The following is a 57,671-nucleotide window of genomic DNA, read 5'->3' as shown; positions in this document are numbered from 1 at the left end:
TTCGACGACCTGCACGTCCATCGGCGCTTGGCCTTCAGTGCCCACGCGAGCAAACTGCCGAGCAGCGAATACCTGCGCTCGACCCAGTTGTGGCAAGCGGAAAGCTATCTGGCGTTACTGGAAATGGTCCGCGCCGGACTCGGCTGGGCCACCCTGCCCCGCCAGCTCATTCAACGTGAACTGGCCAAGGGTGAACTGGTGGAACTGCAGCTCTCGGCGTATCCGCATACCGACTGGCAGATTGGTGTCGATTTGCTATGGGCGCGGCAGCGGCCGCTGGGTAAAGCGGAGCGGTGGCTAAAGGAGAAATTGCAGGGCAACAAGGTGTATGAGCTGGATCGCAACGGACAGATCACCACGCTTTGACGTGGGACAAAGAGGCCCGCCGGAGCGGGCCTCGATTTCAGGCCAGTCTGACTCTTTCAGTCTGAGCCTTATGCTCAGGGCGGATCTTGAACCAGATCGAATACATCGCCGGCAGGAACACCAGCGTCATGATGGTGCCGACGAAGGTGCCGCCGATCAGGGTGTAGGCCAGCGTGCCCCAGAACACCGAGTGTGTCAGGGGAATAAACGCCAGGATCGCCGCCAGCGCCGTTAACAGAACCGGTCGCGCACGTTGCACCGTGGCTTCGACCACGGCATGGAACGGGTCCAGCCCTTCCAGCGTGTTGTGATGGATTTGCCCGATCAGAATCAGCGTATTGCGCATCAGGATCCCCGACAGCGCAATCAACCCGACCAGCGCATTGATGCCAAACGGCTGATTGAAGATCAGCAACGTCGGCACCACACCTATCAAACCTAATGGCGAGGTGAGGAAGACCATGATCATCGCCGCGATCGAACGCACCTGCACCATGATGATCAGCAACGTCATGGCGATCATGATCGGCAGCAAAGGCAGGATCGCCTTGCCCGCCTTGCCGGACTCCTCGATGGCGCCCGCCTGCTCGATCCGGTAACCGGACGGCAGTTTTTCGATGATCGGCTGCAGCTGCTTGAGGATCACGCCCGAAACATCCGGTGGCTGCAAGCCTTCGGCAATGTCGCCACGCACGGTGATGGTCGGCGTGCGGTCACGGCGCCGCAGAATCGGATCTTCCATGCGTACATCGACCTCGCCGATCTGCGACAACGGGATGCGTTGTCCCGCCGCACCGACCAGGGTGAAGCCTTTGATCTGCGCCGGGTCGAGCCTGATATTGCCCGCCGCACGCCCCACAACCTGCACAGAACGAATATCCTCGCGAACCGCCGTGATCGGCACTCCGCTCAGCAGGAACTGCAGTTGCTGGGCAACCGCATTGGAGGTCAGCCCCACCGCCTGCAGACGGTCCTGATCGAGACTGAAATGCAATGTCGGGGTCAGCGGCCCCCAGTCAGTGTTCACCGTTCTCATCATCGGGCTGTCTTGCAGCACGCCGCGGACTTGCTCGGCGATTTCGCGTAACTTCGCCGGATCAGGGCCCATCACCCGGTAGGCAACCGGAAACGGCGAATAAGGGCCAAAGACAATTTGCGTGGCCCTGACACGGGCCTCCGGCGCGAGGCCTTCTGCAACCGCTTCGCGCAGCCGGAACTTGAGGGTTTCGCGTGCTTCCTGACTCTCTGTCAGCACGACGATTTTGGCAAACGAGGGGTCGGGTAATTCCGGCGCCATCGCCAGGAAGAAACGCGGCGCACCCTGGCCGATATAGGCCGTGACGATTTTTGCCTCCTCCTGCTTGTGCAACCAGTCCTCGACCTTGGCGGCCGTGGCGCTGGTCTGCTCGATCGAGGTGCCGTAGGGCATCTGCACTTCGATCATCACCTCGGGGCGGTCAGAGGTCGGAAAGAACTGCTTCTTCACCAAGCCCATGCCTGGCACGGCGACGAAAAACAGCGTGACCACCGTACCTGCCACCAGCCACTTGCGAGCAATCACCGCGGTCAGCAGCCGGCGGAAACGGTTGTAATTCGGCGTGTTGTAGATCGCCGCGTGGCCGCCTTCGACCTTCTTGATGTCCGGTAACAACTTCACGCCCAGATACGGGGTGAACGCCACCGCGACGACCCAGGACGCGATCAGTGCGATGCCGACAATCCAGAACATGTTGCTGGTGTACTCGCCGGCAGTGGACTGGGCAAAACCGTTCGGCAAGAAACCGATTGCGGTCACCAGCGTACCGGACAGCATCGGTGCCGCCGTATGGCTCCACGCGTAGGCGGACGCTTTGATGCGATCGTAGCCCTCCTCCATTTTCACCACCATCATTTCAATGGCGATGATCGCATCATCGACCAACAGCCCCAGCGCGAGGATCAATGAGCCGAGGGTGATGCGATCAAAGTTCTTGCCGGTGGCGGCCATCACCACGAACACGATCGCCAGGGTCAACGGCACTGCGGCGGCGACCACCACGCCTACTCGCCAGCCCATACTCAGAAAGCACACGAGCATGACCACCAGCAGCGCGACAAAAAACTTGACCATGAACTCGCCGACCGCCGAGTCGATATTGACCGCCTGGTCGGTGACTTTGGCGAGGGTCATGCCCAATGGCATTTCCGCATTAATCCGCGCGGTCTCCGCATCCAGCGCCTTGCCCAGATCCAGACCGTTCCAGCCCTCGCGCATCACCACGCCCAGCAGCAGCGCCTCTTCGCCGTTATTGCGCACGACAAAGGTGGCCGGGTCCTCATAACCGCGTTCAACCGTTGCCACATCAGAGAGCTTGAGCGTGCGGCCCTGCACGGAGACCGGTGTGTCGCGAATTTTCTGCACCTTGTCGAAAGCACCGTCGAGACGCAGAAACACCTGTGGCCCGTTGGTTTCGATGGAGCCGGCGGGCGTCAGCACGTTCTGACTGTTGAGCGCGGCGAAGATGTCCTGCGGTGACAGGCCGAGGGTCGCCAACCGATCATGGGAAAACGAAACGTAGATGCGCTCGGCTTGCTCACCGATGATGTTGACCTTCTTCACCCCCGGCACGTGCAGCAGACGCTGGCGCATGGCTTCGGCATCACGCACCAGCAAGCGCTGCGGCTCGCCTTTGGCTTTCAAGGCGAACAGCGCGAAGGTCACGTCGGAAAACTCATCGTTGACCATCGGCCCGATCACACCGGCCGGCAGCCTGATGGCTTCATCGTGGAGTTTCTTCCGTGCTTGGTAGAACTCTTCCTGCACTTGCGACGGCGGCGTGCTATCGAGCAACGACACCATCGTGAACGCGAGTCCAGGGCGAGTGTAGGTTTCCGAGCGGTCGTACCACTTGAGTTCTTGCAAGCGCTTTTCAAGCGGTTCGGCGACCTGATCCTGCATCTCTTGCGCCGTCGCACCGGGCCACGCGGTAATCACGGTCAACTGCTTGACCGTAAACGGTGGATCTTCCGCACGTCCCAGTTGAAAGAACGACAACGTCCCTGCAACAGCGATCAGAAAAATCAGGAACACCGTGATCGCGCGCTCGCGCACGGCGATGGCGGACAGGTTGAATCGCCCGTGGCTCATGGACGACTCCCGGCAACGCTGGCTGCGCTCTGCTGCGGCAATCGCACTTCTTCGCCATCGCGCAGCAGATGGGCGCCCAACGCTACAACCTGCTCACCGGCAGCGAGGTCGCCGGCGATGCGCGCCGAATCATCGCTCAACCCCAGCACCTTAACCGCCCGCCAGGTCACTGTTGCCGGTGATCCAGATATGGCCCACACCCCGGGGCCTTTGCCGGGGTCGTAAACGGCTCCGATGGGGACTTGTAACGCCTGTGTCTGGGAGGCGCCCTCGGCAATGCTGAGGGTCACGGTCGCACCGATCGGTGCGTTGGCCAGCGGTCCCTCGAGCACATAGCGCGCTTCGAATGTGCGCGTCGTGCGGTCTGCGGAGTCCGAAAGCAGCCGCAGCTTTGCCGTAACCGCCGCTGAATTGACCCCGTAGAGGCTGGCTTGTGCGGTGGAACCGGCGGCCGGACGCAGGGTTTCGGGCAGATGCACGATGGCTTCGCGCTGACCTGCACGGGCCAGTCGAACCACCGGTTGTCCCGGACTGACGACTTGTCCCGGTTCAGCGAGTGTTTCCACCACCACGCCGTCCGCATCAGCGACCAGCAACGCATAACCCGAGGTATTGCGCGCTACATCGGCTTGCGCTTGCGCGGCGTTGAGCTGCGCTTTTGCAGTCTCTGCGGCGGCTCTGAACTGATCGTAGGCTGATGCCGAAATGGCGCCAACGCCGACCAGTTTGCGATAGCGAGCCTCATCGTCGGCGGTCTGTTTGGCGCTGGCGCGAGCAGCGATGACCGCCGCCTGCTGCGCCCGCGCTTGCAGCCCAAGATCAATCGGGTCGAGACGCATCAGCGGCTGCCCTCGCTTGACGACCTCCCCCGTATCAACCAGACGTTCGAGCACTTTGCCCGATACGCGAAAACCCAAGTCGCCCTGAACGCGCGCCGCCACGACGCCCGTGAAAGAACGAGCGACATCGGGTGACGCTTGAACCACAGCGGATCTGACCAGCGGCGCCTGTGTACGGGGATCTGCAACGCTTGAAGATTCGCCACAGGCGCTCAGGGCGAGAGGCAGCAAGCATGCGGCAATGGGGAAAGGTCGGAGCCGGCGCATAGATTCCCTTACTGAGGAATAGGATGATCATCATATTCTCAGTCCTGTGACCAATATCGTCAATAGTCACTATTTGAGAAATGACTGCATCCTGGCCATCAGCAACATCGGACTACGGATCGACTGACAGGCCCGACTAAAAACGGTAGCTCACAGAAGTCCCAAGCCCGCTCGCACTGTTCTTGTATCTGGCACTGTAGGCACCTCTCGATGCCGAGGTGTCGTTAACCTCGACGCTCTCCTCCCAAAGGTAGGAATAAGCCAGGTCGATCGTGACATTTTCCACCGGCGTCCAGCCGGCACCGAAGCTGAGCACCTTGCGGTCGCCCGTCGGAATGCGCGGCCCCCGATTGGTGTTGTTGGCCGGTGACTGATCAACCGAAAAACCGGCACGAAGCACCCATTGGTTATTCAGTTGATAGGCCGCACCGATCGCGTGAGCCCAGGTGTCGTGCCAGTTCTGCTCTTCGCTGATCGTTCCCAATTGGCCACTCAGCAACGGCGGCAAGCCACTGTTCTCGATCGTCAGCTCCTTGAAACGGCTCCAGCGCGTCCAGGTACTGCCGACATAAAGCGTCCAGTCGTTATTGAATTGATGCGTGACCGAAAAGTCCACCGACTCGGGCGTGTCAACGTCCAGCGAGGCGTCATAGCTGCGGCCGCTGACGCCCAGCACGCTGAAGATGCCATCGGTGACCTTGGTTTTCGCATCCAGGTGGTAACTGACTTTGGAGTGATAGGTCAGCCCCAGGCGGGTCTGGTCTGTCGCCTGCACCAGCACACCGGCGTTGAAGCCCAGCGCGGTATCATCGCCCGTGCTTTTGAGCTTGCCGTCATTACGCCCCGGGCTGAGTGGATTGGGGACCATGCCGGATATCTCGCCGCTGATACGGTTGATGGTCGGACCAAAGCCGATCGAGACTTTTTCGTTAAAGGCGTAGCTGATGGTCGGTTGGAAAGTCAGCGTGGTGACTTCGCTCTTGTTGGCGTAATAGCGCCCGGCAAAACCACTGCCGTAGTCGGTGATCAGCCCGAACGGTACATAAAATCCGACGCCGAATGCCCAGTGGTCATCAATCGGTTTGACGTAATACCCCATCGGTACGGTGGTCGTTGGCACCATGTCGCCATCTTCATTGCCGCCGAACGTACTGCGCGTCCGGCTGATATCCGACTTGGCGAACAGCGTCGCCGCGCCCACGCTGACCTGCTCTCGTTTAAGCCGCGCCATGCCCGCCGGGTTGCCGTAGATCGTACTGGCGTCTTCGGCTGAAGAAGAGCGCCCGGCAAAACCGGAGCCCATCCCGCTGATGCTTTGTTCGTTGAGTGCAAAGCCACCGGCAAACACATTGGAAGACGCAAGCACGAAGGCCAGGCCCACGGGGCTCTTGAGCATTGTTTTTTTCATTATTGGACTCTATGGAGATCACTGGAATAGAACATCGAGCACTACAGCGAAACCATATTATCCACGTGACCGATTCAGTCAATGGTCACATAAGACTAAATTCAATGCCCTCCCGGCACTGATGTGCCGGTGGGCAGGAAACGTAATGAGGGGATGTCGTTTGACTCGAATCGCCTGAAAACCTTGCTCAGCGATGGGTCAAGGCATGAGGCTGCGCAGGATGAGATTGGTGGTCAGCGTGGGCGCTTGTTCGATCAAATCCAGATTGTGTTGCAACAGCAGCGGATTGACGAAAGGCCGCAACGCCAGATTGATCGCCTCGACGGTCTCGTCCAGCGGCGTCTTGCGCTCGAACTCCCCCGCCTCTCGACCTTGACGCACGATATCGAGGATAAAGGCCTTGATCTGCGCCTCATACACCTGGGCGCTGTTCCAGCGCTCCGATGCGGAAAACGCCGCGATGTCGTAGAGCTTGCGATCGTTGAAGAACAGATCCACACCCGTGGCGATCACGGTCTTGACCAACCTGCGCAAACGCTCGGTCGCTGAAAGCGCTTCTGCGTTAACCGCTAGTTCGACTGCAGCAGCGATCTGGCCCAGGCAGTTGGCGCAAATCGCCTCGCCAATTGCCTGCTTGGAATCAAAGAATTTATAGATGTACGCCTTGGAAAAACCGATGGCTTTGGCCAGGTCGGAAACCGTGGTTTTACCGTAGCCGTATTGGCTGAAGTGCTCGTTGGCCGCGGCGACAATCTGGTCACGAATGTCGTGTTCGGCGGGGCCGCGAGTGCTCGGCGAGGAGGCAGTTAGGGATGGCTGATTCATGGGGGCAGCTTACTCACCCTATCAATGGCTGACAACTCGCCGAGCATTGTTGAACGTGTTACACCACTGCGGCTTCAATCGTCCTGGAACGCCACGCAAATCCCAACACCATCAGCAGCCCCAGGCCAGCCATTGCCGCGCCCGCCAGGGAGATCGCCGGATAACCCAGCCCGCTGCTGATCACCGCGCCGCCCAGCGCCGCACCAATCGCGTTGCCGAAGTTGAAGGCGCCGATGTTCACCGCCGAGGCCAGATTGGGCGCGTCCTTCGCCGCTTCCATAACGCGCATCTGTAGTGGCGGCACCAGGGCGAAGCTGGCGATACCCCAGATCAGAATGGCCACGGCCGCCGGCAGCGGCCAGCGCATCAGTACGGTGAACGCCAACAACACGACAATCAGTACGCTCAGCGAGACGATCAGGGTGCGATCTATCGAGCGGTCAGCGGCCTTGCCGCCCCACATGTTGCCCAGCGTCAAACCGACACCGTAAAGCATCAGCATGGCGGTGATGAAGGCGGTGGACGCATGGGTCTCGCTGCTGAGGATCGGCGCGATGTAGGTGAAGACGGTGAACATCGCGCTCGAGCCGACGACGGTCAGGGCCAGCGCGGCCAGCACCGGGCCGCGCCCCAACACTCGAATTTCTGCCATGACACCGACGCTTTGCGGCGCCCGCACGTTGGGCAAGGCGAACCACAACGCGGCCATGGTCACCACGCCGAGGCCGGTAATCCCCCAGAACGCGGTGCGCCAACCAAACAGTTCGCCAAACCAGGCGGCCAGCGGCACACCGCCGATGGTCGCCAGGGTCAGACCCATGAACATCGCCGCAACCGCCCCGGCACGTTTTTCCGGGGCGACCAAGGTGGCGGCGACGACGGAGCCAACGCCAAAGAAGGCACCGTGGTTCAGTGAGGTCACGACCCTGGCGACCATGAGACTGTAGTAATCGGTGGCCAAGGCTGACATCAGATTACCCAAGGTGAAAATCGCCATAAGCCCGATCAGCAGATAGCGCCGGGGAATCCTGCCGGTGGTCAGGGTCATCAGTGGCGCGCCGAGCAATACGCCCAGCGCATAAGCACTGACCAGCAAACCGGCAGCGGGAATGGAAACGCCCAGATCCGCAGCGATTCCCGGCAACATGCCCATGGGGGCGAATTCTGTGACGCCGATGCCGAAGGCACCGATGGCGAGTGCAACAAGTGGTGGATTGATACGCATGGAAAACTCCTTATCTATGCCGCCAATGCTACGATCCCGTCTTTTCAGGCGGTAGATAGCATTTTTGGCAATCACCTTTGCGTAGGAGGCACAAGTGGTGGATTTCAACGGCAGGTCAGGTGAAATGAGTGTGTTCACCACCGTGGCGCAGGAAGGCAGTCTGTCGGCTGCCGCGCGTGCACTGGGCCTGACACCCTCGGCAGTCAGTCGGATCATCGCGCGCACCGAGCAACGGCTTGGCACTCGCCTGCTGTTGCGCACCACCCGCGCGATCACCTTCACGGCCGAGGGCGAAGCGTTCCTGCGCGGCGCCCGGCGTATCCTCGCCGACATGGACGAGGTCGAAGAAGCCATCGCCGACCAGGGCGTGCCCAGAGGAAGATTGCGGGTCAGTGCTGCTCTTGGCCATGGACGCCTGGCCATCGTACCGTTGGTCGCAGCCTTCAGCGCCCGCTACCCGAACATCGTCGTCGACCTCACCCTCGGCGACGAAGTGGTCGACATTCTTGCCGGACAAGCCGACGTCGCAGTGCGCTTTGGCCTTCTGCCCGACAGCCCGCTGACCGCACGCAGGATCGGCACCACCGGCCAGGTCGTGGTGGCATCGCCCGAGTATCTGCAGCGCCACGGCGTTCCGCAGGAACCGGAAGACCTGCTCCAGCACAACTGCCTGCGCTTCAATTTCAAGCGTGCCGAACCCAACTGGCCATTCATCCGCGATGGCAAAGCGTTTTCCCTGAAGGTCAGCGGCAACATCGAATGCAGCAGCGGCGAGGCGCTGGCACAATTCGCGCGAGTAGGTGCCGGCATTGCCCGTATCGGAGAGTTCAGCGTGAGCGAGGATCTGCAGCGCGGCGATCTGATTGCGCTGTTGCAAGCCTGGAATCCGGGGGATCAGGAACCGATTCATGCGGTGTTCGTCGGTGGCGCGGCGATGCCGGCGCGGGTGCGGTTATTCGTGGACTTCTTGCTGGAGAATCATCGGATGTCAGCGCAGGTATAAGCTGATATTTGCGCAGTTGTATTGCGGATAATTCGGCGCGTGCGAATGACATCCCAAACACAAGGTGCGGAACAAGGAAGTCACCCTTTGAGTACATTTCGAAAGTATCTTTGCCTGGACTTGTTACTTTGGATCTACCTAGGTTGCTGGAATACCACGCTACCGCTGATCATCGTGCAGCAAGGAAGCCTGCTGGAGCTGGCCGCCTACGAAACAGCGCTCGCGCTCGCGGCTATCATTTCAATGTTGTGTCTGGCGCCGCGTGTTGAGTCAATGCGCCGCAGCACGGCGCTCAAGGTAGGCTGTTTTGCGATCTTGATGGCCAGCGTATTGCGCTACTTTTTTGCCGCAAACTGGTATTCCCTTCATGCACTGATAGTGATCGATGTGATCGCTGCATCAGCATTTGGAATGATCCAGCCTCTCTTGGGTATCTATCCTGCGGAAACCGTTGATAAACATAGAACGGACGCTGCATTTCGCGTCCGGCGCATCGTTGTTACTGTCGGCCGGGTTGCTGGGCCTTTGTTGGCGGCTATCGTGATTACGGTTTCTTCACTGGAAATCTCGCTGCTATTTGTGTCGATAGTGGGATTGCTCATTGTGGTTTTAGCCATGGTGTTACCGGTGAGTGCAGCCCCTGCCCTGCAACCCGGAAAATCATCAGCCGATCTTGTTAATGACATGCTTTTGGGGCTTAAACTCAAATGCGTTCTACCGCCAGAACAATTTTTGACCTTTTCCGGATTACTGCTTGGTTTGGCCGTAACAGCGACCGTACCGATGCTGGTTCCAGCGCTCATACACGCGCGCGGTCTGGCTGAAGGTAGCGTGGGCTTGTTCAATGCAGTGTTCGCGGGTGGAGCCGTCGCAGGTTTGTTCTTTTTAAGCCCGCTGATTACCAGAAAGCAAAATCAGCGCAACAAGTATCTTGGATGCTGGACACTGTTAACGTTTTCACTCTGTGCAGCGACACAAGCCGACGAAATCTGGCAGTTGAGTACTTGCCTGTTTTTCGCCGGGGCGGCGAGTGCTTGCATAGGTATGGTCGGAATGGACAAGAGGCTCATGTCGATCCCCTCCGGCGTACGCGTGCGACTGATGGCATCCACGTTAGTGATCAGTCAACTAGGAAGCTCGGTCTCATTCATTATGACGGGCGCCATCATGTCCAGATCCGGCGCGACCAGTTTGATGTGGCTTTATCTCGGGGTATTTCTGATTATCGTCATGTATTCCGTGCGATCAAAAAAGATATGGCACTTCCTGGATGATGACGCTGAGTCCGAGCGGTATTACGCAAAAAACCATCCGAAACTGGCGGCGATGATGAGTCCATGAAATGTCTCCTGAGTATGTGCCCGATAGCCCGGACGACGGATGCAGTGCCCCGAGACAGGAACCTGACCCAGTCATTTCACCGGGTCATTGCTGATCAACGTCTTCGGCTCCAGATACGCGCTCATCCCCCACCTGCCCATTTCGCGCCCAAGGCCTGAATGCTTGAATCCACCGAAAGGGGCACGTGGTTCGTGGGCCAGAGTGTTGATGAGCACGCGTCCCGCGTCGATCTGACGGGCGATATTCACACAACGTTCAGCGCTTTTTCCCAGCACCAGGGCGCTCAGCCCATAGTCCGTATCGTTGGCAATGCTGATCGCATCGGCGTCGTCCTCGTAGGGGATGATCGTCAGCACGGGGCCGAAGATTTCCTCGCGCGCGATGCGCATCCGGTTGTTGGCATCAGTGAAGATCGTGGGTTTCACGAACCATCCGGCATGCAAGCCTTCCGGGCGACCTTCGCCACCCGCCAGCAACCTCGCGCCTTCTTCCTCGCCGGTACGGATGTAGCGCTGCACCCGTTCCCATTGTTTCTGGCTCACCATCGGACCGATGTCGGTGTCGGTGTTACGTGGATCGCCCGATCGGATCTGTGAGACGCCCTCCTTCGCAATGCGCTCGAACTCTGCCAGCCGGCGGCGCGGCACGAGGATGCGAGTGCCCGCGATGCAAGCCTGGCCGCTGTTGAGAAATCCGGCTTGCAGCACCAGCGGCATGACGGCTTGGAAATCCGCATCGTCAAGCACCACGGTGGGCGACTTGCCGCCGAGTTCAAGCGTCACGCGCTTCATCGTGTCAGCACCGGTTTTGACTAGATGTTGGCCGATAGCGGACGAACCCGTGAACGAGATCTTGGCAACGTCGGGATGGCGGGCGATCTCCTCGCCAACCACATCGCCTCGCCCGTTGACGATGTTGAATACACCCGGTGGCAGCTCCGCCTCGTGCAACGCTCTGACCACCACCTGCGTCTGCAGCGCGCTCATCTCGCTAGGCTTGATGACGGCGGTGCAGCCGGTCGCCAGCGCGGTGGCCAGCTTGTTGCAAATGAAGCCCGCATTGCTGTTCCAGGGTGTGATCAGACCGGTCACGCCCACGGGCGTCAGAATGACCCTGGCCATGCCGACCTGCTCCTCGAAATCGAATGCCTCCAGTGCTTCGATTGCTTGCGCGATCACCTCGGCCGGATAAGTCGCCATCCAGCGACCGCGAACCGCAGGCGCGCCGTATTCCGTGAGGATGGCTTCCAGCAACTCTTCCTCCTTTGCCGCCACGGCCTGGTGCATGCGTTGCAATGCCGAAATTCGTTCTTCCCTGCTTGTACGAGCCCACGCCGGGAACGCAGCCTTGGCGGCTGCGATCGCACGCTGTGCGTCCAGTGCATCGCCCAATTGAACCTGACCAATGACTTTCTCGGTGCTCGGGTTATGAAGGTCGAACCATTCCTGACCGTGTGGAATGACGAACTCGCCGTTGATGTAGATGTGTTCAATGCGTTGCATGGCGACTCCTCGCTCAAAATGGCTCGCCTGAATCGAGCCTCTGTGATGAAGTCTAAGAAGAGTTCATTATTCCGATAAGCCATCCTCTGGCTGATGAAGCATCCTTATATTCAGGACAATCCATGCGCAGAACAGCAATGACCGAGCTGGAAGTGGTACTGGCCGTGGCGCGCCGCAGCAGTTTCCGCGGCGCAGCACAGGAGTTGGGGATGTCCACTACCGCCGTGAGCAGCGCGGTTGCCGGCCTGGAAGCACGCCTGAAAGTGCGCCTGTTCAATCGCTCCACGCGCAGCGTTGCCCTCACCGACATCGGCCAACGCTATGTGGCCCGTATCGCCCCTGCGTTGGAACAGATCAAAAGTGCCGGCGAAGAAGCCAGCGTCGGCCCCGATGAACCCAGCGGCACATTGCGCATCAATGCACCGCATGGCGCGGCCTGCCTGCTGGTGGATCCGCTATTGAAGCAGTACGCTCAGCGCTATCCCGAAGTCCGCATCGACATCGTCAGCGAATCAAGCATGGTCGACATTATCGCCGGTGGTTTCGACGCCGGGATTCGCCTCGCAGAATCTGTGCCGCAAGACATGATTGCCGTGGCACTCTCAGGTGACATCCGGATGCTTGTGGTGGCCACGCCCGAGTACCTCGAACGCCACGGCGTGCCCGAGCATCCGCGAGATCTGCTCACCCACCGGAGCATCGGCATGCGTATGGCCCATGGTGGCCTCTACCAGTGGGAGTTGGAGTGCGATGGTCAAAAACTGCAGATGGATCTGCCGGTATGCTTCGCGTCCAACGAGTTGCTGGCCATCAAACAGGCCGTGGTGTCGGGCCTCGGCATTGGGTTCATTTCCGAGTGGTTCATCCAGGAAGAACTGGCGAGCGGCGTCCTGGTGCCGGTGTTGATGCCGTGGTGCCCGTCGTTTGGCGGGTTGAGGCTCTACTACTCGGGCCATCGCTTCGTGCCGGCGCGATTGCGCGCACTGATTGAACTGGCGCAGGAGTTGCGGCCCACTGTGGTTTGATCAGGGCTGAGTTGAAAATAGTTGACTTTTACCGGCAGCTACTAATGTTCAGCTTTAACAGTTGCATTTTTAACTTGTTGAGGTGCGACAATCTCACATCCCCGTAGAGAACTCAGGAGGATGTTTTATTGCAGTTCGTATCGTACGCAAGGCGTCACTGTATTGGCAAAGAATATGCAAAGCCCAATCGGCACGGGCGCGGATGCGCATATCATTTTCATTTGAAGGGCACTCACTGTTAAACATTGATTCAACGTTTCTTATAATCAGTTGCTCAGGCAAATACAGGATCCGGCTATTTTTATAGCTTGAAGCACGTAACTCTGCAATTGGGTAGGCTCCCCCAAGTCCAGCCGAAACGCCAACCAGAAGCGCGGGCTTATGTCCTAGTTCGCTGAGCCCTGCGTACAAAAAGAAGTTCTTCAGAGCCGGGCAAGCCATGCCATTCCACTCAGGGCTGATCACGATCAATGCTGTTGCTTTTTTGAGGGTGGATTGCTGGACACTCCAGGCTTTCTGAGTGTCTTCTTCTGGCCACAGCGGTAGCGGGCTCGACGCCAGATCTATTAGTTCGCTTGAGTCACAAAGCTCAAGTGCTTCTAACCGGTCACACAGATAATGGGCAACTTTGATTGATTGACTGTTGGATCTATTCGATCCAGACAGCAGAACGATATGACGACTCATTGTGCGACCTTCTGCTTAGCTTCACTTACCTTGGGTGCCGTGCGATGGGAGCGAACGATTGGCCAGAACAATTCCTCTTTCCAGTTTATCGGTGACAAGTGTTCGATACCGTATGCTGGCGGACGCCTACGGGTAATTTTGGCTGTTCCGAACAACACATCCCATAAAAATAACAGATTACCGAAATTGCCTTTGTAGTGAGTCACGCCATCCTCTGCAGTCAAACCGTGATGCGCAGAATGAGTGGATGGAGTGGAGATGGTTCGCTCAAGAACCCAGATGATCGGCCGTAAGGCGCGAATGCGATAAAGTTTGTCGTCCCATGCAACACTGCTGTGTGCGGCGAAGATCACAGTCATTTTTATAATCAAATAGACGTAATAAACGGGTGCAAGTCCCAGATAAATCAATACGCCAGATAGCCAGATGCCCGGCATCAAGAGATAGTAGAAACTATTGTTGCGATAGACGATGCGAATGCTCATATAGGGCGCGGAATGATGTGCGCGATGCAATGCATAAAGAGCAGGAATACGATGAGTCAGTCGATGCCACCAGTATTGGGTCATGTCATCCAGCAGTAGAAACAACGCAAATCCTGCGATCCATGGAATAGAGGACAGCGCGCCCTTCATTTCCGGGATGGCCTGATTCAATATCATGCCACTTAGCCACATGACTAAAGGGAATGTGACCATCACTAATATTCCGGAGCCGATGACTTCAATGAGTACGTCACGTTTACTACCTGACGGCTGACGAAGCGAGGAGCAGGCAAGTTCCAGTAAAATGAAGGAGAGGAAAATCCCGGCTACTATCAAAGCGGGGTTATTGACGAGCATTGTTGTATTCATGGCACTCTCGATTTAGGCCCTTGCGGGCAATGCCCTTTCATTAGAAACCTGCGAGCAAGTCCTCCCAATGCGCGAAATGGACAAAATTGAGCTAGAACCGGCCAACCGCCCACCCCAACGCTTTCATCGCGGCAGGTTGGGCCAGGTATTGGAGCGCTTCCTTAATAGCCAGGTTGCCCGGAAAAGTACGGATTACAACCTGATCGAACTGGATCAACTGTGGCGCGAGGCGGCACGTATCGATCCAGCGATCGGATTAAAATTGTTCGCGCTATTCACACCCCAGGACTGGCATGTCTTGGCTTATCTTTGCCTTTACAGTCCAGATATTTTGTCAGCCATGCACCTTTGGGCCCGGTACGCACCTCTTGCCTCGGACACAGACAATGTAAGGTTGGTTAATGACGAAAACGGCGCCGGAGTCGAATTGAACGTTGATGCGCCAGGAGAGTTGGCGCGCTATGTCGTCGAACACTACGGGGTGATGTCCATAGCGCAATTACGACGAGGTACAGGACACAATGTGCAGCCGATTTTGGCAAAGTTCACTCATTCGCGTCCGTCGTATTACAAGCAGTACACCCAATGGTTTGGTGATCGAGTCGAGTTTGATTGCTCGATCAACTGCTTCTATTTTCATCCTCGAAGCTTAAGCCTGCCAATGCAAACCCGTCATCACGGGATGTTGGAATTATTAACGCAGGAACTGGATCGACGGATTGCCGCGCATCGGAATTTCAGTGGTTGGTCAGCCAAGGTTGCTGAAGGAGCGCGACGATCTCTAGCGAGACGTGAAATTCCCAATCTGGACAATCTGGCGAAGTCGCTGCACCAGACGCCAAGGACGTTGCGCAGACGGCTGGAAGAGCAAGGCACAACCTTCAGACAATTGCTCGATCAGATTCGCGCAGAATTGGAAATGCATCTTGAATTGCAAGGAGAGTCATTAACGGAGATTGCAGCTCAACTAGGTTACAGCGATTTGACGGCGTATCTCCACGCCCGAAGCCGATGGCGTGACATGAAATAAGGTGGCGGCCCGAATTTTTCGTAACGGCAGTGCCACCTCAAAAATTCGCCTCATCACGCGCGGGGGATTTCGCTCGTGCAGTTTCACCCTGCGCCAAGCGGGCATCAAACTTCGCATTGATCCCCCCTCCACCTCTCAACATCGGCGTGATTCAAGCCAGGGATTCCAACTTGTCGTCACAGACGGCAGAGCGCCTGAGTTCCAGGATCGTGCGTTCATGCACTGCTCCCCACTCTCGCATCGCACTCACCAATGGCGCGAGTGAGTCACCTAACGCTGTAAGCGAATACTCCACTTTGGGTGGCACCTCGCGATAGATTTCGCGATGAATCACCCCGTCCGTTTCCAGCTCTCTCAGCTGGAGTGTCAGCATCCTCTGCGTGATATCTGGAATCAGCCGACGTAGCTCGTTAAAGCGCTTCGTGCCTGACATCAGGTGAAAAAGTATGAGCGATTTCCATTTTCCACCAATGACATCAACAGTGAAGGCGACGGGACACGCGAAAGCCTCAATCTCATCCTGAGGGTTACATTTTTTCACTGTTATCACCTTGGTATAAAAAGTGTGCCTACCGCACAAAATTGTGCGTACTTACGTCGATGTGCTGCAAAAGTTAGCATGATTCCATGTTCACCACGATGGAATCTGCCAGATGAGTTTGTTGTTATCACCCTATGAAATTAAGGGCCTCACCCTGAAAAACCGGGTCGTCATGTCCCCTATGTGCATGCACATGGCGGCGGATGATGGCTTCGTGACTGACTGGCACCGCGTTCATTACGGAGCTCGTGCCCTGGGTCAGGCAGCACTGATTTTTCCCGAAACGCTGGCCATTCAGGCTGACGGTCGTATTGGAGCCGGTGACCTTGGCATCTGGAGCGATGAGCACGTTGTCGGCTTGAAGGCGCTAACAGAATTGCTTCACGGTTTTGGTGCAAAAGCCGGCGCTCAGATCGGCCATGCGGGGCGCAATGCTGACCTGCCCGGTCTGATTCACATCGCGCCATCGGCGATTCCATTTACGCAAACCAGCCCTGTTCCTCGCGAACTCGCGGCTGATGAGATTCCGTCTCTGGTAAAGCTTTACGGCGATGCCGCACGTCGCGCCAGCGAAGCTGGCTTCGATGTGCTTGAGATCCATGCCGCGCACGGCTACTTGTTAAGTGAGTTTCTCTCGCCGTTGGCTAACACCCGCGACGACGAATATGGCGGTGATGCCGAGCGTCGTTATCGCTTCCTGCGCGAGGTGCTGGAAGAGGTCAAAACGCACTGGGGAGATCGCCCTCTGTTCGTGCGCATCTCCAGTTCTGATTACGCCGAAGGCGGAAACACGCCCGAGTCGTTCCTCGAATATGGTCGCTGGATGAAAGCGCAGGGCGTTGACTTGATCGACTGCAGCTCCGGCGGGATCAAGATGGTCAAGGTCGAAACCTACCCGGGTTACCAGGTCCCGGCCGCTGAATTACTGCGAAAGGAGTTGCATATTGCGACAGGCGCTGTGGGTGTGATCCAGACTGGGCGTCAGGCGGAAGAAATCTTGCAGAACGGCCGAGCTGATCTGGTGTTCGTGGGGCGGCAAATGCTCCGAGATCCTTTCTGGGTTCGCACTGCTGCAGATGATCTCAAAGAAATCATTGAGATTCCCAAAGCCTATACGCGTTATGGATCTGTCTGGCTCGATACCAAAGCCTGATGCCTTTGTTGCACTAATCCTATGAAGCAGGAGCAAGCACATGAGCAAACCGACTTACGTGGAAGAATACCAAGCCATTACCGAGGTACTTAACAAGTACATTGAGGGCTGCAAGCAGGCCAAAAGCAGCATCATGAAGCCCGCTTTCAGTGAGCAAGCAACCATGTTCAGTGTCGATGGCGACGGCAAGCTGGCGGGCGGTGCGATTCCAATATTGTTCAGTGGGATAGATAAGGACTTCCGTCCATCCCCTGACGCAAAGACCGCGATCACCCGCATAGAAATCGTCGGTACTGCTGCTAGCGCTCGCATCGACGCCAACGATATGTCCGGCATCGCCTTCACCGACTTTTTTCATCTGCTGAAAGTTGATGGCAAGTGGACTGTGATCAGCAAGATTTTTCAGACTCATGTAACGCCTTGATGACTTGGGTCGTCCGTCGGCATTGTGTTCGACGCTGCAGTGCTTCTGCGCTGAATATCCGATTAAGCGCTCAACGTTAAGCAGTGACGTTGGTACTCAACCGCCGGATGACCCAGATCTGTTATTGAGTTATGAAATCTTGATAACAACCTTACCGAAGGCGCCCTTGGCTAAGTGCTCATACGCTTGGCGTGCCTGATCAAATGGATACACATGGTCGATTACCGGGCGGATTTTGTGTTCATTCAAGAACTCATTCATGCGATCAAATGAGGAGCGAGGAGCAACGGCGATTCCGCGAATAGTGGTTTGCCGGAAGATCAAAGGCATCAAGTTCAACGCAGTGGTCTGGCCGCTCAGGAAGCCTATCTGGGCGATGCGCCCTCCTGCCTTAGTCGCCGCAATCGATTGATTGATGCCATCCCCGCCTGCCACGTCCAGCAGCAGATCGACACCTTTGCCGTCAGTGAGCTTTAGGATTTCCTCTGCCCACTCAGGGCTGTTGCGATAATTTACACCTGCAACAGCACCCAGTTTTTTCAGGGTTTGCAGGTTGTGATCTCGACTGGAGGTGACGATAACTTTAGCGCCAAGTGCCGTTGCGATTTGTGTTGCGAAAACAGAAACACCTCCTGATCCCTGAACCAGAACGGTTTGACCCGCCTCGATCCGGCCAAAGTCAACGAGCGCATACCATGCCGTCAGAGCAGCAATTGGAAGGGTCGCAGCTTCCTCATCCGACATGTTGTCGGGAGCACGTACCGCGCTGTCTTCATGGATGATCATGTACTCCGCCAGTCCGCCAGGCAATGGCGAGCCAAAGCAGTAGCTCGGCTCATCGGGCCCTGGCATGCCATCCAGCCAACGTGAGTAAAGGTGAGAGTTGACTCGATCTCCAATGGAGAAACGGCTGACGCCTTCTCCGACGGCTACGACTGTACCTGCTGCGTCGCTTACAGGTATCAGAGGCTTGGGCACCAGGTGCGGCTCATAGATGCCGTCAACGATTGCTTTGTCGCGAAAGTTGAGCGATACGGCGCCAACCTTAATCAGCAATTCGCCGGCCTTGGGTTGCGGCGTTGCCGTTTCTTCCAGATGCAGGTTCTCGAGGCCGAAATCTTTCAATAACCAGGCTTTCATGTAGATCTCCGAAAACGATTTGATGGCTGCAAACCGCTACGGGTTCGCAGGGCAGCATCTTTCGCTTTTGGCCGCGCGCAATAAATGCGCAAAAAATGACATGATTATTCTATTCTGAGGCAACAATTGAGAATCGCCAGGTGAAGATCTATGGAACTGCTGCAATCGATGCGACTTTTCGCCAGACTCGCCGAGCTGGGCAGCTTCACCAGAGCCGCCGAATCGATGGACATCGGACGGCCTCAGGTCACTCGCTACATTAAAGAACTGGAAAAAACCTTGGGGGTGCGTCTGTTTCAGCGCACTACGAGAAAGGTGGCACTCACCACCGAAGGCAAACTGTTCTATGAGCGAGTGCAGGAAATTCTCGCGGATATTTCTACCGCAACTTCAATGTTTGACCGCAGCGGCGCAACGCTCGAAGGCCGACTTCGCGTCGATATCCCTAGCGCTTTCGCGCAACTGGAGTTCATCAATAGTCTGAAAGGATTCACCGACACCTTCCCCGGTATAAACGTGGTTCTGGGCGTCACCGATCGCGCCGTTGACCTGGTCGGAGAAGGCATCGACTGTGCTTTGCGTATCGGCGATTTACCGGACTCCACATTGATCGCTCGCCCTGTAGGAATGGCAACGATGGTGACGTGTGCTGCGCCGAAGTACCTGCAAGAACACGGCGAACCCCTGACGATTGCTGACCTGAACGCCCATCGGGGAGTCAATTTCCTTTCCGGTCAAAACAACAGAACGTTGCCTTGGCACTTTTCGATAAAGGGTGCCGATCAGGCATTTATCAGTAACGCTGGCATCTCTGTCACCGAGTCCAATGCATACGTTAAGTGCTGCGTAGCTGGCTTTGGAATAATCCAGGCACCCGGTATCACCGTGGCTGAGTATTTGAGCAGTGGCGCTTTAGTGGAAGTACTAAGGCCCTATCGGCCAACCCCTCGGCCTGTGACTGTGCTCTACCCCAGTCGGACGCACTTGGCGCCACAGGTGCAAGTGTTTGTCGAATGGTTACAGGAGCTCCTTCCACAGATTCATTCAGAGTGGTTGGAGCAATAGTGATCGTTAGAAAGCCCTCCTTTATCGACTTCAGTCGGGCAAAAGGATCGCTCATGAACGGTTTACAGGCGCGATAGCTGTTAGTCACGGAGCAGCTGATTTCGGCCCAGAGTGTTCAAAAACGTACTTGAGGTGCATCACATCCTGCTAGCAAGCCGGGCCAACGGCCGGAACGCTCTGACGAACATAATAATTGTCGAATTCACTGCTTTCGACGAATTGGAAGCCATGGCGAATATAAAAGCGATTTGATGCGCTTTCTTTGAGAGCTCCAACTTTAACAGGGAGCGCAGCCGCATCCGCCAATTTGAAAATCTGAGTGAGAACAACAGAGCCTATACCTGATCCTTGCGCGCTCGGTTTCACATACAAGTGATCGAGCAAGAGTTCATTGTGGTGATGTTTGACCACTACAAAACCAACCCTCTCCCCGGATACCTCGATGTAGTGTGTGTTGCGAGCTTCAAAACCGCTAAGAAACCGCTCACGCGCACGCACCGGATCAAATCGCCCAACACGCTCCAGACTGTCGCGCATGGCCTCAATTCGAATGGCTACAAGATTGTCCAGGTCGCTTTGTTGAGCTATGACAAAAGTGATTGGGGAATTTTGATTGGCTGTGACGGGCATATTTTGCGCTCTATTTACCATCCTGGAAGGCCAGTATAGAGATACTGACCGACCTGCTTCCTTATGCGTTAACACGTCGCCATTCACCAGGCGAAATCTTTTCCCACTGCCGGAAGGCCCGAAAGTAAGAATTGGCGTCCTCATACCCGAGTAGATAGGCCACTTCTTTCAGTTCAAGACTTGTATCAGCAAGCAAGTGAAAGCCCACTTGGCGTCGGGCCTCATTGAGCAGCTCGCTGAACGTTGTGCCCTCTGCCGCCAATCGTCGTTGCAGCGTCCGTTCACTTTGCAGCAGCTCTTGAGCCAAGTGATGCAAGGTTGGTCGTCCGTCCGCCAACGCTCGTTTCAGCAATCCGATTGCCTGCTCACGAAATCCAGCTGGCGCGCCGATCTCCTGCAAGGCGGCAGTCATGCCAGGCGTCAAGACGTGGAGCATTTCCGGATTATATTCAAGAAACGGCAGGCTCAAGTCACTGGCGCTGATTGTCAGTTGGTCACGAGCCGCGCCATAGCGAATGGGACAGCCGAAATAATGCGCATGGATTTCCAGATTTTGCTCTGGGCGTCGCAGGCTTACTGTCAGAGGCACCAAGTGCGTCCCCGTGCCGCGCCGACCGAGCTCCAGCAAAAAAGCAAAACACGCCTCCACCGCGAGATGAGGCTGCGGGCCGCTGCCAGCCGGCCAAAGAATAGTGAACGACACCTCGCCGTCACGCTCCTCGACACAAATCTGGTCCGGGCTGCATAGGCGCATGAAGCGGGAGTACCTTGCCACTCCTTCGCGAAAATCGGCGGCATATAACGCGGCGAGGAACGCCAGTTTGTGCTTTCCGCTGGGCGTGTCGCGGACCATTTTTATGGCGAAAGCCGGGTCGGCAGACAACGCCTCAATGGCCCGCCAAACAGCAAATAGCTGATGGATCGTGACAACGGCGTCATTCAGGTGAAGGTCGGTTGGCAATTGCGCGTGTTGTTGAACCGCCACCGGGCTGAGGCCCAGTCGCTCTATCGCCTGCCAGAATACTTTGGGCAGTTTGCACCGCTCGGAGCGGATCTCAGGTTGGGACATTTACAGGCTCCGAGCCGCACGTAAGTGGCAGCGCTTAATGCAACGCCAATCAATGGCGCGTTTCGCAAGTGTTCTGGCGCAAACCGTCCACGAAGGAATGCGTCTTCGCGCCTAGCATGGTCGTTAATGAAACGAGCTGAGGAGCTCACCATGGCAACAACGTTCTATACCAATCCCAATTCCCGCGGCCGCATGGTGCGCTGGATGCTTGAAGAAATCGGCTGCACCTATGACGTGGTCATTCTGGATTACCAGGCGGCCAGTGGAGCTGACCGCTGGGGCGGTGCTGCGCTGCAAGTGCCCGTGCATACCAGCCCTGATGATCCACGCGCGATTTTTTTTCGCGACGTGAATCCGATGGGGAAAATCCCCGCGCTGGTGCACAACGGGCAGACCATAACAGAAACTGCTGCCATCTGTGCCTATCTGGCTGACGCCTTTCCCGAAGCCGGACTAGCGCCTGCGCCAGAGGACCGGGCGGCCTATTACCGTTGGCTGTTTTTTGCAGCCGGCCCCGTGGAGCAAGCCGTAACCAACCACCGCGCGGGCTTCAACCCTGAGCCTGAGCAAGAGTTTTTCTTTGGCTACGGAAGCTATGAACGCACAGTGGACCAACTCGAGCGCGCGGTGCTGGCCAGCCCTTTCATTGCCGGTGAACGCTTCACTGCGGCGGACGTGTATGTCGGCTCACACATCGGCTGGGGATTGGCAATGAACACCTTGCCGCCCAGGGCCGCTTTTCTCGCCTACGCCGAGAAACTCACCGGCCGCGACGCGTATAAACGTGCGGCAGCAAAGGATCAGGCGCTGCTCGCGGCGGGCTGATTAACGGAAACTGCCGGAGCGCTACCCGAAGGCGCCATGCAGGTGCAACCACCTGCAAAAAGCGCCTTCGCCCGCAACGCGATGAATGACGTGGAGTCGCGCCGCCAGACCCTACCGATGGGGCGGCGCACATTTGCAACACACCTGAGGAGCTTTGCCGTGTCGAACACTTCACCGGACTTCACCGAACGCTTGCTGGTCGATGCCGGAATCCGCGAAGGCATGCGCGTACTGGACGTCGGCTGCGGTTCTGGCGATGTCACCTACTTGCTTGCGCGCCTGGTCGGCAGCACCGGGGCGGTGGTGGGGGCGGATCACGACGCCAATGCACTTGCCATGGCACGCCAACGCAACGCTCCGCGGGACCATGCCCAACCTGAATTTATCGATAGCGACCTGCTCGGACTTGCCGAGTCGCTTGGCGTGTTTGACGCAATCGTTGGTCGGCGGGTGTTGATGTATCAGGCTGATACCGTCGCGGCTGTACGCGCGCTTGCGCAACACCTGCGGCCTGGAGGCACTCTCGTATTTCAAGAGCATGACACCACTCTGGTGCCGGCGAGCCTGGACGGATTCCCGCTACACAAACAGGCCCAGGGCTGGATACAACGCATGATCAAGCGTGAAGGGGCTGATCTGCATATCGGCTTCAACCTTCATCGCATCTTTACCCAGGCCGGTCTAGCCGTCGAAGCGGTCCGTGGAGAATGCCTTATCCAAACGCCCGGCAGCCCCTACGCGCTGGGAAATATCGTACGAGCCTGTCTGCCGCGAATCCTTGCGCATGGCGTCGCCACCGCAGAAGAGGTCGAAATGGAAACCCTGCAAGCGCGGTTAGACGATGAGCGCACCCAATCTGAAGGTATCTATATCGGAGACATGATTTTCGGCGCATGGGCGAAAAAATCGCAGTGAGTGGGCAGCCGATTACCACTGGGTAGAGACGATGTTCTGGAGCGACGACAGGTCCGAGCTGCAACTGTAAGCAAACTGTCTGCTCACCATTCGGATACAGCCGTTAATTCACACACCACCCTTATGAAACCCAAAAACACGCCGATACCGTCCAGCAGCACGGAAGCACCGCAGCAGCACTTACGTCATAGAAGGCAGGAACCCGAACAATGTTGGAATACCTCTGGCGCAGCATCCATTCCCCGGACTACTTGCCCAACGTACTGGAGTGGATGCTCCATATTCCCCTCAGCCCGTTCATGGTGATCATGTGCCTGATGGTCGGCGCGCTGGCCGGCAAATGGTGGAGAGCCCTGCCCTACGGCAGTCTGACTTGTTATGTGGTCTTTCTGAGCCGGTCTTCTTTCTATCGGTGGGAAAGCATTTTCCCCATAGCCGGTCTGCCTGCACTGGCAATCGATGGCGCGCTATTGGCGCTCCTCGGCTTTTATATGAAAGGCGTACTCAGAACCCGCGCAGAAGCAAAACCCGAAGGCCATTGGCTACGCAGGCTTTATCAAGGCCTTAAGGTCGTCATTTGCACAGTCATGGTGATGTTCTGGGCAGTCGTCGTGCTTTTTGTCGTGGTCTTCACTGTCTCGGTCGCTACCCAACCGTCCTTGGCGCACTGAGCAGCTTCCTGCTTGATCAGACAAATCGGGACTCAGCTTCGCCGGGAACAGCGTCCGAATGAGCCGCCGACTCAACAAGATGAACTTCAGTGGCATTGCGCCCCGCCAACCAGGCCAGCACAGACGCGACAACCAACACCGCGGCGCTAAGCTCGAACGTAGCTTTATAACCACTCAAATCAAAAGCCAGACCACCAATGATTGCCCCACCGGCGATCGCCAGTTGCACAATGGCGACGAGCAAGCCGCCTCCGGCCTCCGCATCATCCGGCAGCGTCTGCGCCAGCCATGTCCACCAGCCGACCGGCGCGGCCGTGGCAACCAGTCCCCAGAGTCCGAGCAACACGGCGGTGAGCAGCGGTGATTTGCCGAAGCTGACCAACGCCAGCGCGATGGCCGCCATGATCAGCGGGATGACGGTCAACGTGCGGTAGAGGCCGCGGCCCATGAACCGTTCGATCAGAAAGGTGCCGAAAAAACCGGCCAGTCCCAACCCCAGCAGCATCAAGGACAACGTCGAGACACTGACGCCCGTCACGCCTTCAAGGAAGGGCCGCAGATAGGTGAACAGCATGAACTGGCCCATAAAAAAAACGCTGACGGCGACCATGCCCAAGGCTACCGGCGGCTGCTTCATCAGGCGCAGAACGTTGCCGCTACCGGCCTGGCGCTCAGCCTTGAAGGATGGGAGGCTGATCAGCAGCCAGACGGCGGCCAGCACGGCGACCGGAACCACGCAGAAGAATGCCCCGCGCCAGCCGATCAGCGAGCCCAGAAAACTCCCCGCCGGAGCGGCGATGACCGTCGCCAGCGCGTTACCGCCATTGACGATGGCCAGCGCTCGCGAAACCTGTTCAGGCTTCACCAGACGCATTGCAGTCGCCGCCGACAGTGACCAGAAACCACCAATCGCTATCCCGATCAATGCACGTCCAAACATGAATGACGGGTAACCCGGTGCGACCGCGACCACCGTACCGGAGACGATCATCAGTAAGGTCAGGCCCAGCAACAATTTCTTGCGTTCGACGCGAGCAGCGACCGAGGCAATCAGCAGGCTGGTGATCAAGGCAAAGGCACCGGACACGGAGATCCCCTGCCCGGCCTGGCCTTCGGTAATGTGCAGGTCGGCCGCAATCGGCGTCAGCAGGCTGACCGGCATGAACTCTGAAGCGACCAAAGCGAATGCGGCCAGCGACATGGCCAGCACAGCGCTCCAGCCGCCTGTTCTTTTAGAAGGATCTGTAGAAGGAAAGGTCATGGGAACTACCTGTGGTGCGAAGAAACGTATGGGTGTGATGCGGAGGGGGCAAGCAGTTTGTCGCTCTTGCGAGCACTGCCCCTGTAACAGATAGACACATTCTCCCGGTCAATCCGGCCCTTCCCTAGTGCATTCCTCTTGAATGCTTGCCTGATCCTCTGGCGATGCAGGGTGATGGATAGGAAACGTCTCGCGCGCGGATTAGAGTTCGGTCAACAGGAGTGACCCGACATGATCCCTACCCCTCTGCCCCAGTACTCGCCTTTGGCGTTGCACATTGACCCGCGCGTGAGCGCACCGGGTGACTTCGCCACCGCCATACCCGGACTGTCGCTGTTTCGTCGCGACCAACCGGCGCCGCCGGTGGTGTGCATGATCGAACCGAGCCTGATTCTCGTCGGTCGCGGTGAAAAGCGCTTGTGGGTCGGCGGTGAAGGCTACAGCTATGACCCTTCGCGGTTTCTGGTGACCTCACTGGATCTGCCCGCCAACTCCGAAGTGACGCTTGCCAGTCCTGAGCAGCCCTGTGTCGGCCTCGTGCTGAAGCTGGATGTGAGCATGCTCGCCGAGGTCATCACCAAGAGCGGCCTGCCGGCCAAGCGGCAGCCAACAACGGGCACGGGCGCCGCGATTGGCAGCCTGTCGTCTGCTCTGCAGGGCGCGCTCGATCGCCTGCTGGCATTGCTCGATGAGCCCGAGGCGATCCCGGTGCTGGCGCCGCTGATTCTGCGCGAAATCCACTATCGGCTGCTGCACACCGACCAAGGTGCACGGCTGCGGCAGATCACAGCCGTCGATGGTCAGGGTTATCGCATCGCCAAAGCGATTGACTGGCTCAAGCTCAACTACGCAGATGCCCTGCGCATCGACGATCTGGCCGCACGGGTGCAGATGAGCGCGCCGACCTTTCACCATCATTTCCGTCAGCTCACCGGCATGAGTCCGCTGCAGTACCAGAAATGGCTGCGACTCAACGAAGCGCGGCGGCTGATGCTGGTCGAGCGCCTCGACGTTTCGCGGGCGGCGTTTGCGGTCGGCTATGAAAGCCCTTCGCAGTTCAGCCGCGAATATGGCCGGCTGTTCGGCACAGCGCCGAGTCGAGACATTGCCCTTCTGCGCGGGCAGCCATTTGAAGCAGAAGCGCTCGGCGCAGTCGCGAATTGAACGAAAAACGGTAATGCGCCTCGCCGCGTGTCACCGCTCATAACAATGCACGTCAACCGATGATCAGCGGGTGAATCATGGAACTACGAATCAACCAGAAGACCTATCAGGTCGATGCCGACGCCGATACACCCTTGCTGTGGGTGATCCGCGATGATCTGGGCATGACCGGGACCAAGTACGGCTGCGGGCTGGCGCAATGCGGCGCCTGCTCGGTGCTGGTGGATGGCAATGTGGTGCGCTCCTGCGTCACGCCGGTGGCCGGTGTGGTCGGCCGCGAGGTCACCACCATTGAGGCCATCGAAAGCGATGAAGTGGGCAAACGGGTGGTTTCGACCTGGGTCGATCTGCAAGTCGCCCAGTGCGGCTACTGCCAGTCCGGGCAGGTAATGGCCGCCACCGCGCTGCTCAAGCAAAACCCCAAGCCGAGTGATGCGCAGATCGAAGCGGCGATGGTCAATCTGTGCCGTTGCGGGACTTACAACGCCATTCATGCCGCCGTGCATGAGCTGGCCGGCAAGGGAGACGCGTGATGAACGTTCGAATCGACCCTTCACAGCAAGCCTCGGTGCTGGATCTGCACGAACCGATCAATGTATCGCGCAGACGTTTTCTGACCGGCACTGCCGTCGGCGCCCTGGTTCTCGGCTTCGGTCTTCCGCTGGGTACGACACGCGTGCAAGCTGCCGTTGCGGCAGCGACGGCCGAGCGCGGTACGCAAGTCCCGGCGTTTCTCGAAATCCGTCCGGACAACCGCGTGCGTCTGCTCTGCCCGTTCATGGAAGGCGGGCAAGGCACGTTCACGGCGATGGCGCAGATTGTCGGTGAAGAACTCGATGCCGATCCGTCGACCTTTCTGGTCGAGGCCGCCCCGCCCGGCGAGGCCTATGTGGTGTTGGAAAACGGCATGCGCATCACCGGCGGCAGCATGTCGGTGCGCATGAGTTACCCGGTCATGCGCCGCCTCGGCGCCCTCGCCCGCGCCATGCTGCTGCAAGCAGGCGCGCAGCAACTTGGCGTGCCGGTGAGCGAGTTGAGCACCGAGCCTGGCAAAGTCGTGCATGCCAACTCGGGCCGCTCGTTGGCTTACGGTGAACTGGCCGAGCGAGCCATGGATCTGCCGGTTCCCGATCCCGCTTCTGTGAAGCTGCGTGATCCGAGTCAGTTCCGCTGGATCGGCAAACCGGTGAAGCGCCTCGATGCCTATGACAAGTCCACGGGAAAGGCGCTGTACAGCATCGATCTGAAGGTCGACGACATGCTCCATGCTGCCGTGCAGCATGCCCCGCGCCTGGGGATGACCGTGGGCAACCTGCGCAACGAAGAGCAGGTCAAGGCAATGAAAGGCGTGCATTCCGTGCATCGTCTGCCGGGGGCCGTGGCGGTGGTCGCCGAACGTTGGTGGCACGCCAAACGTGCGGTCGAGGCGATCCAGGTCGACTGGCAAGAGCCAACGGCCGAGAGCAAAGTGCGGCCGATGCCCGCCGACTTTTCCAGCGATGCCTGGTTCAAGCGCCTCGCTGAAGACAAAGGCCCGGCCAAAGATGATGAACATGAAGGCGACGTGGCGGCGATTCTCAAAGAAACCAAGACCCGGATCGACGCCACTTACCACAACCAGTATTTGAACCACGGTCAACTGGAGCCGCCGTCAGCACTGGCCCGATTCAATCCGGACGGTTCGCTGGAAGTCTGGCTGCCGAATCAGGCGCCGGACATGTTCCGCGCCGACATCGCCAAACGCACGGGCCTCGATACGTCGCGCATCACCTTGCATTCACCGCTGCTGGGCGGGTTCTTTGGTCGGCATTTCCTCTACGATTCGGCCAGTCCCTACCCTCAGGCGATTGAGCTGGCAAAAGCGGTTGGCCGTCCGGTCAAACTGATCTGGAGTCGCGAAGAAGAGTTCCTGCGTGACGTGCTCCGTCCGGTTGCCGCGGTGAATTTCCGCGCCGCGCTGGACAGCGACGGCTGGCCGCTGGCAATCGAAGCGATCAGTGCCACTGAAGGCCCGACCGAAGCCCTCGCCGGCAAGCAAGGTGAAAAGCTCGACCCAACGGCGCTTGAAGGCTTGTCGGGTAAGTCCTATGCGATCCCCAACAAACGCATTGCGCAGATCTACGTCAAAGGCCCGGCCATGCTCGGTTACTGGCGTTCGGTGGGCAATTCGCTCAACGACTTCTTCTATGAATCGTTCCTCGACGAACTGGCCGACAAGGGTGGCAAAGACCCGTTCGACCTGCGCCTGCATCTGCTGCGAGACAACAAGCGTTTGACCACGCTGCTGCAAGCGGTGGGTGAACTATCAGGTGGCTGGAAGCGCGGGCCGTTTACCGCCGAGGATGGCAGCAAACGTGCGCGCGGCGTGGCCATGGCTTCGCCGTTCGGTACAGAGACGGCGGTGATCGCCGAGGTGTCCATCGAGAACGGTCAGGTCAAGGTGCACGACATCTGGCAGGCGATCGATCCGGGCAGCATCGTCAACCCGGCGATTGTCGAAGCGCAGGTCAATGGCGCCGTGGCGCTGGGGCTGTCGCAAACCCTGGTGGAAGAAGCCGTGTGGATGGATGGCAAACCCCGGGCGCGCAACTACGACTTGTATCCGATCCTGCCGCCTGCGCGGATGGCCCGGGTCCACGTGCGTGTGGTCGAGAGCGGGGAAAAAATGGGTGGCATCGGCGAACCGCCATTGCCTGCGGTCGCGCCCGCCGTCGCTAACGCGGTGGCAGCGCTAACCGGTCAGCGGGTGCGCAGCCTGCCCATGAGCCGACACACCTTCACTTGATCAGCGCCGGAGCGTCCATGAATAACAGCCGATTCGCAAGAACCGCTGGCTGGCTGGCAGTGCCGTGCCTGGTCGCGGCAGGCCTGCTGGCCTGGTATGTCACACGCGAGCCTGTCTCGCGCCTTGAAACCCATCAGATCGCCGTGGCCGACATCGATCCGGCGCTGGTCGCCCGTGGCGAATACGTCGCCCGGCTCAGCGATTGCGTAGCCTGTCACAGCGTGCCGGGCGGTGCGCCGTTCGCTGGTGGCCTGGAAATGGCCACGCCGCTGGGCTCGATCCATGCAACCAATATCACCCCGGACACGGAAACCGGCATTGGCCACTACAGCCTGGCGGACTTCGACCGGGCGGTGCGCCACGGCGTAGCCCCCGACAGTCGCCGTCTGTATCCGGCGATGCCCTACCCGTCCTACGCCAAGCTCAGTGATGATGATGTGCGCGCGCTGTATGCGTTCTTCATGAAAGGCGTGGCGCCGGTCAAACAGGCGAACATCCCCAGCGCGATTCCGTTTCCGCTGAACCTGCGCTGGCCGATTGCACTGTGGAACGGTGTGTTTGTCGACGCCGAACCGTATGCGGCGAAACCGTCGCAGGATGAACAGTGGAACCGTGGCGCCTATCTCGTTCAGGGAGCCGGGCACTGCGGCAGTTGCCACACGCCGCGCGGTTTGGCGTTCAACGAGAAGGCACTGGATGAATCCGGTAAACCGTACCTCGCCGGCGCCTTGCTCGATGGCTGGTACGCGCCGAGCCTGCGTGATGACCACAACACCGGGCTGGGCCGCTGGAGTGAGGCGGAAATCGTGCAGTTCCTCAAGACCGGTCGCAATAAGCACGCCGTCGTCTACGGCTCGATGACCGAGGCGTTCAACAACTCCACGCAGTTCATGAGCGATGACGATCTGAGCGCGATTGCCCACTACCTGAAGTCGCTGCCCGGGGATCGCGAACGGGATGGCGCGCCGTGGCAGTATCAAGCGGTGTCGGCAGCGCAACGTCTGGACTCGCCCGGTGCTCATACCTACGTGACGCGCTGTGCTTCCTGCCATGGTCTGGACGGCAAGGGCCAGTCCGAATGGATGCCGCCGCTTGCAGGCGCCACCTCGGCACTGGCCAAGGAAAGCGCCTCGGCGATCAACATCACCCTGAATGGTTCGCAGCGTGTCGTCGCGGCTGGCGTGCCGGATGCCTATCGCATGCCAGCCTTCCGCGAGCAGCTGTCAGATCAGCAGATCGCCGAAGTGCTGACATTCATGCGCAGCACCTGGGGCAATCAGAGCACAGCGGTAGATGCGCAGACGGTGGGTAAACTGCGTGAACACACCGATCCGGCCAGCAGCAGCCCGATCATCCTGCAGATGCGCTAAGAGGAGGTTTTGATGGAAAGCATCGACTTGCTGGTCCTGCGCACGGCGCGGGACTGGCTTGCCGCTGGCGAGCGTGTCTTGCTCGCCACGGTGGCGCGCACCTGGGGTTCTTCACCGCGTCCGACGGGGTCGATGATGGCTTTGCGTGACGATGGCCGCGTGGTGGGCAGCGTGTCCGGCGGCTGCATTGAGGATGATCTGATCCATCGCTACACCACGGCCCATGGCGGCAGCGCTTTTAGTGGCGGCGCGCCAGAAGTGGTGCGTTATGGCGTCAGCGCCGATGAGGCGCATCGCTTCGGCTTGCCGTGTGGTGGCACGCTTGAACTGATCCTTGAGTTCAACCCGGCGTGGCAGTCGCTCGATGAACTGCTGACGCAACTGGACGCCGGGCAACTGGTTCGCCGTCGTCTGGCGTTGGAGTCTGGTCAGGTGATGCTCGAACCGACCGCAACGCCGGAACAGTTCAGCTTCGATGGCGTGCAGATGCTCAACACCTTGGGACCGGGCTATCGGATGCTGATGATCGGGGCCGGCGCGCTGGCCGAGTATCTGGCGACCATGGCGTTGTTCAACGGTTTCAAGGTGGCAGTATGCGATCCGCGTCCCGAGTACATCGAGACTTGGGCGGTAGACGGTGTGGAGCGGATTGTCGGTATGCCGGATGACGTGGTGCGGGACTTCGCGGTCGATCTGCGCACCTGCATCGTCGCCTTGAGTCATGATCCCAAACTCGACGATCTGGCCTTGCTCGAAGCGCTCCACGGCCCGGCGTTCTATATCGGCGCCATCGGCTCGCGGCGCAACAGCCAGCTGCGTCGCGAACGCCTGATTGAACATTTTGGCGAGACCGAGGCGTCGCTTGAACGCCTGCACGGGCCGATCGGCCTGTACATTGGCAGCAAGACACCTGCGGAAATCGCCGTCAGCGTGATGGCCGAGATTCTTGCGGCGAAGAATGGCGCCCAACTGCCGCAAGCGTTCTCCATCGTCAGGGCCAAAGCGCTCGCTGAATGAGCCGCGCTGCTACTCTGCGACGGCGTTATCGGCAGGCAACGAAGCGAGCATTTCTGCGCGGCATACCTCAAGAATCTCGTCTGCCAGCGCGGAATCATCCGGGCAGGCACGCGACAGGATAATCGCGCCGACGGCCCGCGACAGCAGGTCAATCATCTGCTTGCGCCCCTCACCCGCCTCGGCATCCGGCCCGCTCGGGTATTTCTCGCCCAGGGTTTGCAGGGTGTGCTCAATGCCCTCGGCAAACGTCGCTTTCACCTCATCCGACTGACGCGCCGCGTCGCCGCCCAACGCGGCCATGGTGCAACCGTCGCCGCGTCCGTCGCGATGTTCTCTGTTCACATAGACGTTGATGAAGCCCGGAACATCCAGCGCTTGGGCGGCTGTCAGCGATTTGGCCAGACTGCACGCCGAGGCTTCGGCCATCAGGTCGGCCTTCGACCCGAAATGTTTATAGAAACCACCATGGGTAAAACCGGTGGCCGCCATGAGGTCCGCCACGCCGACGCCGTCAAAGCCGCGCTCACGGAACAGCTCTGAGGCGGTTTCAACGATGTGTTCTCGATTGGCCTGCGCCTGGGCCTTGGTCACTCTCACGTGCAATACCTCGTGTTTCCGGGGAAATACTGCGTCCGATGATACATAGATGTTGGCCATAATCAAAACCGTTGACAGTTTAGATTTAGATCATCATCCTAATTGCTCGCACCATCGATCTTCATCAACGGGCACGGAACAACCTCAATCGTCGCTGGCTGAATCAAGCATCAGCGCAAGCTAAGCGCGTTCTGTTTCTCACACCCTCAAAGAGAGATAAACCATGAGCACTCGCCCTACTGTTCTGATCACTGGCGCCTCCACCGGCATCGGCGCGGTCTACGCCGAACGCTTTGCGCAACGCGGCCACGACCTGGTACTGGTCGCCCGCGATCAGGCGCGCCTGGATGCACTGGCTGCGCGCTTGCGCAGCGAACATGACGTCGCCGTCGATGTGATCCCGGCGGACCTGACCCAACCCGGCGATCTGACCACTGTTGAAAACCGCCTGCGCGACGATGCCCGTATCGGCGTCCTCGTCAATAACGCTGGCGCGGCGCTGTCCGGCCATTTCGTCGAGCAAAGCACCGATAAAGTGGCGCAACTGGTCGCCCTCAACACCACCGCACTGGTGCGGCTTGCCAGCGCCATCGCTCCACGCCTGGCCAAGGCCGGTGACGGTGCGATCATCAACATCGGTTCGGTAGTTGGCCTCGCACCGGAGTTCGGCATGACGGTCTACGGCGCGACCAAGGCGTTTGTATTGTTCCTGTCCCAAGGACTGAGCCTGGAACTGTCGCCTCAGGGTGTCTACGTGCAGGCCGTGTTGCCGGCCGCCACACGCACGGAAATCTGGGATCGCTCCGGCGTCGACATCAACACCTTGAGCGAAATCATGGAGGTGGGTGATCTGGTGGATGCTGCGCTCGTCGGCTTCGATCGTCGCGAACCGGTGACCATTCCGCCGCTGCACGAAGCAGAGCGCTGGGATGCCCTGCAGGGCGCACGGCTGGGCCTGATCGGGCAAATCCGCCAATCTGAGGTTGCCCAGCGCTACCAGACGCCAGAGTGATCTTCAGCTAGCGAGCATGCGTTGCGGATTCGATGCAGTCACAAGGCACTGCATCGAATCCGCAACGCACCGACTACCATCCGTACACCGACAAGAGCCGCACCTCGATGAAAGCTTTTTTGATTGATCGCTATGGCAAACACCCCGGGCGCATCGGCGAAGCGCCGTTCCCGGCAGTGGGTTCTCACGACGTCTTGATCGAGGTCCATGCCAGCAGCGTCAACGTGCTGGACTCGAAGATCAGCACCGGCGAATTCAAGTTGATCCTCCCCTACGCGTTTCCATTGATTCTGGGCAACGATCTGGCAGGCGTGGTGACTGAAGTCGGCACGCAAGTGACACGCTTCAAACCGGGAGACGAGGTGTACGCTCGCCCACCCGAAGCACGAATCGGCACCTTCGCTGAGTTGATCGCCGTGAACGAAAATGCGATTGCCCTCAAACCGGCCAATACCGACATGGCACAGGCTGCTTCCCTGCCCTTGGTGGCACTGACCGCCTGGCAAGTGCTGGTCGAAACCGCCCAGCTGGAAAAAGGCCAGAAAGTACTGATTCACGCCGGCTCCGGCGGCGTCGGCACCGTTGCCATTCAGCTTGCCAAACACCTCGGTGCCTTTGTCGCCACAACCACCAGCACCGCGAATGTCGAATGGGTCAAGGCGCTAGGGGCTGACGTGGTGATCGATTACAAACAGCAGAACTTCGAAAGTGTCTTGCACGGCTACGACGTGGTGTTGAACAGCCTCGGTTCTGATGTCCTGGAGAAGTCAATCAAGGTGCTCAAGCCCGGTGGCCAGCTGATTTCCATCTCTGGGCCACCCACCGCGCAATTCGCACAGGAGCAAGGTTTGTCTTGGCCCTTGCAGCAGGTCATGCGCCTGTTGAGCCTCGGCATTCGGCGCAAGGCACGCAAGCAGGACGTCAATTACGCATTCGTGTTCATGCGCGCCAACGGCGCCCAACTGCAGCAGATCAGCGCACTGGTCGAGGCCGGCATCATCAAACCGGTGATTGATCGAACGTTCCCCTTTGAATCTACAGCAGAGGCGTTGAAATACGTCGAGCAGGGACGCGCCAAGGGCAAGGTCGTTGTTTCGATCAAATGACGATTCCGGCTATTGCTGAGTCATCTATGGAAATCCGCTCACGGCGTTCTTCGACAGGTCATAGAACCCCTCCCGGCAAGAAGGGTCTGCTCTCTTATAACCTCTCAGGAATACCCCCATGTCCGCGCAACGCAACCTCGTCCTCCTCGCTCGGGGAGGCTATGCCGCCCGAGGAATGCTTTATCTGATCATCGGTATCTTTGCGTTGCTGGCAGCCCAGGATTCGACTAAACCGAAGGACAGCCACAAGAGTCTGGAAGCCTTGTTAGGCCAGCCATTCGGCTATTTTCTGGTTGGACTTGTCGTGGCGGGACTGCTCGCATTTGCCGCTTGGCGTGTCCTGCAGGCAACGCGTGATGTCGATCATCACGGCACAAAACTCAAAGGTCTGGTGATCCGCACAGGGTTGTTTGTGGGAGGTCTGGTCAACGGTGCTCTGGCGTTCTTTGCATTGGGCCTGCTCATCAGCGGGATTAAAAGCTCGGGCAATTCCGCAGGACAAACCAAAGACTGGCTGGCGAATCTTCTGTCCTGGGAACATTCGAACTGGCTGGTGTACCTGATCGCCCTCGTGCCGCTCGGTGTAGGCATTGCTCACATCATCAAGGGCTGGAAAGCGTCGTTCGAGAAGTATTTCGAGGCCGACGAAGAGGTCATGCGCTACGTCCGCCCGGTCTCGCGGTTTGGCCTGATCGCGCGCGGCGTCGTGTTTATCGAGATCGCATTGCTCCTGGCAATCAGCGGCTCTACCTATCAGGCCATGGATCCCCCGGGTATGAAGGAAGCGCTCGATGCGCTGCAGAATCTACCCGCTGGCTGGCTGATCTTGATGGTAATAGCCCTGGGGCTGATGGCGTTCTCGGTCTACAGTCTGTCGGAAGCTTGCTGGCGCAAGATCAATATGGATGTGCCAGGCGTATCGAGCACATAGCGTGTAACGTCTTTGCCGATGATCACTCGGTCGCTGCATCGATGAGCGAACCTTTCCCCCGAAAACAGCGTCCGAGCTAAAGCGTTAACGCTTACCGCTCGCCACGAGGTTTCCGTTTGAAAGCTGCCATCGTCAGAAAATACCGATTGATCATCAAAACGCTGGGCTACGTCGGCTGGGCCTTGTTCTGGCTGTTGCTCTGGGACATCGCTGTCACTGTCGACTTCATGTTGTTTCTCAACACCAAGCTGAATTTACCCCTCATGCCCCTGACTTTATTGGGTTCGGCGTTGATTGTGTTGATCAGTTTCCGCAACAGCAGCGCCTACAACCGCTGGTGGGAAGCACGGACGCTGTGGGGTTCGATGATCAACAATTCGCGCAGTTTCGCCCGGCAGGTGCTGACGTTGCTGGATGACGCTGACAACGAGGTCAATCCGGTCAAGTCGACTCTATTACGCCGCCACGTCGCCTATGTGAATTGCCTCGCAGCGCATTTGCAAGGCCAGCCTTGCCCTGAGGAAGTCCGCGCGTTCATTCCCGCCGAGGAGTTCGCCCGCAGCGGCACCACCAATAACTTTGCCAACGACATCCTCACCGGCTCGGCGACTTTGCTCGCGCGGGAATACAAGGCCGGGCGCCTCGACAGCATTCGCTTGGCGCGGCTGGAATCGACGCTGGTGGACCTGTCCAACAGCCAGGGTGGCATGGAGCGAATTGCCAATACGCCGCTGCCCTACCCTTATGTGTATTTCCCACGGCTGTTTATCTCGCTGTTCTGCCTGATCGTCCCGGTCGGTCTGGTGGAATCGCTGGGCTGGTTCACGCCGCTGGCGTCGACCGTGGTGGGCTTTATGCTGCTGGCCATCGAGCGCATCGGCACCGATCTGCAAAGTCCGTTTCGCCACAGCGAGCATCAGATTCAGATGGAAGCACTGTGCGAAACCATCGAAAAGAACCTGCAGTCGATGCAGCGTGACTCCCTGGGTGACGTGCGCAGACTTGCAGAGAACGCTTGAGGTGCAACAATCGGGAACCGTCAGGATGTCTGACGGTTCCCGAATCAATCAGAACGCCGCACAACATCGCTTGGTTGTGCCCCGCGTTCCTGCTTCTGCCGTAGCGCTCACTGGCATCCCCCCCTTCCCGCTCCTCGCGCCACCTCACATTTTGCGATGTGAGGTTTTCGCATCTGCATAAAAAAGATTGCCGATTCATTGTCAGGTGATTTTTTTCAGCCTATCTTCAATAAAACCTATACAAAGCACTTCATCGCGTACAACTCTTTCGCTATGGATTGGCCTCACGCACAGCACTGCCGCGAGCACCTTGAATGAACCCACTATTAGCCAGCCATTACCGTGAAATTCTCGTCGGCGTCGGTGAAAACCCCGAGCGCGAAGGACTGTTGGACACACCCCAGCGCGCCGCCAAAGCGATGCAGTACCTGTGCAATGGCTACACGATGAGCCTGGAAGACGTCACCAACGGTGCCCTGTTCGAGTCGCAGAGCGATGAAATGGTGATCGTCAGCGACATCGAGCTGTATTCCTTGTGCGAGCACCACATGCTGCCCTTTATCGGCAAGGCACATGTCGCGTACATCCCCACCGGCCGGGTCCTGGGGCTGTCGAAGGTCGCGCGGGTGGTAGACATGTTCGCGCGGCGCCTGCAGATCCAGGAAAACCTCACGCGGCAGATTGCCGACGCCATCCAGCAGATCACCGATGCCGCCGGTGTCGCGGTGGTCATTGAAGCCCGGCACATGTGCATGATGATGCGCGGCGTTGAGAAGCAGAATTCGGTCATGACCTCCTCCGTGATGCTGGGCGCTTTCCGGGACAGTTCGACGACACGGCAGGAATTCCTGCAACTGATCGGGCGGCGATAAAGCTATACAGGGGACAGTCACTGTACAAGCCGCCAGTTCGAATCTCACCCTCTTCACTTGTGCGTTTCAGGGAGTTAGGCAATGACCCGATTTCTGCTGTTACTGACACTGGCACTCAGCATCGCAAGCTGCGGCAGCGTGGATGTTGCCCGTTATGCCGAGCAACAACCGGCCTTGGACCTGCAGCGATTTTTCAGCCAGCCCGTCAAAGCCTGGGGAATGTTTCAGAAGCGCAGCGGTGAAGTGGCCAAGCGTTTTGAGGTCAACATCGTCAGCCGGCGTGAGGGTAACAACCTGATTCTCGACGAGCGCTTCCTGTACAGCGACGGCACCCGCCAACGTCGCGTCTGGACTCTCACGCCCGAAGGCCAGGGGCGTTGGAGCGGTCGCGCGGCTGACGTAGTGGGTGTCGCCGAGGGCCAGGTCGCGGGCAATACGCTGCACTGGCGTTATCGCCTGAACCTGCCGGTCGACGACTCGACCTACGAAATGAGCATGGACGACTGGATGTACTTGATGGACGAGGACACGTTGATCAACCGCACCAGCATGTCCAAGTTCGGCGTAGAGGTCGGCCAAGTGACACTGTTCTTCCGTCGCCAAGGCGCGGGAGTCAGCGAGTGAACCGCGCATTGACCCTGGCCTCGTTTGGCGATGGTTACCGCGCGCTGGTGATCGGCGCCAGTGGCGCCCTCGGCACAGCCTTTTGCCAACGGCTGAAACAGGATCCGCGCTGTGCCGACGTTCGCGCGCTGGGGCGCCGTACCCTCCCCGCGCTCGACCTTGAACGACCTGAAACGATTGCCAGCGCCGCCGCCGAACTGGCAAGCGAAGCGCCGTATCAACTGATCATCCACGCGGCCGGTCTGCTCCATCGCGAAGGGATCAAGCCGGAAAAAAGCTTCAGCGCGATCGAGCCGGAGGCGCTGCAAACCGTGTTTCAAGTGAACACGCTGGGTCCGGCATTGGTGTTGCGTCATTTCCTGCCACTGCTCGATCCTCGGGGAGCGATGGCGATGCTTTCGGCCAAGGTCGGGAGCATTGGTGACAACCGATTGGGCGGCTGGTACGCCTACCGCGCTTCCAAGGCTGCGCTGAACATGCTGATCAAGACCGCCGCCATCGAACTGGCACGCACGCGCCCGCAGAGTCGCTTGCTCAGTCTGCACCCAGGCACGGTGGTGTCGGGGTTGTCGCAACCTTTTCGCGGCGCCTCCAGCGCCCGTCCGGCAGACGTTGCCGCTGAACAGTTACTGACCTTGATAGACCAGTTGACGCCGGCCGACAGCGGCCATTTCTTTGCCTACGATGGAGAACGCCTACCCTGGTAGGCAAGGAGTGAAGCATGAACCTGCAAGCCCTCACCGAACGTGCGGCCAACAGTGAAATACGTGAACTGGAGCTGCTGTCGCTCGAAGGTGGTTTTTATCTGGCGCGGATCCGCCTGGATCACGGCCAGTTCACCCTGCTGGATGACGCGGCCAAGCCGATGCACCTGCGTTCGATCACCCACCTGCGGGACTTGCTACAGACCGTGCCGGCCTTTCCCTGCGTACTGGTGCAGCAATGCGTGCACGACGAAATGTGCGGGCGCGATTCGGGGCCTGTCGAAGAGCTGCGCATTCCGTTTTCGCTCACCACGCCCGTATGAGTCGAACCATGCACTTCAACTGGTAACGAGCGGGGCCGCGCCATTTGTCGCGTACCCGCTAAGCTGGTTTTAGGGCCGTGCGTCAGTTGAACGTTGTTGGCTGACTGAAAACAGCAAAATAGAAATGCTGTCATAACCATGATTTTTTCTGACAAAACGGCGTCTTTTGCAGGTTTTCAAAAGCTCTGCTGAAGCCTGTTAGAGCGCTATTTGCGGCCCAAGCGGGTTATCAAAAATCCAACAACACTTTATTACTGAATTAGTGATTTAACTAGGTAGTTACCCAACTATATAATGCGCGCCTCATTTCAACGGGACACTCAACGTGAAGCAGAGTCAACGCCTCTCGGGCATATCAAAATTCATTCTGGTCGGACTGGGCGTCGTCATCGCCCTGCTCGGCTTGGCGCTGGCTGCGGGCGGCGTGAAGTTGGTCAGCCTGGGAGGCTCGTGGTACTTCCTGGTGGGTGGCTTGGTCATGGCCGTTTCCGGTCTGTTGATCGCGCGCTTCAAGCCGAGCGGCGCGTGGTTGTTCGCCGCGTTCCTGGTGGGCACCGCGATCTGGGCGGTGAGCGATGCCGGCCTGGTGTTCTGGCCGGTGTTCTCGCGCCTGTTCATGTTCAGCGTGATCGGCCTGGTCGTGACGCTGGTTTATCCTCTGCTCAAGCGTGCCAACGGCAGTGTTGCAGGTCGCGGCGCTTACGCCGTGGCTGCGGTGCTGGCGGTCGGCGTGGCCGTGGCGGCTGGCAACATGTTCGTCGCGCACCCGACCGTTGCCGCCACCGGCACTGGCCCGGGCCTGACCCCGGTCGAGCCGGACAAGGCGCAAAAGGACTGGGCGCACTACGGTAATACCGAAGGTGGCAGCCGCTTCGCCGCGCTGGATCAGATCAATCGCGCCAACGTCGACAAACTGAAAGTCGCGTGGACCTACCACACCGGTGACGTCGCCGAGAGCGATGGCAATGGTGCTGAAGACCAGCTCACCCCGCTGCAGGTTGGCAACAAGGTGTTCATCTGCACCCCGCACAACAACCTGATCGCCCTTGATGCCGACACCGGTAAAGAGCTGTGGAAGAACGCGATCAACGCCCAGTCGAAAGTCTGGCAGCGTTGCCGTGGCATGGCCTATTTCGACGCCAGCGCTGCCATTGCTCAGCCAGCCAATTCGAAAATCATCGAAGCCAAACCGGCGCCGGCTGCCAACTGCCAGCGCCGTCTGCTGACCAACACCATCGATGCCCGTTTGATCGCGGTTGATGCTGACACTGGCGAGTTCTGCCAGGGTTTCGGCAACAATGGCCAGGTCGATCTGAAGGCCGGTCTGGGTGATGTCCCGGACAGCTACTATCAGTTGTCTTCCGCTCCGCTGATGGCCGGCACCACCGTGGTGGTTGGCGGTCGCGTGGCTGACAACGTGCAGACCGACATGCCCGGCGGCGTGATCCGTGGCTTTGACGTGATGACTGGCGCCATGCGCTGGGCCTTCGACCCGGGCAACCCGCAGGATAAAAAGGCGCCGGCAGACGGCAGCACCTATGTGCGCAGCACGCCGAACAGCTGGGCACCGATGTCCTACGACCCGGCGACCAACACAGTGTTCCTGCCGATGGGCAGTTCGTCCACCGACATCTATGGTGTCGAGCGCAGCAAACTCGATCACACCTACGGCGCTTCGATCCTCGCGCTGGACGCCACCAGTGGTGAAGAACGTTGGGTGTTCCAGACCGTGCACAACGATCTGTGGGACTTCGACCTGCCGATGCAGCCAAGCCTGATCGACTTCACCAAGGACGGCAAAACTGTACCGGCCGTGGTCATCGGCACCAAGGCCGGGCAGATCTACGTGCTCGACCGCGCCACCGGCAAACCGCTGACCGACGTTAAAGAGGTCCCGGTCAAAGCGGCGAACATCCCGAACGAACCGTACTCCCCGACTCAGCCGAAATCGGTGGGCATGCCAGAAATCGGTGCTCAGCACCTGACTGAATCGGACATGTGGGGCGCCACTCCGTACGATCAGTTGCTGTGCCGCATCGACTTCAAAGGCATGCGCTACGACGGCCTGTACACCGCGCCGGGCATGGACAAATCGCTGAGCTTCCCGGGTTCGCTGGGTGGCATGAACTGGGGCAGCCTCTCCACTGACCCGGTGCACGGCTTCATCTTCGTCAACGACATGCGCCTGGGTCTGTGGATTCAGATGATTCCGTCGCAGAACAAAGGTCAGGCCGCTGGCGGTGGCGAAGCGCTGAACACCGGCATGGGCGCCGTACCGCTGAAAGGCACGCCTTACGCCGTGAACAAAAACCGCTTCCTGTCGGTGGCCGGCATTCCGTGCCAGGCGCCGCCGTTCGGCACGCTGACCGCCATCGACATGAAGACCCAGAAAATCGCCTGGCAGGTTCCGGTCGGTACTGTTGAAGACACCGGTCCGCTGGGCATCCGCATGCACCTGCCGATCAAGATCGGTCTGCCAACCCTCGGCGGCACGCTGTCGACCCAAGGTGGTTTGATCTTCATCGCCGGCACCCAGGACTTCTATCTGCGCGCCTTTAACAGCGGCAACGGTGAAGAAGTCTGGAAAGCACGTCTGCCAGTCGGCAGCCAGGGCGGCCCGATGACCTATGTTTCGCCGAAAACCGGCAAGCAGTACATCGTCATCACCGCCGGTGGTGCGCGTCAGTCGACCGATCGCGGCGACTACGTGATGGCTTACGCACTGCCGTAAATCACGGTGTGCATATAAAGCGCGGCACCTTCGGGTGCCGCGCTGCTTTCTCCCTATTGCTCAAGTTTTCTGCAGGAAGATTTACATGCTATCGGCTGTTGGTTTTTCCCGTTCCGACCTGTTCAAAGGCCTGTTGCTGGGCATTGCGTGCACCACCACCCTCCCCGCGCTGGCCGACAACGATTCCGATCTGTTGACCCGTAGCACCCTCACCGGTGACTGGGGTGGCTTGCGTCACCAGATGGATGAACAAGGCGTCAAATTCACCGGCGATTACAGCGGTGAAATGGCTTACAACGCTGATGGCGGCTTGCATCGCTCGGCGCGCTACTCGCAGAACATCAAGCTCGGCGTGCAGTTCGACCTGAGTAAACTGTACGGCGTCGACAATGCCGGCAAGGTCCAGCTGACCATCAACGACCGTCGCGGCAACAGTGCCTCCGAAGACCTCGTCGGCAACCGCCTGCCGATTCAGGAAAACTACGGTGGCCTGTACACGCGCCTGACCGAACTGAGTTACGAGCGCAGCCTGTTTACCCCGGCGCTCAATGTGAAACTCGGCTACATGGCCATGGGCAACGACCTCGGCGGCCTCGACAGCGGCATTCTGTGCAACTTCATGAACGCCGGTTTCTGCGGCCACCCGCTGAACATGTCCGGCGGCAGCGGCTGGACCAACTACCCCAATGCGCATTTGGGTGTGCGGGTGAAATACGATCTGTCGCCGTCCTGGCAACTGCGCGTGGCCGCGTTCAACGTCGATCCGGAAAGCAACGGCAACTCCAGCCGTGCCTGGCACCTTGGGCCGAAACACACCACTGGCACCGTGGTGCCGATCGAGTTGGTGTACAAACACGCAGGCACCCTGCCCGGCGAATACAAGCTCGGCTACTACTACGACAGCTCCGACGTAAAACGCATTGGCAGCGATAAAGAAGTGTCCGGTCGCGGCGGTCATTACCTGCTGATCGATCAGGCGGTCTGGAACTCGCCAACTTCCGAAGGCCGTAGCCTGCATGCCTTCGGCCAATACTCGGCGGCCAGCGAAGCAGCCTCGCCGTTCAGCAAGTGGTACGGCACCGGCGTGGTTTTGTACAAGCCGTTCGAAGGTCGCCCGCGTGACACCGTCGCTTTGGGTTATGGCCGCGCCGTACCGAACTCGCGTAGCCGTGACGTTTTGCAGGACGCCGCATTGAACAACGGCACGGCGTTCCCGAACCTGGACAGCGCCGAGCAATTGATCGAACTCGGTTACGGTTATCAGGCCACGCCTTGGCTGACCCTGCGCCCGAATGTGCAGTACATCATCGAGCCGGGCGCGTTTTCCGGGCAGGATATCGACAATGCGCTGGTGATCGGATTGCAGGTAAAAGCAGCACTCTGATATCGACGGTTTGAGCACCCGGCAGCATTGGTCTCAACTGCCGGGTGCTGGCTGATGGATGCGACCGTGGCTGAGGCAAGTCAATGCCAATTGGCAGCGATCACGGGAACCAATGCTGTCTGGTAGGCTGCGGGCAGTGTTGTTTGTCCGCTTGCCGGAGGTGCAAAGGCTGCCATGGCAGTGACCAGATTATTGACTTGAGTGTCCAGCAGCACCTTTCCTCCCGATGCCGTAAATTGTTCAACATGGTGTTCGTTGCCCAGATACCAGTCCTGTATGAGCAACTGATCGGACTTGCCGATGACGCTGACTTCCAGATCATTGTCGACCCGGCGAAACCAGAGATTATCGGCAGCGGCCGAAATCAATGCGACATCGACATCGCCGGTGAAAGACTCTGTTTCTATGATCCGGTCGCGCCCACTGCCGGCGGTCAATAAATATTTGTCGCTGCCTGTGCCCCCCGCCAGGACATCATTTCCAGCCATGCCATTGAGGGTATCGTCACCCGCCTGGCCCATCAGGATGTTGGCGGCGCCATTGCCCAGCATAATGTTCGCAAGGGTGTTACCGGTTCCATTGATTGCCGCGCTGCCGGTCAACGTCAACCTTTCAACATTCTCGGATAATACGAAAGAAACGCCCGCACGAACGTGATCATTTCCTTCGTTCGCTTTCTCGATAATGACATCCGTCGCAGTACTGACTTCGTAAGTATCGTCGCCATACCCGCCAATCAGCGTATTGCGCCCTGCTCCCCCCGAAAGCGTGTCATTACCGTAGCTGCCTTCGAGCCTGTCATCACCCGCACTTCCTGTCAGCACCAGCGGCTCATATACCTCGCCTTTCCAGGCCGCGACCAATAAAGGTTGCAAAGCACTTTTCACTTCTGGCGAAAGGTTTGTCTGGCCGAGCGGCGGCAGTGCAAGTCCGGCCATCGCCTGAACCAGTGTCTCGACTTGCGCCGCCAACAGCGTGCCGCCATTGGAAGATACAAACGCTTCGACCCGATAACGCTCACCGAGATACCAGTTGGTGACGACCACGCCATCGATAGTCCCGATGATGCTGACCTCCAGATCATCGCCTGTACGTCTGAACCAGAGCTGATTGGCCAACACTGAATTGGTGAACGCGACCGTGTCGAGGTTCTCGTTCGGATCGTTTTCCACAATACGATCCTTGCCGTTTCCGCGTGCAATGACGTAACGATCATTGCCTGCGCCGCCAACCAGCAGATCGTCGCCCTCAAAACCATTCAATATATCGAGGCCACCTTCGCCTCGCAGTGTATTGCTGGCAGCGTTACCGAAGAGAACGTTGTTGCTGTCGTTGCCAGTTCCGTTGATCGCATCGGTACCTGTCAGGGTCAGTAACTCGACATATTCAGGGAGGACAAAACTCACTGAGGACTTGATCGCGTCGGAGCCGCCATCCACCGTTTCAATCACCGAATCTTCAGCGCTGGAGACGATGTAGATGTCGTTGCCAGCGCCGCCGATCAGGATGTTTGCGCCTGAGCCGCCATTCAGCGTGTCGTTGCCGGCGCCACCGTCGAGCGTGTCGTCACCCGCGTAACCGTTCAATAAATCATCGCCGGCCTTGCCCAACAACACATCGTCTCCCGCACTTCCCTCAAGGGTATCGTTTGCGGAGGTCCCTTCTTTGGTAATTCCCGGCACTTTCGGCGCCGTCCAGTTTTCTTGGAAGGCTGCAGCCAATGCGGTCGCGAGCGTGGCGGGAAGGCTGAGTTGCCCGACAGCCGGCGACGGCAATGCTGCCATCGCCTCGACCATTTTCTGCACCCCTGCCGCCGTCAGCGTTTTGCCGTCGGCAGTCTTGAACTCTTCAACTCGATACTGCGTGCCCAAAAACCAGTTTTCCACGACAACGTAATCATCGGTCCCGATGATGCTCATCCGCAGATCATTGCTGACTCGTTGCAACCAGAGTTGTTCGGCAATGATATTGGCCGCGAACTGGACGACATCGCGATTGCCAGCCGTCGCGTCACTTTCCACGATGCGGTCATGGCCATCGCCACGCCCGAACCGGTAGAGGTCGTTGCCGCTTCCTCCCACCAGGACATCATTGCCTTCGTTACCCGCCAGGGTGTCATTGCCTGCCCCTCCTTCCAGGCGGTCATCTCCCTGCGCGCCAGTCAGTTCGTTCGCACCGGCGTCACCGGTGAGCGTGTCGGAGTAGGAGGAGCCAATGACATTTTCAAAACCACTCAGGGTGTCCGTTGCGCCTTCACCGTTACGTGCGGTCCCCGAAGCCAGATTGACGGCGACGGCCGATGACACGGTTCGATAGTCCAGCGTATCAACGCCCGCACCGCCGCTAAGGATATTGTTGCCAGCACCTCCGCTGATGCGGTCGTTGCCGTCGCCGCCACTGATCTGGTTGTCCTGGCTGTCACCCGTCAACTGGTCGGCAAATGCGCTGCCGAACATATTTTGCACATGCGTGAATCCATCAAAGTCTCTTGGCGTGAGCGAGTCGAGCTTCACCCCAACGCCATGCATCAATCCTGAAAAATCCACCGTATTGACACCCAGAAGGTTGTCATAAAGAGAAAGACTGTTGACGGCTACACCACTCAGCGTCAGCAGTGTCACCCCTGGCCTGAACGACAACCGTGTCTGCGCGGACGTATCTTCATCCACATAAAGGGTTTGAGAACCGGGTGTCAGCAAGAGTCGATCACCCGACAGTCCAACCTGGAAATTGTTCACTCGATGGCCCGTTGCACCTGGCAGGTCGGTGAACACAAAGGTGTCACGCCCTGCTCCGCCCGCCAGCACGTGCCCCGCGCCTGCTGCGGACACCAGCAGGCCACCGGAGCCACTGGCCACCGCTGCGGCATTCACCGCGGACACGAATTGTGCAGTGGCATACCCAAGCATTGCCCCCACAGCCGCCGGCAAGGCCTGCAGACTGGCCGCCGCTGCGACGTACGCATTTTGCGCGTTAGCCTGTGCAATCAGGATCGATGCCGCTTTATTTCTGTCAACCTCGGAAGCCCAGTCATAACGTACGGTTTGCACCACATCGACCCATACGCCTTCGCTTGGTTTGAAGACGTTGGTTGGAACAAATCGTTGAGTCGTCACCGAGCGGTTGGCGGGCAAAACACTGCCCAACCGATCGCGATTGCGGGTCACCGCTTCTGCTGCAACAGACAATTGCGAGAGTGCGTTCTGATAAAGCGAAATCGCGTTGGCAAAGCCTTGTTCAAAGGCTGCGGCCGCGGATCGGGCAGACTGAATGCTTTTTTGATCGCGTGCGTTATTGGCCCCAATGGCCTGGCCCAAGGCGAATTGTCGAGCGGTGGCGGACGAGGCCGCAGCCTGCCCGGCGGTTGTAGTCGCTGAAAGGGAACTGGTGATCAAACCCAGATCCGCTATAGAGGCACTGACCACACCAACACCTCGTTCGAGGCGACTGGCAGGGACAGTAACCGACTGCGGAGAGGACACTTCAATGGTTTGCTGGATATAAAAAGCATCGGGATTGAGCGCGGTTATCCGTTCATAGCTCGTCACATAATCGGGACGTCCCTGCAACGGATTGGTTGAGTCAAAATTATTGGCCGTTGAGATGACATAAGTCTCGGCGTCGCTGTTCGTTCGATAGCGATAACTGTTGAGGCCCGGATTCAGATAAAACGAGGACACCTGAGCGGACAATGCGCGGACAGACGCGTTGGCGTTGTTCAAAACGGTCACCGCCGAGGCCGACTGATTGACTGCGGCGTTGGCCAGGGTCGCGCCTTGAAGAACGCTGCCTGACTCGTAAAGACGTCGTGTCTCCAGCGCCACGCCAGTCACTGAGGGCACCAAGGGCACATCGACCACGGTGCTGAAATAAGCCGCCAATGAGGGCGCCTGCGCAATGGTCGCCGGATCCATTGGATCAAACCCGGGGTTGGTCTGTTGCCACGCCGCTGTCGTTGCGACAGCAAGTTCCGCCGCCTCCCGGCTCAATTTCAGGCCATTGCTCAGTTCGATCGACGCCAGTTTTCGATAGTCGGCAACGAACCAGTCCTGAATGGAAACCTGATCATGAGTACCCAGTACCGAGAGAACCAGATTGTTTCCTTCCCGCGCTAGCCACAGATCGCTCGCCTTGATACCGGCCTGCAACGCTAAAGTGGAGCTGGGCCCCGCATTGGCTGATACCCCGTTAAGCAGTGAGTCCTGACCGTCGCCTCGATCAAAGAGGTACCTGTCATTCCCGCCTGCACCGACCAGGCGATCGTTGCCCCGGCCCCCGATCAGGACATTATTGACCGTGCTGCCGGTCAATGTGTCGCGCCAGGCCGACCCGGTAATGTTCTCAATGCTGTAAAGCGTGCTGCCAAGACTATCGCTGCCGGTCGACAGGTTTACGCTTATCGCACCGTTCGCTTCGGCATAGCTGACGGAGTCCGTGCCCGTATTACCATCCAGCCAGTAACCTGCGCCGGTGATCACAAAGGTGTCGTTACCGCTTCCACCTCGCAGAACCGAAGCCCAATCACCACCAATCAACGTATCACCGTAGTTTGACGCGGTAATTTCGTTCACATGGACCTGGCCGTCGAACAAGCCGTTGGCTCTCAGGCTTCGAACCCCGGCCTGATTGAATTCGGCAAACGACATGGCACGAACACCACTGAAATTGGCATACAGATTCAATTCGGCAGCGTTCACGCCGAGCAGGTCGGCATAGCGCTGGCCGTCCGCTGTACTGACGCGTACCCCCGTCGAAAGGCTGGTGATTTTTGCGCCGTCGCCCAAACCGAGAAGTTGAATCTGGTCACCGGCACTGCCCGCTTGAAAGCCTTGCAGAGTCACTTGGCCGGAGGCCAGGCTGAGCAAAACATTGTCGACGCCACTGTTGAGTTGAAACTGCTGAGCGCCTTGGCCTGCCAGGATCAGGTTGTACGTGTTGCCCACCGCGACCGTACTGCCGCTGACGCCTGCATAGGCTTTGGCATAACCCGCCGACTGTGCAAAAGCCCCCAAGGACGCATCGATTCCGACTTTCAAGTCGCGGAACAATTGCAGAACCCCGGTATAAGCGGCAAAGGTGTCCGCAGCGAAACCGGCATCCTGGGGGGAGAAAAAGGTATAGCCGCCCGCCAGATGCCCCGTGTAAGACGTGTTGATCGGCACCAGCACATTCAATTCCGCACGCAAGTATTCCAGTTGCGCGGCATACGTAGCCCAAGCCGCAGCGGTACCCAGATAAGACGTCGCGGCGGCACCCCAGGACGCCGCAGCCGATGCCGCACTTGCCAGCGCCGCTGCACGATATGCAGGCGTGGAAAGCGCATTGGCGACCAGAGCCGCGCTCTGGGCATTGGCGAGTGCCGTCGCCCCGGCATCGACAGACTGCAAAGTGGTAACGACCGCATTGTAGTAAGACGAACCCGATTGCATCAGCGCCATCACATCTTTCCCGGCACTGCTGCCACGCTGCACTGCCGGGTTCTCCCCGGCATGCGAAGTAATCAGCGTGGGGTCTTTCACGGTCAGCAAGGGGTTGGGATAGCCCTGATACGTGTGCGAGCGCGCCGTGTTCATCCAGTTTTGCAATGTTGCAATCTGTGCCGAAAAATTCGGAACCCTGGCTGCCAGCGCGGCATTTACGCCGCGTGCTTGGCCCGCCGCCATTGCGGCATAGCCTTTTGCCGCGTAATCAGCAAATACCAGGGTGCCAGGACTGACAGGTCCGGTGCTAGTGGCACTGTTGGCAAGCTGTTCGCTCAAGCCGACATCCGCCACTTCGCGGCGAGTTCCGTCGGCGAGTGTGAACCGGGCTGTCGAATCGATCAGTCCGCCAGCCACTTGCCGACCATCATGGATCGAATGCAGATCAATGGAGGCAATTCCCAACGCCGCCAAAGTCTTCAGTTCGCCGCGCGACGCAATGCCGTTCTGGTCGGCGTCTACCCAGACCTGGACACTATCGAAGTAACTGGCACCGGTCCGGGGATCGATCAGCGCGGTCTCGCGTGAAAATACAGCGCTTCCCGCCTGAGTCAGTGTCGCCAGAGCAGAGAAGCCGTTCTGACCGGCCTGGGCGGTTTGGCCTGGCGCAGCAAAGGACTCACCGAACCATTCGGCAGAACTGTCGACAGTGCCGTTGCCGTTGCTATCGAACACCAGGATGCCGTTCTCGGCCCCTACCCAACCCACCGCACTTTTGCTGCCATCGGCGTTATGGTCAAACACCGCGTTGCTTTGCGAAGGCGCAATCAACTGGATGCCATTGCCGGTCAGATCCAATACCAGCGGTAAACTGTGCACCAGAGGCTCGTTGCCATAACTCAAGACTTGTACGTTGAACAACGAGGGTGGCCGGGTGTTCCAGCGTTGCTGAGCGGTTATCGCTTGCTGAACGGCCGCCGCCAGACTGGATGCCAATATCAGTGACGAGGGAATCGTGCCACTCAGGGCGATGGGGGCCCAACGGTCCGAGACAGCTGCCAACGCCAGGCGCTGCTGAAGATATTTCAACGACGACGCGTTATCGGCCGCCATCGCGACACCCTCGGCAGGTGTGTTGAAAACAAGGCTGGTTTGCGCTTGTTGGGACTGCATGGCCGTTGCCGTTGCCAGTCCGATAGTTTGTTGAGAGGTCTGGGAAAGATAAGTGGCCAGACCCGCGTCAGTCCCCGTGAAGGTTTTGCCGTTTTGAGTCCAGGTCGTGCTGGCCGGTCGTCCGTCAAAACCGTAGGTCTGCTCGACAGACAGACCGTTCGCATTTTTCCAGGCGACAGCCATGCCTTGCGCGGTCAAACGGTAAGTAGCCGACAGGTCACCATAGCTGTGCTGGACAGACACATTTTGTTTGCCGACCGTCACGCTTGCCTCTTTCGGCACATCGATCAGTGTGACCCCGGCTATTTGTATTTCGATCCCGCTGCCTTTGTATAAAACAGCGCTGCTGCCACTACCTGCCTGCGACAGCGGAATCGACAACTTGATATTTCCATCAGCATCAATTTCGACACCATTGATGTCGTCGATTGAAATCCTGGTAATGTCTTTGAGTAAAACCTTGAGGGCGTTTTGATCGATGGCGCCAGACACAGCCGATGACGTTACGCCGAAATAGTCGATGGTGGTTTGCAGGTTTAGCGGATTGATCAGGTTTTTGTTTGCAGCATCCATGGCTACTTTCAAGAACCCGGAAAGCGTTGCTTCATCGACACGCTCCTGCCAGCGGCCGAAGTCTTCATTAGTGGTGGTGAATTGGGCGGTATTGGAAAGATACAAAGACTCGTAGTTTGTTCTACTGACCTCCGAGGCCGTCAGCAGGTACTCGGCGGTGGCGTTCAAACCACCCGTGCGGTTCCCCCACATGGCCAACTCGGCAACAAATTGCAGGTCAAGGGCGTTTCGGTTCAAACCGCCAGGCCCGTTAGGGTTGTTGGCGGCGGCATCCAGCGCCACGTTTACATACTTTTCGATAAGCACCAGTTGTTTGGCGTCGGCTTCATCGACAAGATCGCGATGGGCCGACAAAGCCTGGTCAACCAGTGCCGTCTCGTTGACGTTGAGCATGATTTTCTGGCTGGCCTTTGAATAAAGGCTGTCAGCCTGAGCCTGAGTCAGCGCGCCGAGCGCAACTTCGGCGTTGAGGATTCCACGAAAGGCCGTTTTAGCGATGCTGCTATTGCCCACATCATTCTGAAGCGAGCCAAATGACAGCCCGCTCTGGCCGGTGGATACCGAGGAAACGTAAGGGTTCGAGCCGCCGATTTCGGAACTTGAAACGGACTTTTTAAGAAAGTCGCGCAACTGCTGACTGTCGAGCACAGGCACCTCCTGGTGAACAGTAAAAAATAATTATGGTTACCTGCGCGCCGTTTCAGCCGCCGTAACAATTTTCATAAATAGTTTTCAACTTCCATTGATCTGAATCTTCAAACGCATCCAGCAGTAAAAAATGGCCGACCATTACATCATTGCAGACAAATACTTGTTTATTCGCGCCGCTGGCTTCATAGCTGCAGACAGCGCCATAACTATGATTACCGTTGGCGATGCCTGCGGGCAGATCGTAAATATCCGAACAAACCGTTATTTGCCCCGGATAACCTTTTTTGTGCAGGCTTTTATTGAATTCAACTAACCGCTGAGCGATCTCCTGCGAACTTTCCAGAGTTCTTGCAATGGACTCATTACCGCTCCACTCCACCTCGCGGGATGACGCATGGGTGCAAAACATATGCGTCGTTAAAAAGACGACTGCCGTAATCCTGTACTTATTCATATCCCGCCCCTGGTGCAGGTCATCGTCTGCTCATCAGCATGGCAGCACTCGTGATCGAGACGCCCATACAGATGAGACTGATCGGGCCGCTCACGACCGAACCGTGATCGGAGAAAAACTCCGCCTCTCTCGCACAAACCCTGCGCCCCCGTCCGCCAACTGTTCTTCTTCAACGCTCGCGAATGCTTTCGTTGCCGTACTGGACCAGAGGATCCAGGAAGTACTCGATCACTCGACGTCTTCCCGTCTTGATCTCGGCAGTCACCGCCATGCCTGGCGCCAGACGAATGTTCGTGCCGTTCACGGCGATGGTCGAGCGCGCCATGGCAATGCGCATGGAATAGATCAGCCCGCGTTTTTCGTCGTTGATTGCATCGCTCGACACTGAGATCACGGTGCCTGGAACAACGCCGTACTTGGTATACGGGAACGTCTCGACCTTGACCTCGGCGTCCTGACCGGGCTGAACAAAACCGACGTCCTTGTTCGGCAGAAAAGCCTCGATCTCGATAACTGTTTCTTCCGGCACGATCAGCATCAGAGGCTGAGCCGGGGTGACAACACCGCCCAACGTACGCACCGCAAGTTGCTGGACAGAGCCGGATACCGGTGCAGTCAACCGGGTCAGGTGGGCGGACTGCCGCGCCTTGATCAGGTCTTGCTGTAGCAAGGCGATATGCTGATTGCCTTCATTCAAACGTTCCAGGTTTGTCTGTCGGGCATCTGCCCGCAGGGTCTCGCCCTGTTGCCTGACTTGCGAGATAGAAGCCTCGATTTCCTTCAGGCGGCTGCGTTGCACCGCCAGTTCTGCCTCTTGTTCAATGCGCTCGCGCTCGCGTTCCAGGTAGGTATTGCGCGCCACATATTGCTCAGCGACCAAGACTTTCAGAGACTCGGCACGCTGTCGGGCGATGGGTGACGTTTTCTCTAACTTGCTGACCAGCATGCGCGTGGACTGAAGTTCGGCCTGACGGCCAGAGAGTTGCGCCCCGATACCGCTCAGTTTGGCTTGCAAAGACGAAAACTCTGCTTCGGCCAGTCGCTGTCCGTCGGCGAACGCAAGCGGATCGACTTCAGCGGGCGCCAGCAGCGGCATGCGTTCGCCGTTGATGGCGGCGAGCATGGCCTCTGCACGGCCTACCTGCAAAGCCCAGGTCTGTAATTCGTTGATGATGCGCTGCGCTTCCGCCCCGGCCACTGTGCCGTCGAGTTCGATCAGTAAATCCCCCGCATGCACAAGTTGTCCTTCGCGCACGTGAATGGCCTGGACAGTCGCCGTCCCGAACGGCTGCACCACCTGCGTGCCTTCACTCGGAATGATCTTGCCCTCTGCCGTCGCAACAATGTCGACTTGCCCTAATGTCGACCAAAGCACCGCCAAAAGCGCGAAGCTGATGAGTAACCACATCGCGACCCTCGGAGCGGGTGACAGCGCCTTTTCCTGCAAGGACAGCGCGGCGGGCAGAAATTCTGCCTCCTCGGCATCATGCCGTTTGCGCTCCCAGGATTTGCGCTGTCGCCAGGACGTTGTCCATACAACGTTATAGCGCCTGAGCAAATCTCCCCAGGCGCGCAAGGTATGCCCCAAGTCCATGTGTTATCCCTGCTGCATACGATAAAGCGCCGCGTAGTGCCCATGTTCCAGCTGGATCAATTGAGCATGGGTGCCCTGCTCGACAATGTCACCGCTGTCCATGACCACGATACGGTCGGCATCTTTCACCGCCGAAAGGCGATGGGCGATGACCAGTACGCTTCTGCCGTGACTGATCTGGCGCATGTTGTTCTGAATGATGCGTTCGGACTCATAATCCAGCGCACTGGTCGCCTCATCAAAAATCAGGATACGAGGGTTGGTCAGTAATGCCCGCGCAATGGCGATACGCTGCCGTTGTCCTCCCGACAGCGTGGATCCCTGTTCGCCCACCATCGTGTCGTAGCCTTCGGGCAACTGAGCAATGAACTCATGGGCTCCGGCCAGCCGCGCAGCCGCCATGACCTGTTGCAGAGGGGTACCGGGGTCGTTCAGCGCAATGTTGTCGCGAATGCTTCGGTTGAACAGAATGTTCTCCTGAAGGACCACACCGATCTGGCGGCGCAGTGAACTCGCATCGATGGTTGAAATATCCACACCGTCGACCAGGATCCGACCCTGCTCTGGCTGGTACAAGCGCTGCACCAGTTTGGTCAGGGTACTTTTCCCTGAACCCGAGCGCCCGACGATGCCGACGGTTTCACCGGCTGATATGGCCAGACTCACCCCGCGCAATGCCGGTTGCGCGCCGGGCCGATAGCGAAACTCGACCTTGTCGAACAATATGGTGCCGTTCACCGGCGGTAATGCGGGCCGGGGGGTGTGCACCTCCGTGCGGGTGTTGAGGATATCGCCCAGGCGTTGCATTGAAATGCCCACCTGCTGAAACTCAGTCCACAGTTGGGCCAATCGCATGACAGGGCCAGCGACATTCCCGGAAAGCATGTTGAAAGCGATGAGCTGCCCGACCGTCAGTTGGCCATCGATGACAAGTTTTGCCCCCAGCCACATGGTGGCTACGGTGACCAGCTTACTGATCAGGGTGACCCCGCCATTGGCCACTGTGCCAATCGCGGTAGTCCGGAACCCGGCCTTGACGTAAGCGGCCAACTGGTTGTCCCACTTGCGTATCCATTGAGGTTCGACGGCGCTTGCCTTAAGCGTCTCAACACCGCTGATGGTCTCGACAAGGAATGACTGATTCTGCGCGCCACGGTTGAATTTTTCATTCAGCCGGGCGCGTAGAGCCGGAGTGAATCCCAGAGATAGCAAGAAATAACAAGGCAGTGATACCACCACGATCAACGTCAGCCAGACGCTGTAGTAAGCCATGACGGCAAGAAACAAGATGGAGAAAAACAGATCCAGTACCACCGTGATGGAGTTGCCGGTGAGAAAGGAGCGAATATTTTCCAGTTCTCGAACCCGCGCAACAGAGTCACCTACCTGACGCGCGCGAAAATAAGCCAGCGGCAGGTTCAACAAGTGGCGAAACAAGCGTGCGCCCAGCTCGACATCAATGCGACTGGAAGTATGGGCAAACACATAACTGCGCAGGCCGTTGAGCAGCACCTCGAAGATCACTACCACCAGCAACCCGGCAGCGATCACGTCCAGTGTGGTGAAACTGCGATGCACCAGCACCTTGTCCATCACGACCTGAAAGAACAGCGGAGTGACCAGCGCAAAGAGCTGGAGCACAAACGACACGACAAATACCTCAAGCAACAACTTGCGATACTTGACCACTGCCGGTATGAACCAGCTGAAGTCGAACTTTGCCAGGTCGCCACTGATCGAGGCGCGTGAAGCAATCAGGATCAACTCGCCAGACCAGCGCTCACGCAACGCTTGCACTGTCAGCTCGACGGGGCTGGTCTGGCGTGGATCCTGAATCAATACCTTGTCAGCATCATGGCGCGCGATGATGAAAAAGTTTCCCTGATGGTCGCGCGCCATGGCCGGTAACGGAGTCGTCGCCAGACGTTCAACGCGCGTGTTCGACTTACGGGCACGCAGGTCGAGTTTCTTTGCCGCCAACAACACCTCGGTCGTGCCGAAAGCGCGACCATCCAGGCGAAACTCATGCGCCAGTTGGTCAACGTCGACTGCCACAAGGTGGTATCGGGCGAGCATGGCCAGGCACAGCAAGCCTGTGTCGATCAGCGCGGCTTGTGCCCCACCTTCCTGTCCAGGTTCTGCGCCTTCTTTTTCTGGTCGGTTGTCTGCGTATCGAGTGGGGCGAGGAGATTCGGTTTCCAGCCTCATCGATCATTCGCCGTTGCGGCAGGCCGGGGGTTTATGGTGTCGGCTGATATATCCGCGTTGGCGTGTTTGCGGAGCCTGGCGCCGTACGGAGTGCGGACGCACCTCCCCGGCAGATTTATAGCGACAGTGAAGTCATCGCTGTGCTTCATCGTGATATCCCTATCCAGAAAGTAACCCGCATGAAATCCATCCTAGGCTTCACAGGTTGCATTCAACCTTATCTTTCATGGATTTTTTATGACTGCACACTCGCATGGGCTGTGGGAGAACAGGATAGGCAAAGCCAAAGAGGAATGACCGCTCCATCGCTTAAGCCGCACGGGATCCTGTCATTGAATGGTCGCCGGGGAGGAAACCAGGGCGTAAAGCCCTGGCCGATAGCGGACGTCACTTTTTCTTTTTAGCCGGCTTTTCCGCCTTCTTTGAATCCTTGGCCTTCTCAGGCTTGCTGTCCGCTTTTTTCGCAGACTTCTTGGGCTCGGTATCTTTTTTCTTGTCTTTCTTGTCCTTGTCGGAGGACTTCGAAAGCGCCGAAGCCGCCGCTGATTTCTTTTCAGGTGATGACTTTTTGTCTTTCAAATCCTTGCTGGCTTTCGAAGCGTCACCTTTTTTGTCTTTGCTTTTCTTTTCGTCTTTAGCCACGTTGACCACCTCTCGGAGTGTGCCGTTATTGACACAGCGCCTGTGCGATTGACCACAAGCTAATCATTAGGCGAGCAGGTTCCGAGGCCGTTCAGATTATTTTCAGGTGTCGAGACAGGCCAAATGAAGGCAGCGCCGATTGTCCCCAGCGCCACCTTCAGCAACAGCCGCTTAATCAGGCCTTGTTGCCCGACGCTTGCAGCGCCTTTTCAGCGTTGAAGCCATCGAAGTTTTCGAACACGCCCATAAAGCCCGGCACGCTCACGTCTCGCGCCCAGTCGCGCTGAAGTTCGCAGTACATCTGCACGCGGCTGATGAGCTTCGCCCCCGCCTGTTCCATTCGGCGCAACGCCGCCTCGTGCGCGGCCAGTGAAGTGCCGCCCACCGCATCGACCGGCACATAAACCTCATAGCCTTCCTGAATCGCGTCGAGCACCGGGAAGGTCAGGCAGGCTTCGGTCCACAGCGCGGTCATGATCAGTTTCTTGCGCCCGAGCGCTTTGACCGCCTGCTTGAACTCGGTGTCCTCCCAACTGTTGATCGACGTACGGTCATAGGTGGGCAGATGGCCGAGTACCGCTTGCAACTCTTGAATCGGCGGTTTGTTGCGGCCTGTCGCGACATTGACGGTCGAGTGGATGATCGGCAGGTTGTAATTGACCGCTGCCTTCGCGACGCTGGTGATGTTGAAGACCAGTTCATCCCGTGGCATCGAGCGGATCGAAGACACCTGAACCGGTTGATAGTCAATGATGATCAACGCTGAATTCTCGGGCGTCAGCAGTTGATCGGTGTGGGGGTTGCGGATTGCTTCGCTTGCCATTTGCAGGTCCTTTTGTAGGGGTAACGCACGTGGGTGAACGGCGGAAGCCCGTGCGGCTAATGGTTCCAGAACGCACGTAAGTGAAGCCGTGGCTGGAAACCCATTGTGCTGTTCCCCTATTCGCGGCAGTAGTAGCATCCCGAGGCGAACTGTGTCGCGCCAAGGGGAACGCGGAAATGGATATCGAAGAACTGCAAACCTTCGTGGACGTAGCGGATGCCGGGGGTATTTCACAAGCGGCGCTACGGCTCGGGGTCTCGAAATCAATCGTCAGCCGTCGGCTGGCCCGGCTTGAAGCAGAACTGGGCGTGCAACTGCTGGCTCGCTCCACTCGTGGGGCATCGCTCACCGAGGCCGGCGCGACGTTCCGCGATTACGCCGCCCGAGTCTGCAGCGAAATCGATATCGCCAGAGAAACCATCCTGCCCGCCGGCGCGCTGCGCGGTCGCTTGCGCGTGGCAGTGCCGTTGTCGTTCGGGCCGACGCACTTCGCCCCGGTGCTGGCGGAAATGGCACGCCGTCACCCGCAATTGCACATGCAAACCTGCTACAGCGATCGCTTCGTTGACCTCATTACCGAGGGCTACGATTGCGCCATTCGCGTGGGATATCTGCAGGACTCCAACTTGATCGCAAGGCGTATCGGCCCGGTCTACACCAAGCTCGTCGCAAGCCCGGACTACATCAAAGCACACGGTGCCCCCGAAACCCCGGACGAACTGCACGCCCATCAAGCGCTCATGCAAGGCACCGAAGCCTGGCAATTCATGGCGGCTGACAAGGTCATCACGGTTCGCCCGCAAGGACGCTTCAAGGCTGACAACGGCACCGCGCTCGCTGCGGCCGCAGTTGCCGGCCTCGGCGTCGCCTATTTGCCCGATTGCCTCACCCACGAACACATCGCCTCGGGTGCACTCGTGCCGATCATGACCAACCATCCACCGCCCCCGGCCGGTGCCTATCTGCTCCGCGCGCCAGGCCCGCATCCCGCGCGCAAGATCCGCGTGCTCACTGATCTGCTGATCGAGTACTTCGGCGAATCGCCGCACCTCGCGGTGCAGCCGCTGTCACAGCACGATGAAGCGCCGGCGTTTAGCTGAGGAAAGCTGAAGCCATGAAAGGAGAATCGAGGTGCCGCAACGCCTGCAAAGCCTAACGCGTCGGACTGCATTTATCGCAGACACCACGGCGCTGATCCTGTTTTTCACCACCACAGGCATCATCAATGAACGTTTCATTGCCGGCATGACCTGGGATCAGGTTCTGCAGGCGCGCCTGCTGGGCGCGGCGCTGATGATTCC

The 57,671-nt window shown here is 58.4% G+C and carries 48 protein-coding genes (2 of these 48 cut by a window edge); 28 read left to right on the top strand and 20 right to left on the bottom strand.

Going from position 1 to position 57,671, the window contains the following annotated elements:
• A protein-coding gene (locus tag F8N44_RS03490) for a LysR family transcriptional regulator (protein WP_150649324.1) crosses the window boundary here: on the top strand, nt 1-366 show its end. It extends 549 nt beyond the left edge of the window; only the last 366 of its 915 coding nucleotides appear in the window; the start codon falls outside the window, past its left edge; its stop codon occupies nt 364-366.
• 37 nt (nt 367-403) lie between these two features.
• Here F8N44_RS03490 and F8N44_RS03485 read toward each other — a convergent pair whose 3' ends face one another.
• The 5 genes from F8N44_RS03485 to F8N44_RS03465 form a co-directional block, all read right to left on the bottom strand.
• The gene (locus F8N44_RS03485; protein ID WP_150649323.1) at nt 404-3,493 is read right to left on the bottom strand and encodes an efflux RND transporter permease subunit; all 3,090 of its coding nucleotides are present in this window, start codon (nt 3,491-3,493) and stop codon (nt 404-406) included.
• Complete coding sequence (locus F8N44_RS03480; protein ID WP_150649322.1) at nt 3,490-4,599, bottom strand: efflux RND transporter periplasmic adaptor subunit; 1,110 nt, start codon at nt 4,597-4,599, stop codon at nt 3,490-3,492. The genes F8N44_RS03485 and F8N44_RS03480 overlap by 4 nt, the downstream gene beginning before the upstream one ends.
• A gap of 136 nt (nt 4,600-4,735) precedes the next feature.
• The gene (locus F8N44_RS03475; protein WP_150649321.1) at nt 4,736-6,007 is read right to left on the bottom strand and encodes an OmpP1/FadL family transporter; all 1,272 of its coding nucleotides are present in this window, start codon (nt 6,005-6,007) and stop codon (nt 4,736-4,738) included.
• 198 nt (nt 6,008-6,205) lie between these two features.
• Nucleotides 6,206-6,832, bottom strand: coding sequence for a TetR/AcrR family transcriptional regulator (locus tag F8N44_RS03470; RefSeq protein WP_077572915.1), 627 nt, complete (start codon nt 6,830-6,832; stop codon nt 6,206-6,208).
• A gap of 58 nt (nt 6,833-6,890) precedes the next feature.
• Nucleotides 6,891-8,057 carry an MFS transporter gene (locus tag F8N44_RS03465; RefSeq protein ID WP_150649320.1) on the bottom strand — a complete coding sequence of 389 codons (1,167 nt, stop codon included), beginning with the start codon at nt 8,055-8,057 and terminating at the stop codon, nt 6,891-6,893.
• 97 nt (nt 8,058-8,154) lie between these two features.
• Here F8N44_RS03465 and F8N44_RS03460 point away from each other — a divergent pair, with 97 nt between their 5' ends.
• Nucleotides 8,155-9,060, top strand: coding sequence for a LysR family transcriptional regulator (locus tag F8N44_RS03460; protein ID WP_150649319.1), 906 nt, complete (start codon nt 8,155-8,157; stop codon nt 9,058-9,060).
• 87 nt (nt 9,061-9,147) lie between these two features.
• Nucleotides 9,148-10,401: an MFS transporter gene (locus F8N44_RS03455; protein ID WP_150649318.1), complete on the top strand. Its 1,254-nt coding sequence runs from the start codon at nt 9,148-9,150 to the stop codon at nt 10,399-10,401.
• Nucleotides 10,402-10,472: 71 nt separating this feature from the next.
• Here the strand turns inward: F8N44_RS03455 and F8N44_RS03450 are convergent, their stop codons facing one another.
• A complete protein-coding gene (locus tag F8N44_RS03450; protein WP_150649317.1) occupies nt 10,473-11,903 on the bottom strand; it encodes an aldehyde dehydrogenase family protein in 1,431 nt (476 codons plus the stop codon).
• Between the two features lie 122 nt (nt 11,904-12,025).
• Here F8N44_RS03450 and F8N44_RS03445 point away from each other — a divergent pair, with 122 nt between their 5' ends.
• Nucleotides 12,026-12,928: a LysR family transcriptional regulator gene (locus F8N44_RS03445; RefSeq protein ID WP_191630850.1), complete on the top strand. Its 903-nt coding sequence runs from the start codon at nt 12,026-12,028 to the stop codon at nt 12,926-12,928.
• A 93-nt stretch (nt 12,929-13,021) separates the two neighbouring features.
• Here F8N44_RS03445 and F8N44_RS03440 read toward each other — a convergent pair whose 3' ends face one another.
• Together F8N44_RS03440 and F8N44_RS03435 are read right to left on the bottom strand one after the other, a co-directional pair.
• Entirely contained in the window at nt 13,022-13,615 is a 594-nt protein-coding gene (locus F8N44_RS03440) for an NADPH-dependent FMN reductase (RefSeq protein ID WP_150649316.1), read from the bottom strand.
• Entirely contained in the window at nt 13,612-14,469 is an 858-nt protein-coding gene (locus F8N44_RS03435) for a sterol desaturase family protein (RefSeq protein ID WP_150649315.1), read from the bottom strand. Before F8N44_RS03435 ends, F8N44_RS03440 begins: the two co-directional genes overlap by 4 nt.
• Nucleotides 14,470-14,536: 67 nt before the next feature.
• On the opposite strand from F8N44_RS03435, the gene F8N44_RS03430 reads away from it, so the two are divergent.
• A complete protein-coding gene (locus F8N44_RS03430; RefSeq protein ID WP_150649314.1) occupies nt 14,537-15,499 on the top strand; it encodes an AraC family transcriptional regulator in 963 nt (320 codons plus the stop codon).
• 151 nt (nt 15,500-15,650) lie between these two features.
• Here the strand turns inward: F8N44_RS03430 and F8N44_RS03425 are convergent, their stop codons facing one another.
• Nucleotides 15,651-16,040, bottom strand: a complete 390-nt coding sequence (locus tag F8N44_RS03425; protein ID WP_093431515.1) for a winged helix-turn-helix transcriptional regulator — start codon at nt 16,038-16,040, stop codon at nt 15,651-15,653.
• 112 nt (nt 16,041-16,152) lie between these two features.
• Between F8N44_RS03425 and namA the strand changes: the two genes are divergently transcribed.
• On the top strand, nt 16,153-17,193 hold the full coding sequence (namA, locus tag F8N44_RS03420; RefSeq protein WP_150649313.1) for an NADPH dehydrogenase NamA: 1,041 nt from the start codon (nt 16,153-16,155) through the stop codon (nt 17,191-17,193).
• Between the two features lie 40 nt (nt 17,194-17,233).
• Complete coding sequence (locus F8N44_RS03415) at nt 17,234-17,617, top strand: nuclear transport factor 2 family protein (protein WP_150649312.1); 384 nt, start codon at nt 17,234-17,236, stop codon at nt 17,615-17,617.
• 129 nt (nt 17,618-17,746) lie between these two features.
• On the opposite strand, the gene F8N44_RS03410 is transcribed toward F8N44_RS03415, so the two are convergent.
• Entirely contained in the window at nt 17,747-18,757 is a 1,011-nt protein-coding gene (locus F8N44_RS03410; RefSeq protein WP_150649311.1) for a zinc-dependent alcohol dehydrogenase family protein, read from the bottom strand.
• Between the two features lie 150 nt (nt 18,758-18,907).
• Between F8N44_RS03410 and F8N44_RS03405 the strand changes: the two genes are divergently transcribed.
• On the top strand, nt 18,908-19,822 hold the full coding sequence (locus F8N44_RS03405) for a LysR family transcriptional regulator (RefSeq protein WP_150649310.1): 915 nt from the start codon (nt 18,908-18,910) through the stop codon (nt 19,820-19,822).
• 147 nt (nt 19,823-19,969) lie between these two features.
• Here F8N44_RS03405 and F8N44_RS03400 read toward each other — a convergent pair whose 3' ends face one another.
• Nucleotides 19,970-20,452 (bottom strand): GNAT family N-acetyltransferase, encoded by a 483-nt coding sequence (locus F8N44_RS03400; RefSeq protein WP_150649309.1) that lies wholly within the window; start codon nt 20,450-20,452, stop codon nt 19,970-19,972.
• Nucleotides 20,453-20,513: 61 nt separating this feature from the next.
• Nucleotides 20,514-21,521 (bottom strand): AraC family transcriptional regulator, encoded by a 1,008-nt coding sequence (locus F8N44_RS03395; RefSeq protein ID WP_150649308.1) that lies wholly within the window; start codon nt 21,519-21,521, stop codon nt 20,514-20,516.
• Nucleotides 21,522-21,671: 150 nt separating this feature from the next.
• Between F8N44_RS03395 and F8N44_RS03390 the strand changes: the two genes are divergently transcribed.
• From F8N44_RS03390 to F8N44_RS03380, 3 genes are all read left to right on the top strand, one after another.
• Nucleotides 21,672-22,346, top strand: coding sequence for a glutathione S-transferase family protein (locus F8N44_RS03390; RefSeq protein WP_224794728.1), 675 nt, complete (start codon nt 21,672-21,674; stop codon nt 22,344-22,346).
• Nucleotides 22,347-22,382: 36 nt separating this feature from the next.
• Nucleotides 22,383-23,261 (top strand): methyltransferase domain-containing protein, encoded by an 879-nt coding sequence (locus F8N44_RS03385; protein WP_224794727.1) that lies wholly within the window; start codon nt 22,383-22,385, stop codon nt 23,259-23,261.
• A gap of 209 nt (nt 23,262-23,470) precedes the next feature.
• Nucleotides 23,471-23,932: a hypothetical protein gene (locus tag F8N44_RS03380; RefSeq protein WP_150649307.1), complete on the top strand. Its 462-nt coding sequence runs from the start codon at nt 23,471-23,473 to the stop codon at nt 23,930-23,932.
• A 16-nt stretch (nt 23,933-23,948) separates the two neighbouring features.
• Here the strand turns inward: F8N44_RS03380 and F8N44_RS03375 are convergent, their stop codons facing one another.
• Nucleotides 23,949-25,193, bottom strand: a complete 1,245-nt coding sequence (locus F8N44_RS03375) for an MFS transporter (RefSeq protein ID WP_150649306.1) — start codon at nt 25,191-25,193, stop codon at nt 23,949-23,951.
• A 231-nt stretch (nt 25,194-25,424) separates the two neighbouring features.
• On the opposite strand from F8N44_RS03375, the gene F8N44_RS03370 reads away from it, so the two are divergent.
• From F8N44_RS03370 to F8N44_RS03350, 5 genes are all read left to right on the top strand, one after another.
• Entirely contained in the window at nt 25,425-26,357 is a 933-nt protein-coding gene (locus F8N44_RS03370; RefSeq protein WP_150649305.1) for an AraC family transcriptional regulator, read from the top strand.
• 77 nt (nt 26,358-26,434) lie between these two features.
• On the top strand, nt 26,435-26,890 hold the full coding sequence (locus tag F8N44_RS03365; RefSeq protein ID WP_064118102.1) for a (2Fe-2S)-binding protein: 456 nt from the start codon (nt 26,435-26,437) through the stop codon (nt 26,888-26,890).
• The gene (locus tag F8N44_RS03360) at nt 26,890-29,142 is read left to right on the top strand and encodes a xanthine dehydrogenase family protein molybdopterin-binding subunit (RefSeq protein ID WP_150649304.1); all 2,253 of its coding nucleotides are present in this window, start codon (nt 26,890-26,892) and stop codon (nt 29,140-29,142) included. Before F8N44_RS03365 ends, F8N44_RS03360 begins: the two co-directional genes overlap by 1 nt.
• 17 nt (nt 29,143-29,159) lie before the next feature.
• A complete protein-coding gene (locus tag F8N44_RS03355; RefSeq protein WP_150649303.1) occupies nt 29,160-30,512 on the top strand; it encodes a c-type cytochrome in 1,353 nt (450 codons plus the stop codon).
• Nucleotides 30,513-30,524: 12 nt separating this feature from the next.
• Nucleotides 30,525-31,529, top strand: coding sequence for an XdhC family protein (locus tag F8N44_RS03350; protein ID WP_150649302.1), 1,005 nt, complete (start codon nt 30,525-30,527; stop codon nt 31,527-31,529).
• A gap of 9 nt (nt 31,530-31,538) precedes the next feature.
• Here the strand turns inward: F8N44_RS03350 and F8N44_RS03345 are convergent, their stop codons facing one another.
• Complete coding sequence (locus tag F8N44_RS03345; protein WP_191630849.1) at nt 31,539-32,126, bottom strand: TetR/AcrR family transcriptional regulator; 588 nt, start codon at nt 32,124-32,126, stop codon at nt 31,539-31,541.
• Nucleotides 32,127-32,349: 223 nt separating this feature from the next.
• Between F8N44_RS03345 and F8N44_RS03340 the strand changes: the two genes are divergently transcribed.
• The 10 genes from F8N44_RS03340 (at nt 32,350) to F8N44_RS03295 (ending at nt 42,832) form a co-directional block, all read left to right on the top strand.
• Nucleotides 32,350-33,138, top strand: coding sequence for an SDR family NAD(P)-dependent oxidoreductase (locus F8N44_RS03340; protein WP_034154110.1), 789 nt, complete (start codon nt 32,350-32,352; stop codon nt 33,136-33,138).
• A gap of 107 nt (nt 33,139-33,245) precedes the next feature.
• Nucleotides 33,246-34,244 carry an NADP-dependent oxidoreductase gene (locus F8N44_RS03335; protein WP_108224572.1) on the top strand — a complete coding sequence of 333 codons (999 nt, stop codon included), beginning with the start codon at nt 33,246-33,248 and terminating at the stop codon, nt 34,242-34,244.
• Between the two features lie 118 nt (nt 34,245-34,362).
• The gene (locus F8N44_RS03330) at nt 34,363-35,175 is read left to right on the top strand and encodes a DUF1206 domain-containing protein (protein WP_034154112.1); all 813 of its coding nucleotides are present in this window, start codon (nt 34,363-34,365) and stop codon (nt 35,173-35,175) included.
• Nucleotides 35,176-35,291: 116 nt separating this feature from the next.
• Nucleotides 35,292-36,194 (top strand): bestrophin family protein, encoded by a 903-nt coding sequence (locus F8N44_RS03325; protein WP_034154113.1) that lies wholly within the window; start codon nt 35,292-35,294, stop codon nt 36,192-36,194.
• A 314-nt stretch (nt 36,195-36,508) separates the two neighbouring features.
• Complete coding sequence (gene folE / locus F8N44_RS03320) at nt 36,509-37,066, top strand: GTP cyclohydrolase I FolE (protein ID WP_034154114.1); 558 nt, start codon at nt 36,509-36,511, stop codon at nt 37,064-37,066.
• 81 nt (nt 37,067-37,147) lie between these two features.
• On the top strand, nt 37,148-37,690 hold the full coding sequence (locus F8N44_RS03315) for a DUF3833 domain-containing protein (protein ID WP_034154115.1): 543 nt from the start codon (nt 37,148-37,150) through the stop codon (nt 37,688-37,690).
• Complete coding sequence (locus F8N44_RS03310; protein ID WP_150649301.1) at nt 37,687-38,397, top strand: SDR family NAD(P)-dependent oxidoreductase; 711 nt, start codon at nt 37,687-37,689, stop codon at nt 38,395-38,397. The genes F8N44_RS03315 and F8N44_RS03310 overlap by 4 nt, the downstream gene beginning before the upstream one ends.
• A 14-nt stretch (nt 38,398-38,411) precedes the next feature.
• A complete protein-coding gene (locus tag F8N44_RS03305; RefSeq protein WP_034154117.1) occupies nt 38,412-38,717 on the top strand; it encodes a DUF6482 family protein in 306 nt (101 codons plus the stop codon).
• A gap of 325 nt (nt 38,718-39,042) precedes the next feature.
• A complete protein-coding gene (locus tag F8N44_RS03300) occupies nt 39,043-41,448 on the top strand; it encodes a glucose/quinate/shikimate family membrane-bound PQQ-dependent dehydrogenase (RefSeq protein ID WP_150649300.1) in 2,406 nt (801 codons plus the stop codon).
• An 85-nt stretch (nt 41,449-41,533) separates the two neighbouring features.
• Nucleotides 41,534-42,832 (top strand): carbohydrate porin, encoded by a 1,299-nt coding sequence (locus F8N44_RS03295; protein WP_150649299.1) that lies wholly within the window; start codon nt 41,534-41,536, stop codon nt 42,830-42,832.
• 80 nt (nt 42,833-42,912) lie between these two features.
• On the opposite strand, the gene F8N44_RS03290 is transcribed toward F8N44_RS03295, so the two are convergent.
• The 6 genes from F8N44_RS03290 to F8N44_RS03265 form a co-directional block, all read right to left on the bottom strand.
• Nucleotides 42,913-50,646: a calcium-binding protein gene (locus F8N44_RS03290; protein ID WP_150649298.1), complete on the bottom strand. Its 7,734-nt coding sequence runs from the start codon at nt 50,644-50,646 to the stop codon at nt 42,913-42,915.
• A gap of 52 nt (nt 50,647-50,698) precedes the next feature.
• On the bottom strand, nt 50,699-51,103 hold the full coding sequence (locus F8N44_RS03285; RefSeq protein WP_150649297.1) for a hypothetical protein: 405 nt from the start codon (nt 51,101-51,103) through the stop codon (nt 50,699-50,701).
• Between the two features lie 169 nt (nt 51,104-51,272).
• Nucleotides 51,273-52,697, bottom strand: a complete 1,425-nt coding sequence (locus tag F8N44_RS03280; RefSeq protein ID WP_150649296.1) for an HlyD family type I secretion periplasmic adaptor subunit — start codon at nt 52,695-52,697, stop codon at nt 51,273-51,275.
• Between the two features lie 3 nt (nt 52,698-52,700).
• On the bottom strand, nt 52,701-54,905 hold the full coding sequence (locus F8N44_RS03275) for a type I secretion system permease/ATPase (protein ID WP_224794726.1): 2,205 nt from the start codon (nt 54,903-54,905) through the stop codon (nt 52,701-52,703).
• Between the two features lie 387 nt (nt 54,906-55,292).
• Complete coding sequence (locus F8N44_RS03270; RefSeq protein ID WP_191630848.1) at nt 55,293-55,556, bottom strand: hypothetical protein; 264 nt, start codon at nt 55,554-55,556, stop codon at nt 55,293-55,295.
• Between the two features lie 166 nt (nt 55,557-55,722).
• Nucleotides 55,723-56,370: a hydrolase gene (locus F8N44_RS03265; protein ID WP_150649294.1), complete on the bottom strand. Its 648-nt coding sequence runs from the start codon at nt 56,368-56,370 to the stop codon at nt 55,723-55,725.
• 176 nt (nt 56,371-56,546) lie between these two features.
• Between F8N44_RS03265 and F8N44_RS03260 the strand changes: the two genes are divergently transcribed.
• Nucleotides 56,547-57,470 (top strand): LysR family transcriptional regulator, encoded by a 924-nt coding sequence (locus tag F8N44_RS03260; RefSeq protein WP_150649293.1) that lies wholly within the window; start codon nt 56,547-56,549, stop codon nt 57,468-57,470.
• A 31-nt stretch (nt 57,471-57,501) separates the two neighbouring features.
• Nucleotides 57,502-57,671, top strand: partial view of an L-alanine exporter AlaE gene (gene alaE / locus F8N44_RS03255; RefSeq protein ID WP_150649292.1) — the 5' portion only. Its footprint extends 292 nt past the window's final position; the window shows 170 of its 462 coding nt (coding positions 1-170); it begins with the start codon at nt 57,502-57,504; its stop codon lies beyond the right edge, outside the window.

This window comes from Pseudomonas fluorescens, from assembly GCF_902497745.1.
Lineage (GTDB): Bacteria > Pseudomonadota > Gammaproteobacteria > Pseudomonadales > Pseudomonadaceae > Aquipseudomonas > Aquipseudomonas fluorescens_BM.
The sequence above is the reverse complement of the archived record's forward strand: the minus strand, read 5'-3'. Positions and strand labels throughout refer to the sequence as shown.

Excerpts from the sequence above, each read along its gene's own strand:
- F8N44_RS03485 (WP_150649323.1), bottom strand. The coding sequence starts at position 3,493 with ATGAGCCACGGGCGATTCAACCTGTCCGCCATCGCCGTGCGCGAGCGC.
- F8N44_RS03480 (WP_150649322.1), bottom strand. The coding sequence starts at position 4,599 with ATGCGCCGGCTCCGACCTTTCCCCATTGCCGCATGCTTGCTGCCTCTC.
- F8N44_RS03475 (WP_150649321.1), bottom strand. The coding sequence starts at position 6,007 with ATGAAAAAAACAATGCTCAAGAGCCCCGTGGGCCTGGCCTTCGTGCTT.
- F8N44_RS03470 (WP_077572915.1), bottom strand. The coding sequence starts at position 6,832 with ATGAATCAGCCATCCCTAACTGCCTCCTCGCCGAGCACTCGCGGCCCC.
- F8N44_RS03465 (WP_150649320.1), bottom strand. The coding sequence starts at position 8,057 with ATGCGTATCAATCCACCACTTGTTGCACTCGCCATCGGTGCCTTCGGC.
- F8N44_RS03450 (WP_150649317.1), bottom strand. The coding sequence starts at position 11,903 with ATGCAACGCATTGAACACATCTACATCAACGGCGAGTTCGTCATTCCA.
- F8N44_RS03445 (WP_191630850.1), top strand. The coding sequence starts at position 12,026 with ATGCGCAGAACAGCAATGACCGAGCTGGAAGTGGTACTGGCCGTGGCG.
- F8N44_RS03440 (WP_150649316.1), bottom strand. The coding sequence starts at position 13,615 with ATGAGTCGTCATATCGTTCTGCTGTCTGGATCGAATAGATCCAACAGT.
- F8N44_RS03435 (WP_150649315.1), bottom strand. The coding sequence starts at position 14,469 with ATGAATACAACAATGCTCGTCAATAACCCCGCTTTGATAGTAGCCGGG.
- F8N44_RS03430 (WP_150649314.1), top strand. The coding sequence starts at position 14,537 with ATGCGCGAAATGGACAAAATTGAGCTAGAACCGGCCAACCGCCCACCC.
- namA (WP_150649313.1), top strand. The coding sequence starts at position 16,153 with ATGAGTTTGTTGTTATCACCCTATGAAATTAAGGGCCTCACCCTGAAA.
- F8N44_RS03415 (WP_150649312.1), top strand. The coding sequence starts at position 17,234 with ATGAGCAAACCGACTTACGTGGAAGAATACCAAGCCATTACCGAGGTA.
- F8N44_RS03410 (WP_150649311.1), bottom strand. The coding sequence starts at position 18,757 with ATGAAAGCCTGGTTATTGAAAGATTTCGGCCTCGAGAACCTGCATCTG.
- F8N44_RS03405 (WP_150649310.1), top strand. The coding sequence starts at position 18,908 with ATGGAACTGCTGCAATCGATGCGACTTTTCGCCAGACTCGCCGAGCTG.
- F8N44_RS03400 (WP_150649309.1), bottom strand. The coding sequence starts at position 20,452 with ATGCCCGTCACAGCCAATCAAAATTCCCCAATCACTTTTGTCATAGCT.
- F8N44_RS03395 (WP_150649308.1), bottom strand. The coding sequence starts at position 21,521 with ATGTCCCAACCTGAGATCCGCTCCGAGCGGTGCAAACTGCCCAAAGTA.
- F8N44_RS03390 (WP_224794728.1), top strand. The coding sequence starts at position 21,672 with ATGGCAACAACGTTCTATACCAATCCCAATTCCCGCGGCCGCATGGTG.
- F8N44_RS03385 (WP_224794727.1), top strand. The coding sequence starts at position 22,383 with ATGCAGGTGCAACCACCTGCAAAAAGCGCCTTCGCCCGCAACGCGATG.
- F8N44_RS03380 (WP_150649307.1), top strand. The coding sequence starts at position 23,471 with ATGTTGGAATACCTCTGGCGCAGCATCCATTCCCCGGACTACTTGCCC.
- F8N44_RS03375 (WP_150649306.1), bottom strand. The coding sequence starts at position 25,193 with ATGACCTTTCCTTCTACAGATCCTTCTAAAAGAACAGGCGGCTGGAGC.
- F8N44_RS03370 (WP_150649305.1), top strand. The coding sequence starts at position 25,425 with ATGATCCCTACCCCTCTGCCCCAGTACTCGCCTTTGGCGTTGCACATT.
- F8N44_RS03365 (WP_064118102.1), top strand. The coding sequence starts at position 26,435 with ATGGAACTACGAATCAACCAGAAGACCTATCAGGTCGATGCCGACGCC.
- F8N44_RS03360 (WP_150649304.1), top strand. The coding sequence starts at position 26,890 with ATGAACGTTCGAATCGACCCTTCACAGCAAGCCTCGGTGCTGGATCTG.
- F8N44_RS03355 (WP_150649303.1), top strand. The coding sequence starts at position 29,160 with ATGAATAACAGCCGATTCGCAAGAACCGCTGGCTGGCTGGCAGTGCCG.
- F8N44_RS03350 (WP_150649302.1), top strand. The coding sequence starts at position 30,525 with ATGGAAAGCATCGACTTGCTGGTCCTGCGCACGGCGCGGGACTGGCTT.
- F8N44_RS03340 (WP_034154110.1), top strand. The coding sequence starts at position 32,350 with ATGAGCACTCGCCCTACTGTTCTGATCACTGGCGCCTCCACCGGCATC.
- F8N44_RS03335 (WP_108224572.1), top strand. The coding sequence starts at position 33,246 with ATGAAAGCTTTTTTGATTGATCGCTATGGCAAACACCCCGGGCGCATC.
- F8N44_RS03330 (WP_034154112.1), top strand. The coding sequence starts at position 34,363 with ATGTCCGCGCAACGCAACCTCGTCCTCCTCGCTCGGGGAGGCTATGCC.
- folE (WP_034154114.1), top strand. The coding sequence starts at position 36,509 with ATGAACCCACTATTAGCCAGCCATTACCGTGAAATTCTCGTCGGCGTC.
- F8N44_RS03315 (WP_034154115.1), top strand. The coding sequence starts at position 37,148 with ATGACCCGATTTCTGCTGTTACTGACACTGGCACTCAGCATCGCAAGC.
- F8N44_RS03305 (WP_034154117.1), top strand. The coding sequence starts at position 38,412 with ATGAACCTGCAAGCCCTCACCGAACGTGCGGCCAACAGTGAAATACGT.
- F8N44_RS03295 (WP_150649299.1), top strand. The coding sequence starts at position 41,534 with ATGCTATCGGCTGTTGGTTTTTCCCGTTCCGACCTGTTCAAAGGCCTG.
- F8N44_RS03285 (WP_150649297.1), bottom strand. The coding sequence starts at position 51,103 with ATGAATAAGTACAGGATTACGGCAGTCGTCTTTTTAACGACGCATATG.
- F8N44_RS03280 (WP_150649296.1), bottom strand. The coding sequence starts at position 52,697 with ATGGACTTGGGGCATACCTTGCGCGCCTGGGGAGATTTGCTCAGGCGC.
- F8N44_RS03275 (WP_224794726.1), bottom strand. The coding sequence starts at position 54,905 with ATGAGGCTGGAAACCGAATCTCCTCGCCCCACTCGATACGCAGACAAC.
- F8N44_RS03265 (WP_150649294.1), bottom strand. The coding sequence starts at position 56,370 with ATGGCAAGCGAAGCAATCCGCAACCCCCACACCGATCAACTGCTGACG.
- F8N44_RS03260 (WP_150649293.1), top strand. The coding sequence starts at position 56,547 with ATGGATATCGAAGAACTGCAAACCTTCGTGGACGTAGCGGATGCCGGG.